We start from the raw sequence: 57,671 nt of genomic DNA, 5'->3' as shown, positions 1-57,671 counted from the left end.
TAAAACCACTCTTTGCAACAGAAAAGATGAAAGCCTTGTCGGCTTTTGTGCAAAATGAGCGTTCCTTGCATAAGGTCTTCCCTCCGAACGAATTGGTCTTTAATGCTTTCAAATTGACTCCCCTTTCAAACGTTAAAGTGGTGATTCTGGGACAGGATCCTTATCACAATGATGGACAAGCACATGGTTTGTCGTTCTCCGTGCCGAAAGGCATGGCTCTTCCGCCTTCCCTAAAGAATATCTATACGGAATTGGTCACTGATATCCCGGGTTTCACCTATCCGAATCATGGTGATTTAACCAAATGGGCAGAGCAGGGTGTTTTATTGTTAAATGCCACCCTAACGGTTCGTGCGCATGAAGCAGCATCGCATCAGAAGCGTGGCTGGGAGCAATTTACAGATTCGATTATCAAAGAGATATCGGATAAAAAAGAACATGTGGTGTTTATGCTGTGGGGGAGCTATGCGATTAAGAAATCAGCATTAATCGATGCTAACAAGCATTTGATTCTGACAGCGGTGCATCCATCACCCTTGTCAGTGTATCGTGGCTTTTTTGGGAGTGCCCATTTCTCGCAGGCCAATGAGTTTTTAAAGCATCATCAGCTAGAACCTATCGACTGGCAAGTCTAAGCGTATCTTTCTTGTAGATTTTTAAATTTGAATTCCTCTAGCGGAAGTTGCTGAAGGTGCTTGATGCGGATTTTGCGCCCGTGTTGGGTAATGTGAGTGAAGAGGAGATGACTATCATAGGCTATTTCCCACTCCTCCGATAAGCGGATAGGTTCTGTCGATTCACCTAATACCACATATTCTAATTCGCCTTGCGTAGTATAGCGACTTATTTCAACATTGAAGTCGTTGCGCTGGTTGAGATAGTACCAGGCGCCATCACCGACGCCTCCTAAGTACTTAGCGTGTTTTGGGACGGTGATTGGTTTTGAACCGAACGCCATTGCGCCGATTATCAAGTCGGTCGGCAGTTGATTTGCTTTATTTCGGAATACATTATCACCCAATTGTTTCAATAGGAATCCAAAGGATTGCCATCTATTCATGCGGAAGCTTTGCAGACCGTCTGTGGGTGAGTAACTATAAACAATGCGGTCTTTGTTTGCGTTGACAACATTGCTTATAGGACTAGCTTTGATAGTTTCCGGCAGGTTGATCCCGTGCCAATAATGGTATTTATCAGACGCTTTCATCAACATTCGCGTGATGAAGCGCGAGCAGTTGTTGTTGTTTTTGGCGACCGCGCCGTAGGGGTATGTACCTTGTTCGACGCAATAATCCCCATAAGCCTTGGCTTGGTGAAAGTCGATGTCACTGACGATGTTGAAGAATAGGCGGCCTTCTCCGTACATGGCGGGCTTCATATCTTCAAAATATTCGACGATCTGATCGATGTTTTTAATCTTATTGCGTTCGACAACAGCTTTGAGTTGAATGTTGAGTTTAGGGTCTGAGTCTTTCGATCTTGCACGTCCATAACCGCGAGGAGTGATATAACGACCAAAGTCGTAAAACAACATCTCGCCCGAGTGATGGTCAACAATGACCACACCGGTATGCCCAACTTTGAAGTTTAGATTTTTGACCAAGCCGATTTTCTTGAAAAACATCATCCATTTTTCATCTCCTCGGATGGTCGCATCGGGCCAAGTTAATATAATAGCAAAATCTTTGTAACTCATTCGTTCGCTAGTATTCCAATGGCACGATAGGCTCTTTTTTACTGGTAGACATAATCATCATGGTTTGAAACGTCTTAACGAAAGGGATTTTTGAAATCTTTTCCATGATAACGGCTTCATATGCCTTGATATCTTTAACATACACCTTCAACATGAAATCGCAGTTACCTGTCACGTGGTGACATTCAGTAACCTCAGGAATAGCACGTACTGCTTCTACAAACTCAGGGATCGCATTATGGGTATGAAAGTCTAAGGATATCTGTATAAATGATTTGATGCCTAAGCCTAGCTTTTCCTCATCGACAAACGCATGATAACTCTTTATGAATCCGGAGTTTTCAAGCTTTCTTACGCGTTCTAGGGTAGGGGCTGGCGACAGTCCAATATTGGTTGCTAGTTGCAAATTGGTAATCCTACCATTCTCTTGTAATAGCTTCAGAATTTTTAGATCCGTTTTGTCTGGTTGGTACGACATAGGCTTTTCAAATTTGTATTAGAAAGATAAATGTACAAAATTAAATTTGGTTTATTTGGCAAATTGTTTTTTTAACAACTATAAGCATTAATGCAATAGATTTCTCTTATACACGACGATTATTGATATTGTTTTTAATTATACTAATCACGTCATTGTCATAATATTTTTGGTAAAAATGCTTTAGGGGCAAAATAAATGATATTTGTCATTTTTTTTCTATGAATGTGCGTTGTGAGCGTAGAAAGTCTACTGTTTTATGCTTTTTTAGTCGTAACTTTGCCATTCAAAACATGGGGGCAAAAGCCTCGATAATTAAGTGAAAGCGATATGAGCACCAAAGACGACGATTTATTAAAAGAGTTAGAGCTCGAAGAATATAAGTACGGATTTACGACGGATATCGAGATGGATATTGCGCCAAAAGGGCTCAATGAAGATACCGTTCGTTTAATCTCAGCAAAGAAGAATGAACCTGAATGGCTATTGGAATGGAGATTGAAAGCATTTCGTCATTTCCAAACTATGAAAATGCCTACTTGGCAAAACTTTGAGAATCCTGAAGTAGACTTCCAAGATCTTTCCTACTATGCTGCACCGAAGCCTAAAAAGCAATTGGAGAGTATGGATGAGGTGGATCCGGAGTTATTAGCAACTTTCGAGAAGCTTGGGATTCCATTGGATGAGCAGAAGATTTTAGCAGGTGTGGTTGCTGTAGATGCTGTGTTTGACTCGGTATCTGTAAAAACTACGTTCCGTGAGAAGTTGAAAGAGAAAGGCGTTATTTTCTGTTCATTTGGAGAAGCTGTTCAAGAGCATCCTGAATTAGTAAAAGAATACTTAGGTACTGTGGTTCCACAGACTGATAATATTTATGCAGCGTTGAACTCAGCGGTATTTTCCGACGGATCTTTCGTGTATATCCCTAAAGGGGTACACTGTCCGATGGAGCTATCGACTTATTTCCGTATCAATGCGCAAAACACCGGACAATTCGAACGTACATTAATCATCGCCGATGAGGATTCGTATGTTTCGTATTTGGAAGGATGTACAGCACCTATGCGTGATGAAAATCAATTACACGCTGCTGTTGTAGAATTAATCGCTCTTCGCAATGCGGAGATTAAATATTCTACGGTTCAGAACTGGTATCCTGGAGACAAGGATGGTAAGGGAGGGATTTACAACTTCGTTACTAAGCGTGGTATCTGTAAAGGCGATCACTCAAAAATCTCTTGGACGCAGGTGGAAACAGGTTCGGCGATTACGTGGAAATATCCTGGTGTGATCCTAAAAGGAGACCACTCTGTAGGCGAATTCTACTCGGTTGCTATGACACGTAACATGCAGGTTGCTGATACCGGTACAAAGATGATTCACTTAGGAAAGAATACACGTTCGAAGATTATTTCGAAAGGTATCTCTGCCGGAAAGAGCCATAACAGCTATAGAGGTTTAGTGAAGATTGGTCCGAACGCGGATAACTCAAGAAACTTTACACAATGTGATAGTTTATTGATCGGTGACCGTTGTGGAGCACACACTTTCCCATATATCGAAAATAAAAACAAAACAGCAACGCTAGAGCACGAGGCTACGACGTCGAAGATTGGCGAGGATCAAGTATTCTACTTAAATCAACGTGGTATTGACTCGGAGAAAGCCGTAGGGTTAATCGTGAATGGTTATGCCAAAGAGGTGTTGAACCAATTACCGATGGAGTTTGCTGTTGAAGCGCAGAAATTACTAGCTATTTCGTTAGAAGGTTCTGTAGGTTAATAAAGTTTTAGAAGTACATGCTTGGGATGTGATATCCCAGTCAAAATACGCAATAGAAAGAATATGTTAAGCATTAAAAATTTGCATGCGTCTGTTGAAGACAAACAAATATTAAAGGGGTTAAACTTAGAGATTAAAGCAGGAGAAGTTCATGCGATCATGGGCCCGAACGGTGCTGGTAAAAGTACCTTAGGGAATGTTCTTGCAGGACGTGATACATACGAAGTAACTGGCGGACAAGTATTGTTAGATGGTGTTGATTTATTAGATCTATCACCGGAAGACCGCGCTCGTGAAGGTCTGTTCTTAGCTTTTCAATATCCTGTTGAAATCCCTGGTGTTTCGAACATCAACTTTCTTAAAACTGCGGTAAACGATATCCGTGAGTACAAAGGACTTCCGCCAATGGAGGCTAAGGAGTTTTTGCAAACGGTTAAGGATAAACAGAAACTTGTTGAGTTCTCAGCGAACTTAGCGAACCGTTCTTTGAACGAAGGTTTCTCCGGTGGTGAGAAAAAGCGTAATGAGATCTTCCAATTAGCGATGTTGAATCCGAAGTTAGCAATCTTGGACGAGACAGATTCAGGTTTGGATATTGACGCATTGCGTATTGTGTCAAATGGCGTTAACCAATTGCGATCGGAAAATAATGCTTTCGTAGTGATTACACACTACCAACGTTTATTGGATTATATCGTTCCGGATTTTGTACACGTGTTGTACGATGGACGTATCGTGAAATCGGGTCCAAAAGAATTGGCTTTAGAGTTAGAAGAAAAAGGTTACGACTGGTTAAAAGAATTAGATACGCAGAACGCCTAACCGGAAGGAATTAAAAAAGAGGTAATGAGCGGATTGATAACAAATAACATGAGCACACTAGTAGCAAACTCCTTATTCCAACAGTTGACTGCAACATTTCAGGAATTGGAAGCTAGCAACGAGTCATCGGCTGTTAAGTCGATCAGACAAGATGCTTTTGCACGCTTTCAAGAACTGGGGTTCCCAACGGTTAAGAACGAGGATTGGAAATATACGAATATCCACAACTTGGTTAACAAGACTTATCTTTTGAATGAGGATGTGGATGTTGCGAATTTAGACTTTGATGCTGCCGATATTCCAGGATTGGATGCACACCGTATTGTATTGGTCAACGGCCAATATGTACTGGCATTCTCTTCGTTGGAAGATGAAATTGGTTTGACTGTAAAGTCTATCGAAGACGCACAGGATGAAGTGAACTTCCAAAAGCATTTCGCACAGCACGCGGATAAAACTGACAGTGCGATGGTGGCTTTGAACACAGCATTACATACATCGGGAGTTTATATTTCGGTAGCTAAGAATAAAGTGGTTTCTAAACCTTTGCACATTGTACATGTTGCAACTGGTGGTAAAGACTTCTTTGCTCAAACAAGAAACTTAATTGTAGTTGAACCCAATGCCGAGATAGAGATCGTTGAGAGCTATATCACAGCAGCAAATTCAGCAAGCAATTTAAACAATAAGGTAACAGAGATTGTAGCGGAAGAGAATGCAAAGATTCAACATTATTACCTGCAGTTAGCAGCTGAGTCTGGCCATTATATCAACCATACAGAGGTTTACCAAGAAAAGCATAGTTTATATAATAACTATAACTGTACTTTCCCAGGCCCGGCATTTGTTCGCAATGATATCAACATTCGTTTGGATGCAGAGCAGGTAGAGTCGCATTTATACGGTATAAACTTGTTAAATAAGAAACAATTTGTAGATAACCATACGATCGTAGATCACATGAAACCTCATTGTGAATCTTACGAATGGTATAAAAATATTCCTCAAGAAGAGGCCACAGCAGTATTTAACGGTAAGATTTTCGTGCGCGAAGATGCACAGAAAACTAATGCCTTCCAGCAGAACAACAACATGTTGATCGGTGAGAAGTCTACCGTATTTACCAAGCCTCAATTAGAGATCTTTGCAGATGATGTAAAATGTTCTCACGGCTGTACCATGGGTCAGTTCGATGACGAAGCATTGTTCTATCTGCGTGCTCGCGGTATTGGGGAAGACTCTGCTCGTATTCTATTAGTACATGCTTTCGCATTTGATGTAACTTCAAAGTTCTCAAATGATACAATTAAGCATTATGTAGAAGAATTAGTAGCCAGAGGATTGGAAAGCTAATAGTAGTGTAGTTTTAGTATAGAAAGCGTTTAGGAGAAATCTTAGACGCTTTTTTTTTATTGCATTTTAGACAAAAGTAATCCGGTACAGAATGTAAAAGGCTTGTTAATTTGAGGGAATATTTTATTTTTGTGCTATGCTAGCATTTAATTATACAACATATGCCTTTAGAGCTTGGACTAAATAACTAGTCTTAAGCATCTCTATTTATTATTTAGTTGTACTCCGCGACTGGAGTTGTATAATCATATCATTTATATTTTATGGAAAAGAAGAATTGGGTTAAAACCTATCTATTTATATGGGCTGGGCAGTTTGTCTCTTTGCTAACGAGTTCGGCAGTTAATTTTGCAGTTGTTATTTGGTTAAGTATCGAGTTCAAGTCAGCGGAGATTTTAGCCTATTCGGCTATCGCTGCTTTATTACCTCAAGCTATTATCGGCCCTTTTGCGGGCGTCTATATTGATCGTTGGAACCGTAAAAAGGTGATGATCTTTGCTGATGCATTTATTGCATTTTGTACCTTCCTGATGACCTTTGTTCTTCGCGAAGGTGCTATCCATCTGGAGTTGGTTTATTTGATCATGGCATTGCGATCGGTGGGGTCTGCTTTTCATTCTCCGGCGATGCAGGCTATCGCTCCTTTACTAGTTCCTGAGGACCAATTATTGCGTGTATCAGGAGTCAATCAAATGTTGCAGTCGATAAGCCAGATCGCCGGACCTGCCATGGGTGCACTGGCAATTGCATCCTTTCCAATCAATAAAGTATTGTATTTGGATATTATTGGGGCGATTCTCGCCATTACTAGTTTATTATTCGTTAGCATTCCGCATGTCAAGACGAAGGTTTCCGGCTCCATACAACAAGTTTGGCGGGACTTAAAACTTGGCTTTTTAGCTATTCATCAAAATAAAGGGCTAAACCGAATGTTCCTCTACTCGATGTTGGCAACGGTGGGGATTATGCCAGTTGCCATCATGTTCCCTTTGTTAACCATCGATCACTTCAAGGGGGCTGAATTTGAAATGAGTGTTGTAGAAATCGTCTGGGGTGTCGGGATGCTGGTCGGCGGGTCCTTGCTATCGGCTTTCAAAGTAGAGATTAGAAAGGTAATCATGGTCAACACGATGCACATGCTGTTGGGATTCACGTTCGTTGTTTCGGGAATTCTTAGCCCGAATCTATTTATTGTGTTTGCTGTACTTACCGGTTTAGGGGGGATGGCGATGTCTATTTTCTCCGCTTCGTTCATGACGATCATACAAGAGGAGATCGCGCCCGACATGTTAGGACGAGTATTCTCCTTGTATTTTAGCTTCGCCATACTGCCAAGTTTGATCGGCTTATTGTTTGCCGGAAACATCGCAGATAACATAGGCGTAGCAAATGCCTTTATTATTGCCGGCATCTTATGCTTCTTAATCGGAGTCGCTTCATTTCTAACGCCTTCATTAATGGCGATCGGTAGAAATAAACCGCAAAATAAAATATAAGCTGTTGATTTTTTGCTGTTTCTCTAAGTGATAATAGGTAAATGATATCTATATCAGCTAATTTTTAGCGTGTTTTAAAATAAAGTTGCATAAAAACGCAAAGTATTAGTTTTTTTTCGTAGAATTGCCTTGACTAAATTATTGATAGCCATATCTATTTTATTCAAAACCTTATTTTAAAACATCTATCAAACATGAAAAGAAGATTTTTACTTACTTTTTTCGGGGTTTGCCTCTATGCTACTTGTTTGATGGCGCAACAAAAAGCAATTACAGGAAAAGTTACTTCGGCTTCGGGCGAAGCGATGAGTAATGTGACTGTAATCGTGAAAGGAACTACACGCTCTGTACAAACCAATGCAGACGGTTCATTTTCGATTCAAGCGGCGCCAGGCGAAACATTAATATTTAGAGCAATTGGCTCGAGTGGAGCACAGCAAGTCGTTGGCTCTGGAAGTGTTTACAACGTTGAACTCGCTAGCTCTGAGGAGTCTATCGACGAAGTTGTAGTAACAGCACTCGGTATTAAGAAAGAGAAGAAAGCCTTGGGATATGCCGTTCAAGACATCAAAGCAGATGAGTTGATGAAGAACAAGAACCCTAACATGATCAACTCTTTGAATGGTAAGATTGCCGGCTTAAACATTACTAACTCTGGTGGTTCTCCAGGAGCATCAGCATCCATCGTTATTCGTGGAGGTACTTCCTTAGAGCGTGATAACCAACCGTTATTCGTTATTGACGGTATGCCGATGGATAACTCGACCGGTATGGGCGATATGTCCGCATTCGATGGTAATACCAACATCGCGACAACCAACGGTAACCGCGCAATGGATATCAACCCGGAAGATATTGAGTCAATCTCGGTATTGAAAGGACCAACAGCGGCAGCACTTTATGGTATTCGCGCAGCAGCCGGTGCCATCGTAATTACTACGAAAAAAGGTAAAGAAGGAACGGCTACAGTAGGTGTTAATTCGCGTGTTGGAGCAAACTGGGTAAACAAACTACCCGAACTTCAAAAGAAATATAAGTTAGGAACGAATCCTGATGGTAAGTTAATGGACTTGAACACGAACTTATCTTGGGGTGATCCATTTTCATCAGGCGAAACGATCTACAACAACTTGGAAGACTTCTTCGAAACAGGTTATACCTACGATAACAGCTTTAACGTGAGTGGTGCTACTGCAAACAATAATTATTATTTATCGGGGGCACATCTAAAGCAAACCGGTATTGTTCCTACAACAGACTACGGCCGTTATAACTTCCGTTTTAATGGCGAGCAAAAGCTCGGTATTTTCACTTTCGGAGCGAATGCTGCCTATTCACAAAGTCAGACAACAAAAACCCTTACCGGTACTGGTCTGTGGGGTTCAGGAGGTAATGGATACATGGAGTCTATCATTGCATATCCGCAAAGTGTTGATATGCGTGATTACTTAAATGCTGACGGATCGCAAAAGTTTCTATATAGTAGAGGAGATACGCCAGAGGCTATATTGGAAAACAGTATGGACAATCCATATTGGACCATCTATAAAAATCCACAAACCGATAAAACCAATCGTTTCTTAGGAACATTCTATACAAATGCACAGCTGACCGACTGGTTGAACTTTACCTATCGTTTAGGTGTCGATAATTATACATCAACATATCGTTCTTTAGTATCAGCAGGATCTGCAGTAATCAGAGAATATCAAAAAGGTATGTTGTCGCAAAACGTAAGACAATACAATTTCATCACCAACAACTTCTTGTTGAGTGCAAACAAAACTTTTGCAGAAGTGTGGGATGTAAGCTTATTATTAGGAGCGAGCACCGAGGATATCAATTCGAAATCCACTGCAAATAAGGCGCGCAATTTCAAAATTCCTGATTTCTATTCGTTCAACAATGCACCAGATGCAGATCGATTTGTGCTAGACAACAGAACGGAAATTAGAAGGATAGGGGTGTTTGGCGACGTAAAAGTTGGATACAAAAACATGGCATTTGTTGGCATGACCTTAAGAAATGACTGGTCATCGACACTTCCAAAAAAGAACCAATCTTTTATGTATCCTTCTTATAGCGCGAGTTTAGTGTTCACCGAATTATTTGAGAAAAACGATATCTTAAGTTACGGTAAACTTAGAACCTCATGGGCAGAAGTAGGTAAAGATGCTCCGGCTTATCAAACGAATTCTTACTTAGATCCATACGAATTGACTATCGGTGGAGGATATAAGAATTCATGGACCTTAGGAAACCCTAATTTGATTCCTGAAAAGACACAGTCTTTCGAGGTAGGTACAGATTTGAAATTCATGAACAATAGATACGGTTTAGAATTTACCTACTATAACAATAAATCCGTAGATCAAATTTTATCGCCACGTGTAGATAATGCAACCGGAGGTATTTTCCAATATGTAAACTCGGGGGTGTTACAAAACAAAGGGGTAGAATTAACGCTTACTGCGGAATTAATGAAAAAAGAAAACTTCTCTTGGGATGTGATGTTGAATGCTTCACATAACAAAGGAAAAGTTAACTCATTACCCGGTGGTTTAGCCATTCTTTATGTAACCGATGTACAAGTTGCTGATGGTAAAGCGGCATCATTCAATGATGGTGACTTTATGGGAATCAGTGGTAAAGATTGGACAACGAATGACGAAGGTAAGTATATCCTGAACTGGACTACAGGTTTGCCAACAACCAATAGCAACGCAACGCTTCATTTAGGAAATAGAGAGCCTAAGTTTATCGGAGGTTTGACAAACAACTTCAGATACAAAGACTGGGGATTATCTTTCTTAATTGATTTCCGCAAAGGAGGGTCAATTTTTAACGGAACTGAGGTATTGTTAACACAATATGGATTGAGCCAACGTACAGAAAACAGAGGTGAGAAAATCACGATGACTGGCGTTTCTTTAAATCCTGCAACTGGGGAATACGAGGATGTTACTCGTGAAATTGTAGCAGATCAAAATTATTACATGAACTACTACATCAACAAAACCAGCAACTTCATCGAAGAGGTAAACTGGTTGCGTTTAAGATCAGTAAACCTTTCTTACGATCTTCCACAGAGCTTGTTAGCGAAATCTGGCTTTATCAGAGGTGCTTCATTCAACTTAAATGCTACGAACTTATTGTTATTCACGAACTATTCGGGTATGGATCCAGAAACAAGTGCTGCAGGTGCTGGTGTAATCGGATCGGGTTCCGTAGGTATTGACTATGCGGGCGTTCCGAATACCAAAGGTGTAACATTTGGTGTTAACTTAAAATTCTAAGACAACATGAAAAAGATATTTTCTATAATGGCGGTTGCGGGAGCTTTGATGATGACATCTTGCGATAAGTGGCTCGATGTTAATGACAACCCCAATACACCGAATACAAAAGTCCCTTCGGTGGACTTACGCCTTCCGTCTATCATTGCTCGCTTTGCTGAGGCATACGAGAGTGGTGGTACGCGTGCGGCAATTATTTCTCAGCAATTAGCCGGTACAACGGCAAACAACTGGGCATTATCGCGTTGGAATATTTCCACATCAGCGGTAAACTGGCCTTATCAACCTTGGTATATCTACACTGCGAACAACATCCCTGATTTGATCGAAAAGGGAGAAGCGACAGGCGCAAACCACTATATTGGTGCAGGTAAAGTAATCTGGGCGTGGGGATTTGCAGCATTCTCAGACATGTATGGCATGTTGCCTTACGAAGAGGCATTCCAAGGAGGTTTGATGACGCCAAAATATGATCAAGGAGGCTTGATTTATGAGAAATGTTTAGTAGAACTAGATCAGGCAATTGAGTACCTGCAAAAAGGCCAAGATGCTTCGGCGCCGGCTTTATCTGTGGGAGATTACCTGTTTAAGGGTGATACTAAGAAGTGGATTGCCTTAGCAAATGGTATCAAAGCGAGAATGCTGAACCACTTGTCGAAGACCGATAAATTCAACGCCGCTGAGGTATTGGCATTATTGGAGAAAGCCCCAAAAACAGCATCTGAAAGTGCTTTGTATCAATACCAAGATCGCGCAGAGTCAACAAAACCAGAGACCGAGTCCTTGCAATACCAAAATAACGGGTCCAACCGTCTGACAAAGCTTTATATCGATTACGTATTAGGCAACTATACAGGCGCTCCAACGGGAGCAAGCAATATGGAAGACCCAAGAGCTGACTTATTGATCCCACGTTTTATTGCGACAGGCTTACGCACGCCAGGTGTTGACATGAGTGTAATCCCGGAATCAGGTTTCGGTTCTACCTTAACAACTTATGCGGCATTGCGCCCAACAGCGAATGTATCCACAGGATCCGTATACGCAGCAGCAGGAGCGAAAGGGTTGTTATTGACTAGTTCGGAAATGCACTTCATCAAAGCCGAAATATTATTCAACCAAAATAATAAAGCGGGCGCTCTTCAGGCCTATAAAGATGGTATCAAAGATCATATGGAAATCTTGGGCGTGCCGGCAGCGAAGATTACGAGCTACTTAGCAAGTTCTTCTGTGCAGCAATCTGCAAGCGCATTGACCTTAAGTCAGATTATGATCCAAAAGTACATCGCTTTATCATACTCGCCAGAGGTATTCAACGATGTTCGTCGCCTCGAATTCTGTACAGATGCTAGCGGCAAGTATAATGAGTCCGTGGGTATCTACAAAGGCTTAAAACGTCCAGGAGCCGTATTTACGATCGCATTGCCATCGGAAGATATGTGGCCAAGACGCTTTACCATTGCAAGTTACAGTATCAATTACAATTACGATCAAGTAATCAAAGCAGACCCAGATGCAGCAGATGCAACCTATACCGCAAAACGTATATGGTGGGATGTAAAGAAATAAATTTTTAATTGTAAAATTGAGAAGCTGCCTGAAAAGGCAGCTTCTTTTTTTAGAAGGAATGACAGGATGCTTTTTCTTGTACCGGGAAAGGAAGGATAAAAGATTGGCAGGATCATGCTCATCCTTGCATCCTTCCTTTCCTGGTTCAGACAACTTTACCTTCCTGCTTAAACCAATGGCTCAAAACAAACCTCTCGCGTATAATATCAAAAATCTAGAAAGCCCTAGGTCTAACTACTAACTACTAATGCGAATTAAGGGTTGAAATATATTGGAAAAAAGCTTCTTAAAAAGAGGGGTGAAAACTTGCATAAAAGCCTGATTATCAGTATATTTATAATGTTCCTTACGCATTATTAAACAACATGATCAATCAGGCCAAGGCTCTAAAATTAATAAAATTATACCAGTATGTGTGTGATAAATATGACAGTGAACTGCAATATTACTGTCAGCGATTTTCAAACAATAACAAACCTGACTTTACTGATCAGGAGGTTTTGACCATCTATTTATTCAGTGTGCACGAGGAACAGCGGCTAAGGATCAAGCAGATCCATAAATTCGCCTCGGATTATCTGATGGATTGGTTTCCCAAGCTAACTTCATACGTAGCATTCAACACCCGTATCAACCGCCTTTTTGATGTTTTGAGATCTCTTTGTCAGTCAGTTATAGAGGACTTTACACCAGAGGAGTGCTCCAGAGAATTTTCCCTACTGGACTCTATGCCCATCATAACCTGCAGTGGGACTAGAAGGGCAAAGGTAGCTCTGGAGATAACGGATAAAAGCTTCTGCTCAACGAAGAGGCTTTGGTATTTTGGATTAAAGCTTCATGCGCTCAACAGCTATAACAAATCCACGCTGCCTCGTCCGGAAAGCATTGTAATAAGCAAGGCATCTGAAAGTGACCTGAACATATTTAAGGAGAATTGGGCATCCATCGCAGGTAGGACGTTCTTTGGTGACAAGATATACCGTGACGCCCCGTTCTTCGAGTGGTTTTATAAAGAAAAAAAATCAATTATGTATACTCCGATAAGGGAAACCCAAGGAAAACCAGATTGTTTAAAAAACAGGGATCGTGCTTATAATGACCTGTTTTCAAGAGCAGTATCTAAGGTAAGACAACCAATCGAATCCTTTTTTAATTGGATAAATGAAAAAACACAGATACAAAACGCAAGTAAGGTCAGATCTACCAAAGGACTATTAGTACATGTGTTCGGTAAATTAACAGCCTGTTTCATAAAGCCTATTTTCAACCCTTAATTCGCATTACTAAATACTAGCTACTACTCAATTCCCTTTCAAACCCAATACAAACCCAATATAAACCCAATGCAGAACCAATTCCAAAGGGGTATGATATGGGTGTGCAATGGGTGTACAAGAGGTGATACTCAAACAAGAACCGTTAAAGAATTCTGGGATCAAGCTGAATTCTTGGGGGGAATGTTAAAAATTTCTTAGTTTAGCGTCCTTAATACAGATATCCCTTGCAAGAAGCCGAACGTAAATTACTATCCCTATTGATGCCCGAAGGGCTTTTGGAATACTTCCAGATTTTAGAAGTCGATCAGGTCGACAATCAACTCCATATTTATTTAGATGAACTTAATATTGCTCCGACAGGCTATGAGAACAGCAAGTTGGAGTCAAAGGGGTTTATGCCTTCTACTGAAATTTCAGACTTTCCTATTCGAGGCCAGAAAGTTACGCTACATATCCGCCGTCGTCGCTGGACAGTCTTGGATACCGGAGATATCATCACAAGAGATTGGAACCTAGTGCGTGAGGGCGCTCGAATGACTACGGAATTCGGGCTTTTTTTAAAGAAGATATTTGGATAGCTATCCTGTAAGCGCCCAATTGGTAGGATTATTCTTCCAAATGGACGGCAAGCAACTACAGGATCAGTACAAGAACCACCTCAGTGATTTCCATGACTGGGACCAAAAACCTCATGCTGAGAGCTGGACATTGTTTCCTGAAAACATTTCGGAACACCTGAGCATCGATGAGACCAGCTTCAGCAACGGTGAATTATATACCATTGTTAGCAGTAAATCGGCAAAAGGGCGTAAAGGAACGATTTTAGCAACTATAAAGGGTACCCAGGCTGAGGATATCATGGCTGTTCTCGAGCGAATACCCTTGCGATCCAGGAATAAGGTAAAGGAGGTGACCATGGATATGGCTCCCAACATGGCCAAGGCAATCCGTAGATGTTTCAGGAATGCCAGGCGTGTGGTCGATCGGTTCCATGTCCAAAAGTTAGCTTACGATGCCGTTCAGGAACTCCGTATCAAATATCGTTGGGAAGTCTTGGATGCAGAAAGCAAGAAGATTATGGAATCGCGAAAGCGAGGAACCCCATATGAACCCGAGTTATTGCCCAATGGCGATACGCTCAAACAGCTATTGGCTAGATCCAGACACCTCTTGTTCAAGCATCCCAGCCGATGGTCAGAAAGCCAGAAAAACCGGGCTGAATTGCTGTTCATGCGGTTTCCTAAGCTAAAACAGGCTTATGATCTTGGAATTGCCTTAGGAGACATCTTCAACAAATGCCGGGACAAAAAGGTCGCATTTACCAAACTAGGCCTGTGGCATAATCAGGTTGAGAATGCGGGCATTGCTTCCTTTGAGAGCGTAGCAAGATCCATTGCAGCTCATCATCAATACATTCTCCATTACTTCGACAACAGAAGTACTAATGCTTCCGCAGAATCATTCAATGCAAAACTCAAAGCTTTCAGAAGCGTCTTCCGTGGCGTTAGGGACACAACATTCTTCCTGTACAGAGTGATGAAATTGTATGCTTAAAAATCTATTCCCCCCAAACTTTCGGTATGATCCGAATTCTGCTCGCTTCGCGATGTTAACTTAAGGAGGAAAGTCTATAAATGAAAAAAGCTTCCAGATTCTGGAAGCTTAATGAGCGAAAGACGAGATTCGAACTCGCGACCCCAACCTTGGCAAGGTTGTGCTCTACCAACTGAGCTACTTTCGCTTGTTGTGATACAAAAATACAACAATAAGGCATTATTGTCAATACATACCCGGAAATATTCCTCAAAATGCCTGTCAACAAATAATTTAAAGTTTGATAGCGTCGACACAGTTGATGCCGTCAATCGCTGCGGACACTATTCCTCCTGCATATCCGGCTCCTTCAGCACATGGATATAGCCCGGCAACTTGCGGATGCTGGAAACTGTCCTTGTCTCTTGGAATTCGGATCGGAGAAGATGTTCTGGATTCCACGCCTACCAAAATAGCTTCATTGGTATAATAGCCCTTCATCTTCCTGCCGAAAATCGGCAAGGCACCTTGCAATGACTTATAAACAAAACTTGGCAACACCTCTCGAAGGTCTACCGAGCGGGTTCCAGGCTTATAGGAATTGAGGGGGAGATCGTTGGATACTTTGTTTTGCACAAAATCGACCATGCGTTGTGCCGGCGCAACCAAACTTCCGCCGCCCATCTGAAAAGCCTTTTGTTCGATCTGACGCTGAAATTCTAACATGGCAAATGCATCTTCCGTAGACTGAGCCACATCTTCTAAATTGATCTGAATCACGGTTCCTGAATTTGCATGTGGATTATTGCGTTTGGATGGCGACCATCCGTTAACAACAATCTCCTCATGGTCTGTTGCGCATGGTGCAATAATACCGCCCGGGCACATACAGAACGAGAATACGCCCCTGTTATTCACCTGTTCGACCAAACTATAGTAGGCCGGGGGAAGGTTTTCCGGACGTGTAGAACAATGATATTGCGCCTGGTCTATAATCGATTGCGGATGTTCGATACGTACGCCCAATGCAAAAGGCTTCGCTTCCAGTAACCATCCCTTTTGATGAAACAGCTCGAAGATATCTCTTGCGGAGTGGCCAGTAGCAACGATGACGTGCTCTGCATCAAAGGTAGCACCCTCTGCAGTTTTGACACCCTTCACGCTGCCAAATTGTTCGATGATATCGATGACCTTGCAATCAAAATGAACCTCCCCCCCGCATTCGATTATGCGCTCGCGCATGCTCTCGATAATATGCGGAAGTTTGTTGGTTCCGATGTGTGGGCGCGCATCCACCATAATATCCTCCGGGGCGCCGTGCTCCACAAATATGGAAAGCACCAATTGCACATCTCCGCGCTTATTGGAGCGTGTATATAATTTACCATCGGAATAAGTTCCTGCTCCGCCTTCGCCATAGCAGTAGTTGGATTCCGGATTTACGATACCCTCTCTATTAATCTTCGCCAAATCCCTGCGTCGGTCCTGCACCTTCTTTCCGCGCTCGAGTATAATAGGCTTTAAACCACGCTCTAAGCAACGATAGGCAGCAAATAGGCCTGCAGGTCCAGCACCAATGATGATCACTGGTTTTCCATTATTTACCTGTTGCAATTTCGTGTAGAAATGAGGATGTTCGACAGGCTCATCGATAAAATAAACGACACGCATCCGGAACAATACCTGCTTCCCGCGAGCGTCAATAGAGCGCTTGCGTACCTGGAAACCTTGAACACGTTTTTCGGATATTCCCAGCTTTTTAGCACCTTCCTTTAGGATGAAGGCTTCGTCGTTAACATGCGCCGGGCTCAGGGCAATTTCTATTTCTTTCTGCATATATCTGTGTTGGGGTTTTATCCCAAAAGTCTTGCAAAGATATTAAATCTGATATAATTTCAGTACGCATGTCATTTGGTATGTGCTTTGATATTGTTTGTATATAAAAACAATTTCTTAATTTTAGACGTATACTAAGAAAACATTACACATGAAAAGATTATTAATCGTATTTGTTGGCCTACTTACTGCACTTTCTTTTAGCTCTTGTGGATACAACACGATGGTATCTCAAGACGAGAATGTAAAAGCAAAATGGGCGCAGGTTGAAAATGCTTACCAGCGCAGAGCCGACCTTATTCCAAACCTTGTGAACACTGTAAAAGGGGCTGCACAACACGAAAAGGGGACTTTAGAAGCAGTTGTGGAAGCACGCGCTAAGGCGACTTCGGTAACCGTAGATCCTTCGAACTTAAGCGAAGAGGCGATTGCTAACTACCAACAAACACAAGATGCATTATCGCAATCTATCGGTCGTTTGTTAGTGAGCGTAGAGGCTTATCCTGATTTGAAAGCAAACTCTAACTTCCAAGAGCTTCAAGCGCAGTTGGAAGGTACAGAAAACAGAATTTCAGTAGAGCGACGCGCGTATAACGATGCCGTTCAGGAGTACAATACAACTGTTCGTAGTTTCCCGAACAACATTATGGCAGGTATTTTTGGCTTCAAAGCAAAAGGTACTTTCAAAGCTGCTGAAGGGGCTGATAAGGCGCCAACAGTATCATTTTAATGATTTTAATTGTTATTAGATCATAATAGGAAGATGAATGTGGGTAATATGTTACTAAACATTCATCTTTTTTTTCTGAAAAAAAGTCTGTTTTCAATAGCCATCAAGAACTTTCATCCTTGTTGGTGTTTCAATGGAAACATGAAAGTTTTATTGGTATAAATATGGAAATATTCAATCAAGAGGAGCAAGAAAAGATCGTACAGGCAATCAGCTTGGCAGAGAACCAAACGTCGGGCGAGATACGCCTAGTAGTTGAGCGTCAGCTGCATGGCTTGGAGGCCTATGACCAAGCAAAGCACTATTTTGAGAAGTTAAAGATGCACCATACAACCTTGCGCAATGGCGTGCTGATCTATCTCGCGACTGAAGATCATCAGTTTGCGATAATTGGAGATGCCGGTATACACGCGAAAGTGGGCGATGATTTTTGGCAGAGCACAAAGGAAAAGATGGTGTCTTTCTTCCGTCAGGGCGATTACATGAATGGCCTTATCGAAGGTATTCATGAAGCTGGCGCACAGCTAGCGACGTTCTTTCCAAGACGTGGGGATGATATAAATGAATTACCGAACGATATTTATTTTGGTAAACAATAAACATATGTTGAAGAAAATGCAGAGTTTAAAAGGCTCAACAAAACTATTTTTTACCTTTTTCTTAGGCTTACTATTATCCGTTGTTGCCGTAGCACAGGACTTTCCTGCGGTTCCCAATCGCTTAGTTACTGACTATACCAACACGTTAAGCTCGGGGCAGCAGATGGAATTAGAGCAGAAGCTACTTGCTTTTGAAGATTCTACATCCATACAGATTGCGGTAGTGGTCATGAATTCTACAGGAGACTATGATATTGCCGACTACGGAGACCGACTTGCCAAACAATGGGGCGTCGGGAACAAGAAGTACGACAATGGTATTCTCTTTTTGGTGGCATTGGGCGACCGCGCAGTAACTATCCGAACCGGATATGGTTTGGAGGGTGCTGTTCCGGATGTTATTGCTTATCGCATTATCGAGAACGAAGTTAAGCCTGCATTCAGACAAGGAAATTATTTCTCGGGAATAGATAATGGTATCAATGCCATTATATCTTATTCCAAGGGCGAATATAAAGCGGATCCGAAAGACAGCTATTCGACGGAAGGTGGCGGGGGTATCCCGATTATCTTTATCATCATTGTCATCTTTGTTGTGCTAGCACTGATCTCTCGTGGTGGCGGCGGAAAGAATGGCGGCGGTCGCGTTATGAATGGACGTGGATCATCTGATCTGTTCTGGTGGACTTTATTGAACTCGCTAGGAAGAGGCGGAAATGACGACGACGGATTCGGAGGTGGCGGCTTTGGCGGTGGCTTCGGAGGAGGCGGCGGCGGAGGTTTCGGCGGCTTCGGTGGCGGTGGCTTCGGTGGTGGTGGCGCCAGCGGGCGATGGTAGTTTTGATAAAAATGATTAACTTTATGGTAAATAATATATGAATAAAATGAAAAGAGGAATTTTATGTTTGTTAGGAGCTATTCCTAGCTTATTATTTGCCCAAGAAGCTTTTTCAGTAAAGGGTAAACTACAAAATACAGACGCTCCGGCGAAGGTATACTTTCAGTACGCAGCGGATGGGCAGCGCGTAATCGACTCTGCAGCAGTTGTTAAAGGGGTTTTCTCTTACAACGGTACAGTTTCTGAACCTACGCAAGCACAGCTGATCCTTTCTCCTGACGGCGCTGGCATCCGTACCTTGAGAAACCCAGATCGTACAGCAATTTACTTATCTAAAGGTGTTATCAATGTGGAGGGAGCTACGTTGAAAGATGCTAAGGTATCAGGAAATGCTATCAACGACGATTTCGCAAAATACAGAGCTTTAGTTGCTCCGTTAAATGCTGAGTTTGACGCTTTAAATCAAGAGTATCAAGCTGCATCTGACGAGCAGAAGAATGATGAAGCATTCGTAGGTGGTCTTCAAGAGCGCGCTTCTGCTATCTTCGAAAAGCAAACGAAGATCGGTGAAGAATTCGCATTGAACAACCCGAACAGCTATGTTGCGATGAACCTATTGGAAGAGATGATTTCTGCGGAAAACGTTGTTACTGTGGGAGAACCAGCTTATAACAAGTTATCAGCAGCATTAAAAAACACGGCTAAAGGTAAAGCAATTGCGAAGAAGATTGAAACATTGAAGAAAGTAGCAATCGGTGCGACAGCTCCTGAATTTGCATTGCCAGATACATCAGGTAATGTACTTGCTTTGTCTTCCTTACGTGGAAAATACGTTTTAATCGACTTCTGGGCTAGCTGGTGTGGTCCTTGTCGTGGTGAAAACCCGAACGTAGTAGCAGCATTCAACAAATTCAAAGACAAAAACTTCACTGTATTAGGTGTTTCTTTAGACCGCGAGAACGGTAAAGACGCTTGGTTACAAGCTATTAAAGATGATAAATTAGAGCAGTGGCCGCATGTTTCAGACTTAAAATTCTGGAAATCAGAAGTGGTAGGCTTATACGGAATCCAAGGAATTCCTCAAAACTTCCTAATCGACCCTCAAGGTAAGATCATCGCATCAAACCTTCGTGGAGCAGCTCTAGAAGAGAAGTTAGCAGAGCTTATTAAGTAACAATTTAATAGGTTTCAAAAAAATTACAAAAAGGGAAAGGCGCCGAAATAGGCACCTTTCCCTTTTGTAATTTTTAGAGAATAGATATAAGACATCAGATATTAGAACTGTCTTGAACCAAGAAAGGAAGGATGTAAGGATAGTCAGGATCATGGTCATCTTTTCATCTTTCCTTTCCCGGTTGAAGACAAAAAAGCGAACTACTAAATTAGAAAGGCGCCTAATCGGCGCCTACTCTAATGTCTAATATCTCCTATCTAAGATCACCCAAATAAAGCACTAAACACATCTTCCAACGTCGCGACTGGGCGGATAGCGATATCATATTTCTTAGCGTCGAGTCCTTTGGTGTTGTATTTAGAGATGAATATCTGTCCGAAGCCTAGTTTTTCGGCTTCTTGTATGCGTTGTTCGATTCGGTTTACGGCGCGTATCTCTCCGGAGAGGCCTACTTCGCCGGCGAAGGTGATGTTAGAGCCTAGCGGGATATCTTGCTGTGATGATATGATTGCAGCGATTACGGCGAGGTCGATCGCAGGGTCTTCGACGCGTAGTCCACCGGCAATATTCAGGAAGACATCCTGTGCGCTAAGGCGGAAGCCGAAGCGTTTCTCTAGAACGGCTAAGAGCATATTCAAACGTTTGGTGTCAAATCCGGTAGAACTCCTTTGTGGGGTTCCGTAGGCTGAATTGGAGACTAAGGCCTGCACTTCGATCATTAAGGGGCGCATGCCTTCTAGCATGGCAGCTACTGCCGTACCGCTCACCTGCTCTTCGCGTTGCGACAGCATTATTTCCGAAGGATTCGATACTTCTCGAAGGCCTGAGCCTTGCATCTCATAAATTCCCAGTTCTGACGATGAGCCAAAGCGGTTTTTTACTGCCCGTAGGATTCGGTAGACATGATTTCTATCGCCTTCAAACTGCAATACCGTATCGACCATATGTTCCAATACCTTTGGCCCTGCTATCGATCCGTCTTTGGTGATGTGGCCCACAATAAATACCGGTGTATTGGTTTCCTTCGCAAAACGAAGCAGTTCTGCGGTACACTCGCGCACTTGCGATACGGAGCCCGGAGCTGATTCAATCTGTGCGGAATGTAGGGTCTGTATGGAGTCGATGACTAACAGGTTTGGCTGTACCTGATCAATCTGCTTAAAGATATTCTGCATCGAAGTCTCCGTCAAGATATAACAGTTGGCGTTTGACGTCTGAACGAGACGTTCAGCGCGCATCTTAATCTGCTGCTCGCTTTCCTCCCCGGAGATATATATGGTTTTCACGTGAGAGACCGTAAGTGCTAATTGAAGCATTAGGGTAGATTTACCAATCCCCGGTTCTCCACCGATTAGTACTAGGGAACCTGGAACAATTCCTCCGCCTAATACGCGGTTGAATTCTTTATCGGGAGTAACGATACGTTGTTCCTCCGAATAGACAATTTCATGGATGATAGCGGCTTTGTTGGCCCGCTTAGTTTCTGCCTTAGAACTGGCGGTGCTTCGCCATTCGGGTACACGGGAGGAAGATTTCTCAACCACTTCTTCAACAAAAGAATTCCATTGCTTACAAGAAGGACATTGTCCTAACCATTTAGGCGAGTCATATCCACAGGATTGGCAGAAGTATGCCGATTTAGTTTTAGCCATTGAGCTAAATTAAAAAAAGATGAGTACAAGTTGTAACAATACTGTACTATTGTCTACAAATAAGGAAAGATGTATAGTAACCTGGAACAAGAATTTGTGTCGTTGCTGGAGGAAAATCAGAATATCCTCCACAAGATCTGCAAGCTGTATACAGCGGATCTTGCGTCGCATCAAGATCTTTTCCAGGAAATGGTCATCCAGTTGTGGAAGTCTTACCCTAAGTTCAAAGGGGATTCCAAGTTTTCTACCTGGGCTTATCGCGTATCCTTGAATACCGCGATATCCCTCTACCGAGGTCGAAAGACGAAGATTACAACGGTCGACTGGGATAACTCCCTAGCGAATATCCGATATGAGGAGTACAATTCTGAGGAGGAGGAGCGCCTAAAGTCGCTGTATGAAGCCGTTCGGCAATTGAGCGATATCGACAAAGCTTTAGTCTATATGTATTTGGAGGATAAAGATTATAGCGAGATATCGGAAACATTAGGGATCAGCGAGGTGAACGCGAGGGTGAAGATGAACAGGATTAAGACCAAATTGAAAAGCATGTTGGCAAAACAAAAAATAGCGTAATGGACGAACTGGATTTTTTAAAACAGCATTGGAAAAAAGACGAGGATTTTCCGAAGGTCGACAAAGAGGGGATACGGAAAATGCTGCATAATAGCTCGTCATCCATCGTTAAGTGGATTTTCTACATCAGCATCCTTGAGCTGTTGGCCGGACTCGCTCTCAACTTCCTATTGCCTAATGATACCGATATCAATCCTGATTCGGATATTGTGAGCACATTGGAAAACGCATTATCCGTCGTTTTTTATATAGTGATTGCTTATTTCATCTACAAGTTCTTTAGTTCATACCGCAGTATCAAAAACACAAGCAATACGAAGGTTTTGCTTCGAGATATCATTGAAACGCGTAAGGCCGTGGATCAATACATCCGATTTAATATTTATTATATTATTACGGTATCTGCCCTAGTTACTGTCACGATGATGATTACGGATGGAGTTTTCGTTAAACCATGGGGCGAAGCGATATTTTATGTAGTGGGAATCAGTATTTTCATGATTATCGCTATAGCGATACTGCTTGGTCTTGTGAGATTCTATTACAAAGTTGTTTACCGTCGTTTAGTGAACAAGTTGAATAAAAACTATGAACAGTTAGTAAAGCTAGGCGAGCAAGATGAAGTTCCTACTATTGAATAACACAGGAATCTTATAGGCTATATATCATTATTATAACTTATTTATTTCTTGTTATTTTCATTTTCTTTCAATATTCGCAGGAAATTCAATCCCATTATTTTTGCGACATCTGCTTGGCTATATCCTTTTTCTAATAAAGCCTGCGTAAGTATTGGAAATTTTGACACATCCTCTAGCTGTTGAGGCGCGGAGGTAATACCATCGAAATCAGATCCGATAGCAACATGATCTATCCCTACTTTAGAAACTAAATAGTCGATATGCTTGAGAACAGTTTCAAATGGTGCATCGGCTTTATGTTTTAGGGCTTTCGGCAATTTGCTGTACATTTTATCGACCGATAATTTATTGTCTGCTGCCTCTTTGAAGTGCGACTTATAAAGTCTTTTTACTCGGCTTCTGTATTTAGAGTCTAGGAATTCGGAATAGAAGTTAACACCGATTACACCTCCGTTTTCTTTCAATGCTTCGAGTTGCTTATCATCTAAATTGCGATAGTGCGGCGTCAAGGCTGCGGCATTGCTATGCGATACGAGAACCGGTTTGCTGGATATACGCATCACATCATAAAACGTTTCTTTTCCCGCATGCGATAGGTCTACCATCATCCCTAATTCGTTCATCCGCTTAATGATTGCTTCTCCCTGTTCATTCAGTCCTTTGTTCTTTGAGCCTTTAGTTTTTATTTCAATGGCTGCAGCGGTAGCCCACGGTAGGTTATAATTCCAGGTAAGCGTGAGATATCTTGCCCCGCGTTCATAAAGCTTTTCTAGATTGGGAATACTCCCCTCAATCATGTTTCCACCTTCAATCCCAATCAAGGCTGCTATTTTGCCCGATTTCTGTATGCGTTCAATATCTTCACTGCTTTTTGCAAGTTCAATTTTCGTAGGATTCTTTTTGATTAATGCTTCTAAGGCATCGATTTGATCGTTCGCATGTTTAAAGGCATTCTTTTGATACTTCTTGTCATCCGACCAAACTGCGAATACTTGTACATCTACACCTCCCTCTTTCAAGCGCGGAAGATCGGTATGCCCCGATTTTATTCGATTGCTGATGTCTTTCTCCGGCAATATACTTTCGATCAACACATCATTATGTCCATCAATAACCAACAGGTCTTGATGAATCTTTTTATAATCTTGTGCATAGGCTGAAAGGCTCATAAAAGCGGCGGTTATGCTAAGTACAAGTTGCTTTTTCATTATTTAGCGTTATTGATAGTTTGGTAGATCACATCCTGAATGCGGCTACGGATATTCAAGTCCCCTAGTTTCGAACTCACTTGCGGATGCACACGGTTAGACAGGAAGATGTAAACTAACTGGTTCCGCGGATCGATCCATATACAAGTTCCAGTATAACCGGTATGGCCATAAACAGACTCATTCGCTAGCTTGGAGGGGTAATCTGCTCCGGGTTTCGGATCGTAACGGTCGAAGCCGAGCCCTCTGCGAGAGCTTGCAGACTGCTTCGATGTGAATAAGTCGATCGTCTCCGGTTTATAAAACTGCACCCCGCCATAGGTGCCGCGGTTCAATAGCATCTGGCCGTAGATGGCAAGGTCATTGGCGGTCGAGAATAGACCTGCATGGCCAGCAACACCGCCTGCCATTGCGGCGCCCTCATCGTGAACAAATCCTTGCAATAGCGTCTTTCGAAATACCGTGTCGTTTTGTGTTGGGACAATTCGATTGCGGTCAAAGCGGTTTCGTGGAAGATATCCTGCTGTTTTCATTCCGATCTTTTTGTACAGGATATTCTGCACATAATCTTGCATCGGTACGGAGGTTTCATGCTCCGAAACTTCTTTCATCACATACATACTAATGTCCGAATAAACGTACTTCCCAATCGGTTTTACAGGAGAATTAAGCATTTCCGGCCACATCACGTCCTGATAATAATTGTTTTTTAGATAAGCGTTATCCGCAACCTGCACTTGGTGGTTCGCATCTTTTGTTCGCTGCAAATCCCCCGGTTTTAGCTCCTTGTAGAAAGGGATGAAGGGTGTAAAGCCAGCCTCATGTAGTAAAACAGTACGTAAAGTAATATTCGCCTTATTTGTTTCTTTTGCTTGCCATAGGTAATGCCCCATCGTGCTGTCCAAGTTGATAATATTTTTCTCTTGCAGATGCATCACGACGGGTGTTGTTCCTGCTATTTTACTGATGGATGCTAGGTCAAAGATGTCACTGATGCGTGTTGTTTGTTTTTTCTCATAGGTGTGATGACCATAAGCTTTCTCGAAGATTACCTGACCATCTTTTACCGCCATCACAACCATACCTGGCGCGGCACGCTGATCGATTGCTTCCTTAGCAATCGCATCAATGCGTTGCCCCATTTTCTTAAGATCCATATCCGAGCGGTTGCCTCGGTTATATTGCAGACGAGTCTGTTCGGTCTTTATCGTCCCTTGCGTAATGCCTAAGCCCCCGAATATGGACATCGCAGCGTACTCTTGCGCTTGATTTCCCGTTTCAGCAATACGAACCAAGCTAGTAAACTTACGCAGCTGTTGTGGGGTAACACTGAGATTCGTAAAGTCGTAATCTGTACCAAATTGGCATAGGATAACATTTTTATTGTTCACCGCAGACTGGATCAACATAGCCAACTGTCCTGGATGAAGCTCACTTGCCGTCCCTGCAACAATGATCGTATTATAGTATTTAGTCTTTTCGTCGTATTGTTTAAAATCAAAAACCTGAACATCAGCATAGCGCTCAAGCTGATCAATAAAGGGTTGATATTTATTGCTGCTAGGCGTTACGACAGCAATTTTATACTGATCAAGGCTTTTTAATGGAATGACATTATTGATATTGCTTTCTAATCTTGTTTTGTTCTCTACAGTTTGTTTATACTGAGCATTAGAAACTTGCGCTTGAAGGATCAGCGCTAGGAATGCGATGCCAATGTTACGAATCATACGATGATGTTGGTTTATACTTGTAAATGTACTAATAAAACGCACAAACGTGCAGCGCTGCGCTGTAATAAATTCAGTATATTTGATTGTATGCCCGAATCTGTAGACAATAAAACGGTTTTCACACTGCTTGAAGTTTCCCGAAGTATTCAGAAAACGATTGCCGAAAGGTATAAAAGTTTGTACTGGATTAAAGCGGAGATGAACAAGTTGAACCATTATACCCATTCTGGACATTGTTATCCCGAGTTATTGGAGAAGAAAGACGGCCGTGTAGTTGCCGAGATGCGTTCTATCCTATGGAAAGCAGATTACCAACGCATAAATCGGCAGTTTATTGAGCTTTTGGGAGAGCCACTACGCGAGGGGATTACCATTTTGATGCAAGCAGGCATTTCTTACGACCCACTTTATGGTTTCAGTTTAAAGATTGTAGATATCGATCCGACCTTTGTGTTGGGAGAGTTAGAGCGAGAAAAGAAAGAGTCGATACGGCTATTGAAGGAGGAGGGGCTCTACGAAGCCAATAAGCGACTTCCTTTCCCATTGATTCCGAAACGTCTGGCAATAGTCTCTGTAGAAACCAGCAAAGGACTTTCTGACTTCTATAAAATCATAAACGGCAATCCTTGGGGCTATAAAATCGAGACTACGCTATACCCGGCATTGCTGCAAGGGGACAAGTCTATAGCCTCAATCATCAACCAACTCAGTAATATTGCGGAAAAGATCGAACAATTCGATGCGGTCGCTATTATCCGTGGTGGCGGTGGGGAAGTCGGATTGAGCTCATATAATAACTATCTTTTAGCGAAGGCCATCGCGATGTTTCCTATTCCTGTGCTGACAGGTATTGGGCATTCTACCAACGAGACGGTCAGCGAGATGGTAGCCTATAAGAATGCGATTACTCCCAGCGAGCTAGCGGATTTCCTTTTACAAAAGTTTCACAACTTTTCCATCCCTATGGATCAAGCACAGGAACGTCTGTTAAGAGCGGTTAAGGAGCAATTTGCACAAGAGCAACAGAACTTAAAGCAGTTGGCTCAGGCGATCTCCTGGAATAGCAAGTCAGTATTCCTTACAGAGCGCAATAAACTGAACCAATTGATGCTCCATACACAGATGTACAGTAAGCAACAATTCAAGGAGGAGAAATCTAAATTGATTCATGTGGAACAATTGCTAGGTTTGTTGAGTCCAATACATATTTTAAAACGAGGTTTTAGTATTGTCCGGATGAATGGAAAGGCTGTTCACCAACTTGATCAAGTAAACACCGGCGATTTGTTAGAGATCCAAGTAGAAGACGGAACCATACAGTCCCAAGTAGTTAACAAAGAAGAACATGGAAAATAAATATACCTATCAAGAGGCTTTCGTGGAATTGCAACAAATCGTTGCTGATATTGAAGATGGTGAAGTGTCTGTCGACGAGCTGACATCTAAGATTTCTAGAGCATCGGAATTATTGGCAATCTGCAAAGCAAAACTAACCGCATCAGAAAAGGAAGTGGAGAAACTGTTGGAGAAGCTGGATGCCGCTCCTGATACACAAACCGAGTAAATTAAAGATCAACATTTTCAATATTTCAAGAATAATGTAATTCCTGCGTTGCATTTTCAATTTTGTTTATGCCAACAGTCTGTGTTTTGTAGAGTTTTCCATAACTTTGATAGTTATGCAAGAACGTGCAAATCATACCCCAAAGTCACACATTCAAATCAAAGGTGCTCGAGTTAATAATCTTAAGAACATCGATGTTGACATCCCAAAAAACAAACTTATTGTTATCACCGGTATGTCAGGGTCGGGGAAATCCTCATTAGCATTCGATACCCTTTACGCCGAAGGACAGCGTAGATATGTGGAAAGCTTATCATCTTACGCCCGACAGTTTATGGGGCGTATGAACAAGCCCGATGTAGACTACATCAAAGGAATTGCACCGGCTATTGCTATCGAGCAAAAGGTAATTTCCAGCAATCCACGTTCTACAGTCGGTACATCGACCGAAATCTATGATTACTTAAAACTTCTCTATGCTCGTATCGGGCGGACCATATCGCCTGTTTCAGGACAGGAAGTGAAGAAAGACTCCGTGTCTTCGATCGTGGATAAGCTATTATCCTTCGAAGATGATACCACCATCACGATTTATAGTGCGTTAATTCCCTTCAACAATAGAAAGCTAAAGGAAGAGCTCTCCTTATTGCTTCAAAAGGGATTTACCCGTATAAAATACCAGGGAGCAATCAAGAAGATTGAATCTATCATCGAGGACAAGGAAATCGCAAATGCGAGTTTCAAGGAAGGCGATATCTTTATCGTTATCGACCGCGTCGTGTTAGACCATTCCGACGATACGATCAATCGCCTGGCAGACTCCATTCAGACCGCCTATTTCGAAGGAAAAGGCGAATGTGATATCGAAGTAGCCGATGAGACTTTCCATTTCTCTGACAAGTTTGAACTCGACGGCATCGTATTCGAAGAGCCCACACCCAACTTCTTTAGCTTCAACAATCCCTATGGAGCATGTAAGCGTTGCGAAGGCTATGGGAAAGTGATAGGCATTGACCCGGATTTAGTTATTCCGGATAAGAGCCGCTCGGTATTCGATGGTGCCATTGCACCTTGGCGTGGCGAGAAGATGGGTGCATGGTTAGATAAACTCGTGCGATCGGCTATCAAGTTTGACTTCCCCATACATCGAGATTATAGCGAGCTGACCAAAGCACAGCAAGAATTGCTTTGGACAGGGAACAAGTACTTCCGCGGACTGAATGATTTCTTTGCCGAACTGGAAGAACAAACCTATAAAATCCAATACCGCGTCATGCTATCCCGCTATCGCGGAAAAACAGATTGTCCAGATTGTAAAGGAACGCGCTTGCGAAAAGACGCTTCTTATGTGAAAGTCAATGGACATTCCATTACCGATATCGTTCTGTTGCCGCTAGATAAAGCCTTTGAGCTATTCAGCAACTTAGAGCTTACAGAAAACGAAGCCATTATCGCTAAGCGATTATTGGCAGAGATTGTCAACCGCCTTCAATTCCTTTGCGATGTAGGCTTGAGCTATCTGACGCTGAACCGCCTAAGCAATAGTTTATCAGGTGGTGAATCGCAACGTATCAACCTGGCAACTTCATTAGGAAGCTCGCTAGTGGGGTCTATCTATGTACTAGATGAGCCGAGCATCGGCTTGCACCCTCGCGATACACAGCGACTGATCTCTGTATTAAAATCCCTTCGCGATGCCGGCAATACTGTCATTGTGGTAGAGCATGAGCAAGAGATGATGGAAGCTGCAGATTACTTAATTGATATCGGCCCTGAAGCCGGTATTCATGGCGGTGAGTTAGTCTTCGCAGGGACCTATGATCAAATTATTAAAGATAAAGACAGCTTGACCGGCCAATACCTGAGCGGCGAGCTTCGTATTCCTGTTCCGAAACGCAGAAGAAAATGGGCGGATTACATCCGTGTTAAAGGAGCAAGAGAGAATAATCTTCAAAATGTAACGGTTGACTTCCCATTGCATGTGTTTACCGTCGTATCCGGTGTGTCTGGATCGGGTAAAACATCCCTGGTGAAGCGCATTCTATACCCTGCATTGCAGAAAGCATTAGGCAGCTACTCTGGCGAGCAGACCGGAATCTTCGATGGCATCGAAGGAGCTATCGATCTGGTAGAGCAGATTGAGATGGTCGATCAAAACCCTATTGGTCGCTCTACGCGTTCAAATCCAGTAACCTATGTGAAGGCTTGGGACGAAGTCCGTGCTTTATATTCCAGCCTGCCGGCAGCGAAGGCAAATGGCTTGAAGCCATCCGCATTCTCCTTCAACGTGGAGGGCGGAAGATGTGAAATGTGTCAAGGCGAAGGTGTTGTGAAGATTGAGATGCAGTTTATGGCAGATATCATTCTTCCATGTGAAGCATGTGGCGGCAAGCGATTTAAACAGCATGTTTTGGATGTCACCTACCAAGAGAAGTCAGTTTCGGATATCCTGGAGCTTAGTGTAGACGAAGCCATCAGTTTCTTTGCCGATCAACCGAAGATATTAAATAAGCTCGGACCTTTGCAGGAAGTAGGACTTGGCTATGTAAAACTCGGGCAGTCCTCCAGCACCTTATCAGGTGGTGAGGCACAACGCATCAAATTAGCATCATTCCTGATCAAAGGAAATAATCAAAAGAAAACCCTTTTCATATTCGATGAGCCGACGACAGGGCTTCATTTCCATGACATCGAAAAGCTCTTGAAGGCATTCAACGCGCTTATCGAGCAGGGAAATAGTGTATTAGTTATCGAGCATAACTTAGACATGATCAAATCTGCCGACTGGGTAATCGATATCGGTCCGGAGGGCGGAAATAATGGGGGTAAGGTCGTATTCGCAGGAACACCGGAAGATCTGGTGAAAGCTGATGACTCTTACACCGGGAAATACTTACTACGTCACCTAAATTCTTAAAATAAATCAAGTACTATGTTAAAAAGAATATACGCAACATTGTTATTTCTAGGCTTTTGTACTATTGCAAGTGCCCAAGTAGAAAGACCGAAGTTGGTCGTAGGCCTAATGGTCGATCAAATGCGATGGGATTACCTGTATCGCTTTGCAGATCGCTACGGTAATGACGGGTTTAAACGCCTGTTAAAAGAAGGGTATTCTTGCGAGAATACGATAATCGACTATGTGCCTACATTTACGGCTATTGGCCATAGTTCGGTGTACACAGGCTCTGTGCCGTCCATCCATGGCATCGCCGGGAATGACTGGATCGAGCAGCAGACGGGAAACTCCATGTATTGTACGCAGGATGATGCGGTTGAAGGCGTAGGGACTATCGAAAAAGAAGGGAAGCAATCTCCTCGTAATCTATTAGCTTCAACGGTAACCGATCAGCTAAAATTAGCAACAAACTTCCATTCAAAAGTGGTGGGTATTGCCATCAAAGACCGTGGCGGTATTCTACCGGCTGGTCACTTTGCCGATGCGGCATACTGGTTTGAAGCCAAGTCGGGCGATTGGATCTCCAGCACCTATTACATGAAGAACTTACCATCTTGGGTAACTAGCTTCAACAAGCAGAAACTAGCGGATAAATACCTTAAACAAGACTGGAATACGCTTTATCCAATCGAAACCTATGCGAACAATAGTGTTGCTGACGATAACGAGTATGAAGGAAAATGGGCAGGAGAAGAGAAACCAACATTCCCTAGAAAAACTTCTTTATTGATGAAAGATGCTGGTTATGAATTGATCAAATCCACGCCTTTCGGAAACCAGATCACTTTAGACTTTGCGAAAGAAGCCATCAAGAACGAACAGTTAGGAAATAATCCAAAAAAAGCGACAGACTTCCTTTGCGTTAGTCTTTCAGCAACCGACTATGTGGGTCACCGCTACTCTTTATCTTCTGTAGAGATCGAAGATATATACTTGCGCTTAGACCAGGAGTTGGCAACATTTTTTAAATACCTGGATCAAACCGTGGGAAAAGGAAATTATACCTTCTTCCTAACGGCTGACCATGCTGCTTCTTATAACTCCCGCTACTTTATGGATATGCGAGGTAATGGCGGATACTTCTTCTCAAGACAATTGCACCGCAGTTTAAATGAGTCTTTGAAAGAAGAATTTGGTGTTGACAATTTGGTAAGAAGCTTAATGAACTATCAGGTTCATTTAAATTATACAGCAATCGAGCAAGCTAAATTGGATGAGGAGAAAGTGAAAAAATCCATTATCAAACAATTGCGTCATGAAGATGGCGTGGCATACGTGGTCGATGTCGAAGGAGGCGAGAATATGCTATTACCTGCTCCATTGCGCGAAAAGATTATCAACGGTTATAACCGCAAACGCAGCGGGGCAATTCAGATTATCACTGAGCCACAATGGTATGATGGAACGCCACGTTCAACCGGTACGACGCACGGAACCTGGACACCTTATGACTCGCACATCCCCTTGGTATTTATGGGCTGGGGAATCAAACATGGAAAGACGAATAAAGTGGTTCATGTAACGGACATTGCGCCGACGCTTTCATCGCTCCTACATGTCATGGAACCCAATGGATCAATCGGCCAACCCATCGTTGAAGTTTTAGGGAACGATTAAAATTAGTACATTTGAGGAACAGGGATTAGTTTACCTATTTATAAATATGCTTTCAAAGAAAACAAAATATGCTATCAAAGCCCTAATGGTATTGGGCAGGAATTTCGGAAAAGAACCTATGCAAATCGGCAAGATTGCTGAGGAAGAACGTATTCCAAAGAAATTTCTAGAACAAATTCTATTAGAGATGCGAAATGCAGGAATTTTGTACTCTAAGAAAGGTGCTGGCGGTGGTTACAGCCTGAATAAAGCGCCAGAGGACATATATTTATCTCAGGTAATGCGTCTAATAGACGGGCCTATTGCGCTGCTTCCTTGTGTCAGCTTAAACTTCTACCGCTCTTGTGAAGAATGTGTGGAAGAGCATGCCTGCGGTATTCGTGATGTATTTGTAGAAGTAAGAAATGCCATGCTACAGATATTAAATGATACCAGCATTTCCCATTTGATCAATAAAGAAAAGGAATTGAATTTAGACGTTGATTCCAACTAGATATTAAGTTTTGAACAGATCAATGAGAGACGTTTGGCGCCTTTCACTGATCTGTTCAAAGCATATCGTTATGCTGTAGGTCTTATAACAGATCGACTAACTTCTCAAAAGCCATCCCACGAGACGCTTTCAATAAAATCATATATCCGGATAAAGGAGCCTGACTTAACTTTTGTCGAAGGTCCTCTGTTGTTTCATAATATTCCGCCTCGCCATCGCGCTGTGCAAAGAAAGCCTTGCCCACAAATATCAACTTGTCAACACCGATTGATTTTGCCTTTTCGATAACCTTGCGGTGCTCGACTTCACTTTCATCGCCCATCTCGAACATATCGCCCAAAATAATCGCTTTTCTATCCGCCTCGATGACTTCGATATTCGCTAATGCTGCAGCCATGCTGCTCGCATTCGCATTGTAATAATCCGCAATAATCGTGTTCTTCTCCGTTTTTACGACTTGCGAGCGGTTGTTTTGCGGAACATATGCACTTAAACCTTGATTGATCTCCTCTGCGTTCAAATCGAAGTGTAAACCTAAAGCAACAGCTGCTAACATATTTTCTGTGTTGTACGCTCCTGTTAAGTGGGTATTGACCTTATAAATGATATCAGCCTGCTCTACCTGTTTCCAGAAAATGGTCAACAAAGGGTCGGCTTTCACTAATCCCCCTTTTACGGAATTATTATCCGAGAAGCCATACCAAATAATATGCTTTAAGTCTCGTGCCTCAGCCATCGCTCTCAATTCGCTATTATCTCCCTGAATAAAGGCTAGACCATGATGTGCCTTCAGAAAGTCATAAAGCTCGCCTTTCGTTTTCTTTACCCCCTCAAACGAGCCGAATCCTTCTAGATGCGCTTTCCCTACGTTGGTGATCAGACCATGTGTTGGCTGTGCGATATTGCACAGAAAAGCAATCTCTTCCTGGTGGTTGGCGCCCATTTCAATAATCGCGATCTCTAGATCCTTTGGTAGCGACAAAATAGTTAAGGGTACACCAATATGGTTATTGAGGTTGCCTTTGGTAGCAAAGGTTTTGAATTTTTGAGATAGCACGGCATGAACCAGCTCCTTCGTCGTGGTCTTCCCGTTGGTACCGGTAATGCCGATAAAGGGGATGCTAAGCTGCTGTCTATGGAAGCGCGCAAGGTCTTGTAAGCTGCTCAATACATCGTCTACGAGAACATAGCTGTCTTTCTCCTGATAATATTCCGGATCGTCAACAACCACATATTTTGCACCTTGCTCTAGCGCCTGCTCAGCAAAACTATTCCCGTTGAACGATTCACCTTTCAAAGCAAAGAAAATACAGTCTTTACTGATTTGTCGGGTATCGGTACAAACCTGAGGGAAGTCTAAATAGAGCTGATAGAGTTGTGCTATTTGCATGGTCTTATTTTTTAACAAAGGTAAGTATGCAATTAGCGAATGCCAATAGAAAGGCACAATTTTTTATCCTAATTCGCTGGATCGGTAGCTCTTGACACTTCTAAATTTTTGCCCATTTGCTCCTTGGCGATCTCCTTCTCCTTACTTGCTACAAATGCGCCTAATGCGAGTCCAGCAAGAAGGCAGAGAAGCGCAATGGTGAGCACCATTTTCTTCTTCTTTGGTTCCATGTTAGTGTGTTTTGTTCAATGTTGTGTGCTTAATATACAGCTAAATACAATAGAATGTTTTCATAATTGTGTAATAATAAATCTTTCATCTATCCATTGAAACACCAAGAGATATAAAAGCTTTTGAGGGCCTTTGAAAACAGACAATTTCAGAAAAAAAGGCAGCCTTTCGGGCCGCCTCTTCCTATCTATTTTTTTCGTCGATAACAATCTTATAAAGACAGGATTTCAACGATACGGGTAAGGTTCGTATTGATTTTGTCGATGTGTTTTATAGCTTTTCCAAACGGCGTGAACTGTACGTTTCCACAAATCAAACCCGCCATTTCGCCTCTTCTACCTTCTAATAGACCTTCAACTGAGGCTACACCCAAACGGCTCGCCAATACACGGTCCATACAAGTTGGTTTACCGCCGCGTTGAATATGTCCTAAGATAGAAACACGTACATCATAGGCAGGGAAGTTTTGCTTGATTTTCTCTGCTACGACCAATCCGCCTTCTTCATCCCCCTCCGCAACGATAATAATACGTGAAGATTTATTCTTACGCGTTTTATCCAAGCGCTTCATGATGGCGTCGTAATCTACTTTCAGTTCAGGAATCAAAACAGCCTCAGCACCCGTACTGATTCCGGAGCGCAAGGCGATCAATCCTGAGTCACGACCCATTACTTCGACAACGAATAAACGATCGTGTGATTCTGCTGTATCACGGATCTTATCCACTGCATCAACAACCGTGTTGATTGCCGTGTCATACCCGATAGTGAAGTCAGTACCCGCCAAATCATTATCGATAGTCCCCGGGATACCGATTACCGGGATGTCAAATTCCTCGATCAATTTAGAAGCACCAGTGAACGTACCGTCTCCACCGATAACGACCAATGCATCTATATTTAGTTTTTTAATGTTTTCGTAAGCTTGTTGTCTGCCCTCGAATGTGCGAAATTCATCGCTACGAGCAGTCTTAAGGATTGTTCCTCCACGTTGTATAATGTTCGCAACGGATTTCGCATCCATCGAGATAATATCTCCATGAACTAATCCGTCGTATCCGCGGCGGATACCAAACATATTAACACCATGGTAAATTCCTGTTCTAACAACTGCACGGATCGCAGCATTCATACCTGGGGCATCCCCTCCTGAAGTTAATACGGCTATGTTTTTTATGTTGCTCATGTCTCAAATATACCAATTCCTTGGCTTTAGTATGTGATTATTGTCTGGGTTGATGTGCAAAATTACATCAAAATCACCAAAAGAACGAGGGAATTCCACGCTAAAGTGTTAATAATAAATCAGGACTGGAATTACTTAGACCCAATCCAAAGCCCTTTCAAACCCAATGCATAACCCAATCAGAACCGCTCTGTAAGGGTTATGATTGGGGTGTAAAAAAGGTTAAGAAGAGGACTGTGTTAAAGAAGGTAGGTAAATGCTTCATTCGCAATCCAATACAAAGAGAAAGGCGCATTATCCGGAGATAATGCGCCTTTCGAATAAAAAAATAGGGGTTTATTTCGCTTTATAAGCGTCTATTGCGCTCTGCAGGTAGGCTGCATAGCTGTCGATATCATAGTTTGCACCGCTTGCCGGAACGAGTAACTGCTCATCAGCACCTACGATCGCATACAAAGGTTGCGAGTTGCTCTGGAAGCGGGTAATTTGGAAGTCGGTATTCTTCTTACCAACGGTATTGATCTTCTTGCCGGTTTCTTTGGAAACATATTGCTCTGCTTCCGGCAATTTCAGGTCATGCTCATCCACATACAGCTCCACCAAGATAAAGTTCTCGTTGATCAGGTTGCGAACTTTCGGATCCGACCATACCGAAGCTTCCATCTTGCGGCAGTTTACACAGGTCCAGCCTGTAAAGTCGATCATCAAAGGCTTATTCTGTGCTTTCGCTGCTGCTAATGCTTCATCGTAATCATAGTAAGGATCGAATCCTTTGATGGTCGCACGGCTGTGGAAATGCGTGTAATGCTTTCTGCTGCTCGCATCTGCCGATCCGCTCGGTGCAGCCGCATGGCTAGCATTGGCAAGATCAAAGTCTTGCGTCCCGATTGGCGGAAGGAAGGCTGCGATAGATTTCAAAGGTGCTCCCCACATACCTGGGATCATGTAAACTACGAATGAGAATACGATGATTGTTAGCATGGTGCGCGGTACAGAAAGATAAGGCAGGTCGCTATCATGCGAGAACTTGATCTTTCCTAATAGGTATAGTCCCATTAAGCCGAATATCACGATCCATAGCGCTAAGAAGACCTCGCGATCTAATAGCTGCCAGTTATAAGCTAAGTCTACATTGGAAAGGAATTTCATTGCCAAAGCAAGCTCTAAGAAACCCAACACGACTTTCACACTGTTCAACCAACCGCCTGATTTCGGCAGTGACTTCAATAAAGAAGGGAACATTGCGAACAATACGAATGGGATAGCCAATGCTAAAGAGAATCCGAACATCCCTACGGCCGGGCCTAAGCGCTCGCCTTTGGTAGCCGCCTCAACAAGTAAAGTACCGATGATAGGTCCTGTACAAGAGAAAGAAACCACGGCTAAACTAGCCGACATAAAGAACAAGCCGATCAAACCGCTCTTGTCCGAGTTGGAGTCGATCTTGTTCACGAATGAACTTGGCAAGGTGATTTCGAAGGCACCGAAGAAGGAAGCCGCGAATACCACCAATAAAAGGAAGAATAGGAAATTGAAAATACCATTGGTAGACAGGGCATTCAACGCCTCCGCACCGAATGCAATGGTGATCAACATTCCTAAAGCTACATAGATCACAATAATGAACAAGCCATATAAAAAAGCTTGAGATACCGCTTTGCTCTTGCTGCCGGATTTCTTGGTAAAGAAAGATACCGTTAGAGGTACCATCGGGAAGATACAAGGCATCAGGAATGCAGCGAATCCGCCGATAAGACCGGCGATAAAGATTCCCCAAAGGGATTTAGACTCTTCTGGAGCGGCGGTAGCAGCAACAGTACTTGTAGCCGTCGTGTCTTGCGAGACCGTATCTTGACCGTCGGAGAAGACAACGTCTTCCGTGGAGAATAAAGTATCTTGATCTTCTGTTGTTTCCACTTCTCCCGTTCCAAAGTCTACATCTTCGTAATTGATTAAAGAATCTTGGGCGAAGCTACTTAGAGGGGATGTTGTGCTGAGGAATAGCCACGAGAGGGCGATAAATAGGAATTTTAATTTGCTCATATTCGAAAATTAAAGTCCAAACATACAAAAAGGCAGGGGATTCCCTGCCTTTGTAGATTGTAATTCTTAAAGTTTTACTTTATGGTTACAGCAAACTCGTACTCATCTGGTGGAAGACAACGCTCTTTATCACATGCCATGAACGATGCAACACCTTTAACTGTAGTAGGTTTGTTGTTAGCAAGTTTCACCTTTTGTTGGAATACAACTTCACCGTTGTAGTAAGGAAGGTTCATCTTGAACACATCCTCGAATTTTGTTTTAGGTTCTTTTGCTAGTGTTTTACCTTGAACTTTAGCTCCGTTTGCTGGAGTGAAAGTGAAGGATGTTGACTCTGGACCACCGGCAGGAACGTTCATGCCGTAAATGTGCCATCCTTGTTCAACGTTTGCTTTGATCAAAATAACTGCCTCATTGTTAGCTAGCTTTTTGAATCCTACTGACCATTTTACTGGGTTATGAACCTGTGCCATAACGCCGGAAACGGCAAATACTAAAAACGCAATTAATAAATTTATTCTTTTCATGTAAATTACTTTTATATATTGACTTGTTGACGCCAATAAAGTTTAAATCAAAGTTAGGATTTATAATGAAATTTAATTCTATGTAATCGATTTATTGCAAAAGAAATTCGACTTCCTTAAAATAAAATGTTGATATCTGGTAATTTCTTAATAAATGAAGTTTTCCATCCGGACTTACCTCTTTTATTTCAGCTTCGAAGGTTTCATCGCCCGCACGATAAAGGCCCGTCTGACCACGTAAGAATAGATTTTTATTATACTCTTCGAGTAATTGATCTGTCGATATTTCCTTTTTCTGCAGTCTACTATAAAGCTGATGAATATGTCTTATGATTGCTTCACAAGCCGTTTCGAGGGAGGGCAGACGATAAGAAGTTTCGCGTAGAATGGAGCTTGCTTTGTGTTTGATTTCGGCTGGAAAGTTTTCTTGATTAGCATTGACTCCAATACCTACGATAGCGTGTTTAATACCTTTCGAATTGCTCGTGTTTTCAATCAATATCCCGCATACTTTTTTATTGTTTATCATGATGTCGTTAGGCCACTTGATTTTTGCATCGATTTGTAACGAATGAAACCAATGAATTAGCCCTAGACTGATGCACATATTGAGGATAAAATGATCATGCAGTTTAAGGAAAGTAGGATATAGCAATAAACTGAAAGTTATATTGGCATTTTCCTCTGATAACCAGGTGCTGTCGCGTTGTCCACGTCCGTTTGTTTGCTTTTTTGCCATAATGGCAGTAAACTCAGGAAGTGGCTTGAAATTTGACAGTTGAGTTTTAAAATAATCGTTTGTGGAAGTGACCTCGTCTAAAACAATTAAACTTAGGCGTAGTGAATCTCCCGAAAATGTGTTATTTTGCAAAAGATAATATCATTTAAAAATTTATCAGTCAAAAGTATAATAAATCTTGATGAGTAAAAACAAAAAGTCTTCGTTGTCCGAGAAGCTAGCCGATGTTGTGATACATGGGATGCAGGAAAAGAAGGGTAATGAAATTGTGAGGTTGGATATGCGCGAAGTTAATGGGACATTGTCTGATTATTTTGTTATCAGCCATGCCGACTCCAACGTGCAAGTCAATGCAATAGCCAAAAGTGTAGAAGAAGAAGTGTATAAATCCTTTGGTCAAGATCCTTGGCACAAGGAAGGGCACGGTAATGGCGAATGGGTTTTACTTGACTTCGTTGATGTTGTCGTTCATATTTTTAAAACCGAAACAAGGGAGCATTACAGAATTGAAGATCTGTGGGGCGATGCCCAAATTAGCACTTACCAAAGTGCATAGTGAGAATAAGTGAAACGTAGTTTAAGTGTATAAATGAAGAAAGTTCCTAGTAAAAAAATTACACCAATGCCACCAAAATTTAATATGATTTGGCTTTGGATTGCAATGATTGTAGGCTTCATCGGGCTTCAGTACCTCTTCAGTGGGGATGGTGCGAAGAAGACAACCTACAAAGAATTCGAAACCAAGATGCTTATCCCCGGAGATGTGGAGAAGCTAGTTGCATCAAAAAGCAACGACTTAATAGATGTTGAAGTATATATCAAGAAAGATAAATTAGCCGACGAGAAATATAAAGATGTTGCGCCAAATCCAAATGCGCTTTCTTTATCGCCGAGCGTAGGACCTCAGTATAAATTTACGGAGCCTTCTGCGGAGATCTTGGAAGGGAAGTTAAAAGCATCGCAAGATAGTTTAGCTGCCGACCAACCGAAGATTAGCGTGTCTTACGAAGATAGATCGAACCCATGGGCGGGATGGTTTATTTCGTTTATGCTTCCATTGTTAATTATCGTAGCGATCTGGATCCTTCTGATGCGCCGTATGAACGGTGGTGCTGGAGGCGGTGGCGGTGCAATCTTTAATATCGGCAAGTCAAAAGCACAATTATTTGATAAAGAATCTCAAATCAACATTACGTTCAATGACGTTGCTGGTCTTGAAGAGGCGAAGCAAGAGGTTATGGAGATTGTTGATTTCTTGAAAAACCCGAAGAAGTACACCGATTTAGGAGGTAAAATTCCAAAAGGAGCCTTATTAGTAGGCCCTCCGGGAACGGGTAAAACCTTATTGGCAAAAGCGGTTGCGGGTGAAGCACAAGTTCCTTTCTTCTCCTTGTCAGGTTCTGACTTTGTGGAGATGTTTGTTGGGGTTGGTGCATCTCGTGTGCGTGATTTGTTTAAGCAAGCAAAAGAAAAAGCACCATGTATCATCTTTATCGATGAGATTGATGCGATAGGTCGTGCTCGTGGCAAGAACTCCATTATGGGAGGAAATGATGAGCGCGAGAATACATTGAACCAATTATTGGTGGAGATGGATGGTTTCGGTACGAACTTAGGGGTTATTATCCTTGCAGCAACGAACCGTTTAGATGTATTGGATTCAGCTTTATTGCGTCCAGGACGTTTTGATCGTCAGATTTCTATTGATAAGCCAGACTTGATTGGTCGTGAGCAAATCTTTAATGTGCACTTGAAGCCATTGAAATTGGCGGAGGAAGTGGATGCGAAGAAACTTTCGGCACAGACTCCAGGTTTTGCGGGGGCAGAAATTGCGAACGTTTGTAACGAAGCGGCTTTGATTGCAGCTCGTAAGAACAAGAAAGCGATCAATATGCAGGATTTCCAAGATGCGATTGATAGAGTAATCGGAGGTCTTGAGAAGAAGAATAAAATTATCTCTCCTGAGGAGAAAAAGATCGTTGCTTACCACGAGGCAGGTCACGCGATTGCGGGCTGGTTCTTGGAGCATGCGGATCCTTTGGTTAAAGTATCGATCGTTCCACGCGGTGTTGCGGCATTAGGTTATGCGCAATACCTGCCAAAAGAACAGTTCTTATATACGACTGAGCAGTTAATTGACAGTATGTGTATGACGATGGGTGGACGCGTTGCTGAAGATATTACTTTCGGAAGAATCAGTACCGGTGCTCAGAACGACTTAGAGCGTATCACGAAGTTAGCATATGCGATGACGGCTGTATATGGTATGAACGATAAGGTAGGGAATGTATCCTTCCGCGATAGTTCGGAGAACAGCCAGTTCCAAAAACCTTATTCAGACCAAACGGCTGAGTTGATCGACGACGAAGTACGCGTATTGATTTCGACGGTTTACGATAGAACAAAAGAATTGTTGTTGTCGAAACAAGAGGGATTGATCAAAATTGCTGAGAAGTTATTAGAAAAAGAAATCTTATTCCAACAAGACTTAGAAGAGATATTGGGTAAACGTCCGTTCCAAAATAAGACGACTTATGATGAGTTTGTGAATGGTGGAGCAGATGGAGGCGGCGTTCCGCAGACGGATTTATCATTGCCGTCGAGTGATCACGGTGATGTTCCGCAAAGTTCGCCTGATAATCAGTCTAGTCAAGAAAACAATCAATAATACTTAACAGACATGGTTTACCAACCATGTCTGTTCTTTATATATGAATATTCGAAATACAACAGCCAAAGAGAAGATGCTGAAGAAGATTCGGCAAGCCCTGCTTCAAAAGCGTGAGAATCCTAATCCTGCTTTTGAGGATAGTCCTTTGTATAAGGACGAGGAAGATCCTTTGGATGTGACCTTTGCTCGTGAGTTTACTAATGTTGCCGGACAGTTCGTTTACTGCGATGGAGAAATCAATCTGATCGAGAATCTGATTATCCTTTTGGAGAAATTGAAATTGACGAAGCTATATGTATGGGATAAGAACTTGCAGAAGTTCTTAGATCAGTATGGCTTTCCGTATCATAAGCATAGAACAGACTTTGATGATATTGAGGTCGGTGTCACGGCATGTGAGGCGCTGATTGCGCGAAACGGCAGTATTTTGATTAGCAATGCCGACGCTTCCGGTAGAAGATTGAGCGTTTATCCTCCTGTGCATATCGTTATTGCAAAGACATCACAATTAGTAATGGATATCAAGCATGGTATGGCGTTGATGCGCGAGAAGTATGGAAACGATTTGCCTAGCATGATTACAACCATTACTGGCCCCAGCCGCACGGCGGATATCGAGAAGATGTTAGTACTCGGTGCGCATGGTCCGAAAGAACTATACCTTTTACTCCTAGAAGATAGATTTTAATGCTACAATATTATATCTTAAATATGCCTGTTGCAAGTGTAATTTTCGCACTAACAATTGGCCTTAGTATTTATGTGTTTTCCAATCCGGAGTGGTTTGGACGATTGATGTTGCATCCCTACTCAATTCATCGCGACAAAAGCAGATGGTATCTGATTTTGACTAGTGGGCTGATCCATAAAGATTGGATGCACCTGTTGTTCAATATGATTACCTTCTACTATTTTGGTTTTGGCCTGGAAGGGATATTTGTTGAAGTAAGCGGCCCGATCGGGCATTTATGGTTTGCTTTATTGTATGTGGTAGCCTTGGTGTTGAGCGATATCCCTACGATTAGACAGCAGAAGGATAACTATGGCTATCATAGTTTAGGTGCCTCAGGTGCTATTAGTGCGGTGTTGTTCAGTTATATCTTATTCTATCCGAAGATGATGTTGGGGATTTTCATGATTATTCCGATGCCGGCTTATCTTTTTGCATTTCTGTATTTAGGATATTGTATCTGGGCGTCGAAGAATGCTAGAGATGGGATTAACCATGACGCGCATTTATTCGGGGCATTGACCGGAGTTGTATTTACATTGATACTCTACCCTTGGATCTTTAAGCATTTCATCGGGCAGTTTATAGGATAGGTTGTACAAGAAAAGATATTGAATCGGCGTGGTCTCCCCACGCCGATTTTGTTTTTAGCCCAGCCGGCTTTGTCGATCGAGACTACGGAAGTGTATCGCTTCTGCGAGATGCTCGTTTTTGATATCGATGGATTGTTCTAGATCGGCGATTGTTCTGGCAACTTTTAAGATGCGATCATAAGCTCTTGCCGATAGGTTAAGGCGCTCCATGGCAGACTTGAGGAGGCCTTTCCCAGTTGCGTCGATCAAACAGATTTCTCGTATTTGTTTCGCGCGCATCTGTGCATTACTATGAATGTTGGCAATGCCTTTGAATCTCGATTCCTGTATGCTTCGCGCTCGGATGACGCGCTCTCGAATAGCCTCGCTTTTCTCCGCTTTGCGGGTTTCCAATAATTCGTTGAACTCTACAGGGGTAACTTCGATGTGTATGTCTATTCGATCGAGAAGCGGCCCTGATACCTTGCTCAGGTATTTTTGAACATTGGCTGTGCCACAGATGCAGGGACGGTTGGGATGGTTGTTGAATCCGCAGGGGCATTCATGCGTTGCCTTGTTTGCTTTTTGAACAACAAATCAATAAACCTCTGCTGGTGTCGATGCCATTAAATCCAACGACTCTTGGAGAACATATCAGGAAAAGAAGATTGGAGCTAAGACTGTTTCAAAAGGAAGTAGCGGCAATATTCAATGTTAGCGAAGACTGTGTTACATATTGGGAGAACAACAGAAGTGAACCTAAAATTCAGTACTATCCACTCATTTTCGGGTTCTTGGAATACTGCCCGTTTGAACTTGATACATCTACTCTCATGGGGAGGATAAAAGCTTATAGATATTTGAACGGGCATAGTCAAAACTGCTTAGCAAAGATGGTAGGTGTTGACCCTTCTACAATCCTTGCGTGGGAAAAAGGGAAAGGCCGTGTGTCTGAAAGATTGAAGGTGCTGTTGGCGAGTTATGAATTTAATATAAATCATCAAGAAGTGGAAACTTTAGAATAAATCGTAAAACTGTAAATACAAAAACTACAACTTAGGAGCTTTAGTAAAAAATAAACCATCAATTACTAACGAATTCGGATACCTAAAAGAATCAAAGGATGACTGTTTGCTTTAATACTGCGACATATAAAAGTGTAGGTCTATGATTAGCACCAAGACAGGTATACATAGCATTGCTGGTAAAAATGCGAGACGAACAAAAAGAGTTAACGAGTATTGGAACGGCTTTTTGAAGTTACATTGGATGTCCGCCTTTCGGCTCGGTCCCTAGCGGATCCGAAGTGCAAGAGCCGAAGATAGGAGCCTGATAACCAAACTATTGCAACGGCAAATATTTAGGGTCTGTCCCTGTGCATTCAATAATCCCCTGCAACAAACTCTGCCATACCACCTTGAAAAAAGGGTGATTTGGATTTCGTTCGTAATCAACCTGAGCAGCATGATACTTCCCATTTGCATCGGGATTGCTGTCATTGATAAAGAATTTGTTTGCAATAAAAGAAAGAATCCCTTTCTTGCCATGTCCCTTTTCAGGATGCTTCAATACATCAACCTTTAGATGGTTGTAGTCAAATGTGAACTTCCCCCAATTCTTCACATCATTGCCGTGCATATCAAAAGTAATCTTTTCAATATTTCCATCAGCCAATCTAATATTCAATAGCGGTTCCAAAATCCTGTTGTATGCACCTACTTTCATAGCTGTCAAGCCCCCATTATAAGAATGATTGCCAACCTTGCTGAGCATGTCAAAGGTGAAAAACGCACTCAACCGACCTTCCCCATAAATATTGCCCACCAAGGCTGCCGTCATATTCTTGTTTCTGCGCAAAACAGTTGTATCGTTGCTGACATTCCTCAATGTCCCCCTGATATTTTTGAACTCTATTTTTCCTTCCCTAAAGTACTTATCGCTGATCTGTGCATAACTGAGGTCTATGCCACTTACTTTTACCGCCTTTACAGAAAATGGCAAGCCTACCTTCATCAGCTGTTGGGCTGGCGATTGACCCACCTTGGACACGTTCTCCAATTGGTAGCGTTTGTCCTTGGAAAGATCAAAAACTCCACCGACAACATGAGCACTATCGGCCTCAAATAATTTTTCTGCCAATAGTTTCTGCAAATTTATGCCTGTAATCCATGTTGAATCCAGGTCCAGTTCTATCCTTGGTTTGTTCAGTTTGTCCTGTTTTGCAAAAGCCTCCAAGCTCAATGTAGGCTGCAAGCTCAACTTGGAAATCTGTGCATTCCGATTTTTTGAGCTGAACTTTAGGTCTTTGAAGCTAAATGTATAGGGTGCCCCCTCCAAATTGGTCTTGAACCGCCGAATGTGCAATGAAATATCCTTGGAATACAGAAACCTCGTGCTGTCAGAGCCCGAATGTTCATCAATCAGAAAATTGTTAATTGCTAAGTCAACCTCATTTACCTTTTTTGGTTTAGTACCTTCCTTATTTAGGTCTGCAATTTCCAAATCAATGCCATTCGCCCGAAACTCATCTACTCCCAATGATTTAACACGATCTTTGATCATAGCATAAGGGTCTTTTTCTTCCTTTTTATCTTTATTATAAGGTCTGTCTCGGAGTAAAACCTTCGCTTTAAAGGAGTCCAAAGCAATGGTTCCGATATAGATTTTTTTATTGACCAATATACCCCATACACTGACACCACTAATCGCCAAACGATCCGCCCTAGCTTCAAACCTAGTATTGGGCGCTTTTTTGGCGTTATCCAGCCTTATATATGCGGCACTATCATTTTTGAGAAGAATGTCTTTTATTGTAAGGTTACCACCCGCTAAATCCAATTCCAGGTCACTGTACTCAATGCTATAAAGTCCTTCGGAGGATTTGGTGATTCCTTCTTTGAGCTTCTTGTCCAACATGGGCTCCAATTTATAAGAAACAAAATATAGTCCCTCTAATGTCAATAAAATCAAGGCAGCAAGGATGCCTACCCAGATTTTCCATCTGTGTGATTTTTGTTTGGTATCCATTATTTAAAGAACACATAAGGAAAGGGGATTGTTTTGTTGATAGCTCTGGTATTCAACAGAATGCCAGAGCTGGAGTTTCAGAACACCAAGGTTTGTTGATAGAGGGGCCAAGGGTGTTGGCAACACGAACGCCATGGTTGGTGTCCTCACCAAGCATGCGTAGGAATAATGCCATTAGATGGCCGTATGACGTTACTTTTAGGTGGAAAACTAACCAAAACGTTTGCTCATTTAAGGAGGCATGTCGCACTGGTCCAACTCACATGGACAAAATGCCCATAATAGTTTCACAACTACAAAGAGGCGGTTGACATGGCTGTTAGGTCAGGATCACAGGAGCTGCTGCCAAGCATTGCTGTACTCAGCAGCTCCCTGCTCCTTGCTTTCTGGTGCAACCTGGAGGCAGGGAAGCTAAATGAAAGGACCCGGGCAAGGATGTTCATGGACTTGCAGTCCAGGATCACCAGGGCCCAGCTCCACTCCAGGATCGACAGTGTCGGGGAAATGGAATCGGGCGACCTGTTGGTGCGGGCGGGATCGAATGCTCAGGAAACCGTCCAATTGCTAGGTAACTCCTGGATCTCTGCCCTGCTCACGGCAATCCGGATAGCAGCGGCCTTGGCCCTCCAGGGGAACCTCGACCCCCAGCTTACCCTGATAATCCTTTTCCTGCTACTGTTGGGGCTGCTTTCCCGGGCCTATTTCCGGAAACTCAGGAGGCTGAACAGCTCCCTGAAGGAAAGTGAAGGGAGACTGGGTAAACTCATGCAGGAAAACTTCCGGAGCAGGCTCTTCATTCGCCAACTCAACAGACAGGCTGAACGATGGGAAATGCTTCAGCAGGAAAACGGAGCTATATTCGGCCAAAGAATGGCACTCCTGAACTTTTCGACCCGCTCCCGGGGGATCCTTGGCACGTTCCTGCAGATCGGTTATCTCTTTACGTTCACCTGTGGGCTCTTTAAACTGCAGCAGGGAGCGATATCCTTTGGAACAATGACCGCTTTTTTGCAGCTTGTTGGACGGATACAGGGACCTTTCGTCTCCCTGTTGGCTCTCATTCCATTAATGGTCCGCTCTCGCACGGCAATGGAAAGAGGCACCCAAGCCCTTTCGGTCCCCCAGGAGGTTCCGGCAATCGGATCCCCAACGGAAGCTGAGGTCAAGGGGATGGAAATCTCGAGGGTGGAATATGGGTACGGGGACAAGACCCTGCTCAATGGATTGTCCTACATTTTCAGCAAAGGCGCGCCAACATCGATCTTGGGACCGAGCGGCAAGGGTAAATCGACTCTTTTGAGGATCCTGATGGGCCTCCATCGCCCAATTTCCGGCCAAGTCTTGCTCCTCACCGATGCCGGGCCGATCGACATGTCCCCCGATCACCGTGAAAAAATAGCATTTGTCCCCCGGGGCGACAAACTCCTATCGGGAACCGTACTCTACAACCTGATCGGAAAGGGTAGGGAACTGACAGGGGAGAGGCTGGAAGAAGCTTTAAGGACGGCATGTGCGGAATTTGTTCACGACCTTCCCCAAGGGCTACTTACCCAGGTGGGTGAGGGTGAATATGCTTTGTCCGAGGGACAGGCGCAAAGGATCGGGATCGCCAGGGCCCTACTGCAGGATTCAAGGGTGTGGTTATTCGATGAGGTCACCTCATCGCTCGACAGGAGCACCGCAGAGGTGGTCATGAGGAACCTCCTGAAGGCTGGTTCGGAAAAGGTGGTCATCTTTGTGACACATGATCAGTCGCTAGCGAAACTTTGCGCACAAAAAATCTATATTTGATTAACTAAAAATGTAAAGAAATGTCACCTATTACTCCATGCCAGTATTTTAGGATTGCCGACCACCTGGTCCGGGTCCATTGGAACATGAATGTCGATCTTGGCAGGACCCTCCCGAGCTTTAGGCCATTTCTGGCCAACTGCACGGCTGGGGAGCGGGCCCTTATGGACATCGAGGTCTCCGATTCCCCGCAGCAGCGTGATATGGAGGGATTGGAGAGACTTAACGATGTCGATTACATCCTGGACGAAAGGTTTGTCCTTGAAAGGGCACCTGAGTCCTACCTTACAAGCATCCTTTCAGGCGACGGTGAAAAGAAATGGACCATGGAGAGCTCCTAAACTACGATAACCCGGCAGTAAGGGCATTTGAGGACGGTTCCATTTACATTTATGGGACATCCTGGAGCGGTAAGAAGGACTGCTACCTCAACCAGAGGGCAAGGCTTGCGGGCATTACCAGGCTGGTCCAAGGACCCGTGAACGAATTCTCACAAAAAAAAAGGGGACGGATGCGCTTGTCGCCCTTCTTCCAAGCTGTTCGGGGATCAGGTGGGATGAAACGATCTATTCACGTATGGTCGGGGTGCTGGGCAAGCTCATTGAATGCGTTCCGGTCGGGGAACTGGTAAACCTACCGGAAAGGGCGGGAGTTGAGCTACATTTTGGTGCGATTAGGGAATCCTGCAGAAAATAGGTCGGTGGCACCTCCATTACCATTTCGGGATAAGTCCACGCGGCCGATCCATGAGAACATAGACATCTATTATTATTGACAAATTTTGTGATCGAACAAATCTGCCCATTGATCCCTAGAACCAGACTATAGAAGTAAGCGTACCACCCTATTTGCTTCGAAAAGATCAAAAGGTTAAATGAAGTCTCCTTCAAAAGCCCGATGTCAATTTTTATGGTTAAGTAGGTGTGTCCGTTAATTTTATTACCTGTCCTGTGCCGGACCAACAAGTTGTAGTTAATATTTCTGGTCGTTCCCACTAACAAGATTTGACTGCTAAATATAGAAAACCAGCGATTTGGAAAATAGTTAATTTCATTTTTTTGGATTTTCGCTTCAAAAGCCTTGCTATACAAATAAGTATTAATCTTGCAATTATTGTGGGTTACGAAGTTAAATTATCAGCAAACCGTCTTCGATATGATGTTTGTGTTATCAAATACGTTTTGATATCTAGATCATATTTAAATTTAGAATAATGTGTTTCTAATGATCCCAACAAAAAGGTGTACATTTCAGGTTGCCAGTTTGTTCTATTAATGGATTTAAAAAACCAGTCATTAATAAAACTTTCAAATTGGGGCGTTGTTTTAGGAAGATTTAAAATCGTTTATGAATTAAGGAATTCGGATGCATGCCGTAAATCCATACATGAGGACCATAGATATCAATCAACTGTGGAAAAAGTATATAAATGTTCCTAATTCAACATTTGGTAGTTTAATTAATAATAAAAGACAATGAATAAAATAGTTTTATGTTTTGTATGTCTTATATGTCTATCTTCCTGTGTTGTCCAGAAGCTTCATCAGGATTTAAATAATCCATTTTATTCCACATGTCACATTGGGATGCCTGGCGAAAATAATTTTATTTTTAGCAATGACAGTCTTTTTTATTACTGTCAAACTGTTCCAGGCATTTACTCGGAGGGATATTATAATTGGATAAGTGATGGTTCCATAAGGTTTGTTAGCAGACAGAGTATTCCAGATTCCAGTGCTAAGAAAGTCGTGTATAATAATATTAGTGGCAAAATCGCTGTATTAAAAGGTAAAAGGCTTTATTTTAATGGTTTCACCCTTTTTCTAAAAGAAAGAAGAAAGTATCTACAGTCAATAAGATTTCTCCAGAAATGAACTTCTAGGCTATGAAATTGGACGTTAAAAACGATAGTAGCCATGGAAGAATATGCTTCATAGCAAACAAATATTGTGCAATTCCGATTTAAATGTTTGGTTTCAAGGTTACGGTAGTAAATATAATTATGGATTTATATTTTTTTTTCCTGCTGGGAATGCATCAAACTGGCAAAGCATTGATTACTAATCTCATTTCCTAAATTCTGAAGATGCTAACTATCCGTTATTCTATTCTTCAAAAGATAACTGGAAGAATCCTATAGAAGAACTTTTCTCCACAATGGAATATAAGTGACTTTGATTCAGAACTAATTCAACTGACATTTACCATTTAATTCCAATTGTAAATGAAATTTAATTCAAATCCAGGTACATTTGACAATCTGGTGCTCAACATTAATTGAAGGTTCTTATTCAGAAACCATGGAACCTCCTTCTGCCGTCGAATTCAAATATTCCAAAAGCGTTGACTTTGTGTTTTATGAACCTTTAGGTGACTTCTCATGGTAAAGTTCAAGATTCAAGTTCCATTGTGTCAGAAATGAGCCAATCCATAGGGGGGAACATTTAAAATGTATAAGAACGACTTTTAAACCTGCTGGGAGCATCATCCAAATGTAATGAATCTTCTGGTAATAGTAGTAAAACTGAGGAATTAAAGAATTTGGTTCTACGTAACAATGGTATTAAAGTTTAAATGAGTGTAGAAGACTTTTTTTATTTTGAAAAACAAAAATAGTGAAACTGATTTTGAAGCTATAACAAGTTGATCTCAAGCAATTTAATGTAGAGATGTTTTGGGGTTTGAGAACGAAGAGATACAACTAATCCCCAAATCAATGGTGAGAAAATTAACAAGCGACTAAGTGAATTCATCATCTACTTTGAAAAGTAAGTACGAATTTTTTTGTGAAAAGCTTGCTGGTTGTTTTTATAGTATCCCAAGCTAGCGTAAATGTAGCTAATGCAGGTTTCGAAATTATATATTTTTAGGAAAAAAAACACCTCTTTCCTATACATCAAGAAACATTTCAAGCTATTTATAAGCCCATTGAAAATGATTTGACGTATTGTTCTGAAAACTTAATGATTTCTTTATCTCAATGATTTTTGTTTTCATTCGATTTTATGTGCATAAGCTGACAGTCTGTCCATACCGAACAGCCAGTGTTTGTTCCTCAATAAAGTTTTACCAGCAATCTACCGCTATTTGAGAGGTCCATTTTGTATCAAAATAATGGGTTTTTTGATACAAAATGGACACTTATAAAACAAATTTTATTTTATCTCATTCGGATAGGGTACTTTTTTGCCGGTTGCTTTAAAAGTTGGTAATTGGGCGTCCCAGGTTTTAAAGCTTTCGGTTAGCAGGTTGCTTAGAACCTTAACTTTCTTTTTGTGCTGTTTGGAGATATCTTTTGTTTCACCGATATCCTCGCGAAGGTTATACAACTCCAATTTCTGATTTTTCATATCATAAACCATTTTATAATCGCCTTGACGAATCGCCGAAAAGAAATTAATACCAGGGCCATCCTGCACAATCCATTTATTCGGAATATTCCAAACCAGATTACGGCTATTCCAAGAATTATCTTGTTTGCCGTTAATGAGGCTCACCAAACTCTTGCCATCTATTTTCTTTTGCACTAAAGGGTAATCCTCAATACCGGCCAATTCCAATATCGTAGGGAATAGGTCTTCCACAATCACGGGCGATTCGGTACTTCTGGCCATATGGTTATTCGCATTTTTAATCAATAAAGGAACGCGGATTCCCCCCTCATACACCGATCCTTTTCCGGCGCGCAGCGGTAAGTTCTGGGTATGATCAGGTCCTGAACGTTGCGGATTCCGGCTAAGTCCGCCGTTATCACTCAAGAAGATAATCACTGTATTTTCATACTGCCCATTATCCTTTAAGAACTGAACAATATCACCGATGCTCTTATCAAATCCTTCCACTAAGGAGGCATAGCCCGCCTCTACCGGATCTAGCCCTTTATCCAGATACTTCTGTACAAAACGAGGATCAGGCATAATAGGCACATGCACCGCATAGTTAGAGAAATTTAAAAAGAAGGGTTCTTTCCGTTTAATAGGCTCCTTCAAGGTTTTAATGGCTTCTAAGGTTAAAGCTTCCGTCAGGAATGTATCTCTCCCATGATATTCCATTAAATCAGGAACCGCCTGATAGCTGGCTTTGCCGGGCATATTGCCATAATTTTCCTCACCATAATAGCTTTGCGGGTGTCCGGCAGAGTGACCTGCAATATTCACCATAAAGCCCAGGTTCAAGGGGGTTGCTCCTGGCGTACCTGCGGAGCCCCAATGCGCCTTGCCGATATGAATGGTATAGTAGCCATTATCTTTTAAGATCTGCGGAAAGGGCGTTGCATATACCGTATGTGGGACATTGGGATCCGGACTCATGCCGTTGATATTCCAATCCGGCGGTGTCAGCATGTCATCTGGATTATCCGTTGGTTTATTTGCCGTTGGATGCGTCCAATTGGTCACTTTATGATGGGCGGCATTTAAGCCCGTCAGCATACTGACCCGCGAAGGGGTACAAACTGGCGTTGCATACGCATTGGTGAATTTGGTTGCTTCTTTAGCCAAGGCTTCCAAGTGCGGGGTATGGAACTTACGGTTTATCGGCGTTACTTCTTTATAGAAAGGCTCAGAAATATCCTGCCAGCCTAAATCATCAACAAAGAAGACTACAATATTGGGTTGCTTAGCCTGCTGTGCTTGCGCTGAGCACCCCAAAAATAGGTAGCCCAAAACCGTGCAATAACTGAGGATTAAATTAATTCGTTTCATATACATTCAAGGTTGTAAGCGTAGGAGTTCCTACTGCTTGGTCTATTAAAATACGGATGGATTTACAAGTTACGGCTTTTTCTAACAGAATAATATGCTTATTGCCAATAGCACTTCCGGTATAGATCGTTGTCCATTTTCCTTTGACTTGCGCCTGAACACGGAACGCACGTACCTTCTGCCCTTCCCAAAGATCCTCCCCCAGCACAATGCGACTTATAGCCTGATTACGATTAAATTGCAGCTGATTTGTGGACTTTTTAGCGCCCTGCACCGGATCTTTATACAGGCGGGCTAGTTCCTGCCCAAATTCCTGCATCCTGATGTGGTCAGCTTGCGGAACAAGTCCGCTGGTATCCGGTGTAAGCCCTAAGATTAAGGTTGCATTCCGACCGACCGATTTATGGTACATATCCAACAGCTTGGCCGTTGAAAAGATACTGTGTTCGTCGTTGGGTTCCCAGAACCATTCATGGCGACCATTATCGCCGCGTAAAGGCGCATCGGCCATAGCCGGCATAAAATAAGCTCCGTTCGGATCCCCCGTTTTTAAGAGCTCATATTTGTTCTCCCAAATAGCCTTTGGCGCGCTCTCACCCGAACCTGTATGTGAAAAGGGGAAAGTGGACCAGCAGGGATAATTAACGGTTCCCGATTCCGAACCGCCCCAGCGTGCTTCCGCCAATTGATCGTTATGATAGAACAGACAATCAGGTTGGAATTTCTTAACGATAGGCAATACATCCGGTGCTCCTTTGTCCGGATGGCTAGCACCACCATCAAACCATATTTCAAACAAAGGACCATACCATGTGCATATTTCTTTGACCATCTCTTCCACCATCTGGTTATAGAACTTTTGGCGTTGCTTTTGCATTTCTCCATGCCCAGCCACAACAAAATCATGCACCCCTAAAAAAGAATTCCATCGGATCCCTAAATACACGCCCGGTTCTAATCCATGCTTTCTACAAGCTTTGATAAAATCTCCTACCAAATCTTGCTTTCCGTTGGTCCAACCCAAAGCTTTCGTATTATAGGGGTTCACCTTCGAAGGATAAAGGGCGAAGCCCGTTTCATGGGTAGCCGTAATGAGGGCAAATTTCGCACCGGCGGCTTTCGCTGTCAGCACCCATTGCTCCACATCCAATTGCTTCGGATTAAACTGATGGATATCCGCCACAGGCGTAATCCTGTTTTGCCCTTGGCTGTATGCTTTCCCATCAAACACGTGCAGGTCATAATGGAAGATTACACCCAATTCGGCCTGTTGCCAGGCCAATTGGGCTTTATTAGGTTTAGGTAACTCCTGCGCTTGCAGGCTTGCTCCAACGAAGCAAAGCAGGCCAGCAAGCAAGGTTGTAGTAAGCTGCTTAATACCCATCATTCTGCTCTAAATTTGGGTTCGCGTCAATCTGTTGCAATGGAATAGGGTATAACACCTGATGGTCTTTAGCCGAATATCCACGAGAACGGGCCGAGCTGATAAACTTACCATGCCGGATGAGGTCCTCCCGGCGTAATCCTTCCGAATAGAACTCACGTCCTCTTTCGGCCAATAGGAAATCGCGTAAGCCCTCCTTGGTTGGGTAGCTGGCTAAGGTAAGTGTAGCTGCATTTGCCCGCTGCCGAACGGCATTTATTAAATCGATAGCTTCTTGTGTAGGGCCTGACAGCTCGTTTAACGCTTCTGCCCTACTTAATAAAATATCGGCATAGCGAATGTAAACAATATCATTGCCCATGGCTTCACCAACAGCATTCGGATCAGGCCAATATTTAAAACTACGCACATTGTCTAAGGCTTTTCCAGCAGCATCTTCCAACAATTCAACGTTTTTCCCGGAAATATCCGTATACGAACGAATCAGTAACTCCCGTCGGCGGTCATTGGCATCAAAAGTTTTATAAAAAGCTGAATAGGTACGGAATTGTGCACCGAAATTAATTTGATTGGACAGGATCGGGTAATTAGGCGGAAATGCATGCGCCATGTAGTTATTGTGGTAACCACTTTGTGGTAAACAGGGTGCCCGGAAAATAAACTCCTTATTACTCTCGCCCAAGACGTTAAATAACTTGGTATAATCGGCATACAGTTCATACTGTTTGCCATCGATTACCTGTTTGGTCACCTCGGCAATCTTGGCCCAATTTTTCTCTTTTAGGTAAAGCTTCATTAAGTAGCCATAGGCCGCGCCTTTGCTCGCTCGGCCGATTGGGTTTTCTGCCAAGGGCAAATATTGAGCAGCAAACTCTAAATCTGCCACCACATAGTTCACAAAAACCTCCCGTGTCGCTCTGGCTGTATTTTTACCGATTTCTTCAATCTGTTCGGGGGTAGCATCTGCCGGAATATCGATTAAAGGTGTAGGCCCAAACAAATTGTATAAGAAGTAATAGGAAGAGCCACGGATAAAACGTGCCTCCGCTTGAATCTTATTCAGCTTTTCTTGGTCTAAACCACCCAATTGGTTCGACAACAGCAATACCGAGTTCGCACTGGCAATGGCCTGGTACATCTTCTGCCAAAAACCATTTAAAAAACTATTGTTCACAGCCCAGTTGAATTGAATAAAGGGTGCCGCATCCTTTTCCAGTCCGCCTCCGGTTTCAAAAGAGACATCGGTGTTAAATTCATTCATCATATAGGTATAGTTCCGATGATCGTAGGCGATGATACGCGAACGCGCATAGGCACCGGTCAGCAGGGCATCGATGCCGCTGGCATCTTGCAAGAATCCATTCGGATCGTATTCTGTATATACTTCCTCGGCCAGAAACGACTTACAGCCGCTCGTAAAAAAAGGAAGACTTAATAAGAGTAGATATTTTAATTTAAAAGTTGCCATGATAAAATAGATTAAAGGGTTAAGTTGATTCCTAAACGAAATGTACGCGCTAATGGATAGGAGTTATAGCTGACTTTAGACGTCGAGCTCGTGCCGGTAGCACTGGCATCCGGATCATAGCCTTTATACTGCGTCCAGGTCGCTAAGTTTTCCATTGCCAGGAATACATTTAACCGATTTATTTTATTGCCATTATTGAAAACCTCATAGCTTAAATTGACGTTCTTTAACCGCAGGAAGGAAGCATCCTGAATTGTCATGGAATTGATGATATAATCCCCACCATAGGCCGTAGGATTTACAGCACTAGGGTATTTATTCGTGGGGTTATCCACGGTCCAGCGGTTTAATAAGTATTCTGACAGTCTGTTTCTGTACTCATTGGTTGGGTATAAAGTTTCCGTAATGTTGGCATCCAACATACTGATACCACCCACATATTGCAATAAGAAATCTAAGGCAAACTTCTGATACCTGAAATTATTGCTTAAACTGATATTGGCTGTTGGGAATGGTTTACCCAGAACTGTACGGTCGTTTAAATCAATTTTACCGTCTTGGTTTTTATCCACAAAGCGGATATGGCCAGGCTTCGCATTGGGTTGCGCCGAGTTGGCTACTTCCTGAGCATTCTGGAAAATACCATTCGTTTCAAAGCCATAGAAAGATAGCATAGGATGTCCCCTTTCCACCAATTGGTAGTTTGAAATAAAGCTGGCAATATTTCCGGTAATCAATTGGGGAATAAAATCAGGAAGTTCCTTTACTTCATTCTTTAACAAGGAAAGGTTAAAGGTACTTTCCCAAGTAAAATCGTCACGTCTAATATTCTTACTGCGCAATTGGAAATCAATCCCTCTATTTTCCACATTCCCGAAGTTCACCATATAGCTGCTGAAACCTACAACAGAAGGAATCGGCTTGCTGAATAATTGATCTTTTGTGTTTCTTTTGAAGGCGTCGATCGATCCACTTAATATCCCATGGAGGAATTCGAAATCTAAACCCACGTTAATTTCTTCGGTATTTTCCCAACGCAGGTTCTTATTTGGCAAGCGTGCAGGCACTACCCCTTGATAAATGGCATTGCCAAATACGGCATTGCCGGAAGAAATTAAGGTATTGATGGTTTGGTAATTGGAAATTCCTTGGTTCCCTAATTGCCCATAGCCTACCCGAAGTTTTATGCTATTCCCTTGCTCGCGCCATTGGCTTAGGAAATCCTCATCGGTTAATTTCCAGGCTAAAGCTCCGGATGGGAAGAAGGCATATTTATGGTCATCTGAGAAGCGGGAAGTACCATCGGCACGTATCGAGGCTGTAAATAAGTATTTGCCTTTATAATTGTAGTTTAAACGGCCTAAAATACCGTGCAAGCGGTTTCTCGTTTTAGAGGAGGTTACATTATCACTTTTATCGCCATCCCCACTTTGCAAGAGGTGATAGGAAGTAACGTCTGACAGAAACTTCATCGAGCTGGCACCCACACCTTCAGCATCAAACTCTTCAAAGGTGGTACCCGCCATTATATTGAAACTATGGTCTGCAATATCTTTTTGATAGTTTAGCAAGAATTCCGTAAGCCATTGGTAGCCTGAAGTCGCATTTTTTTCCCCCATGCCACCATTCGATAAACCTTTGATGGTCGAACGGTCGGTATAACTAGACATCATGCTGTTCGCCGCAGAGCCCCCCACGCGAATCGTTCCGGTCAAACCCGGCAAAGGCGTAATTTCTGCAGAGGCCAAGCCATAGAAAGTATTGGTCAAGTTGCGGTTATCAATCCCATTCAATAAGGCCAATGGATTATCCAAGGCAATAAAATTATTCAGGTAATAGCGGCCATTCGCATCTTTTGTTGCCGCCAAAGTCGGGTCAAATTGAATGGCTGAGCCTAAAGGTCCGGCATTTTCATTGGCGGCATTAGAGGTTAAGATGGCTTTCTGGTTGCCACGGGTGTAGTTTCCGTTGATATTGAATTTGATATAATCTTTAGGACGGAATTCTAGATTCGTGCGGAAGTTGATTTTCTTGTAGCCCGATTGTTTAATTAACCCGTCTTGATTAAAGTAGTTTAATGCCGAATAGAAAGTGCTCTTCTCACCACCCCCCGAAAAACTCAATTGGTGGTTTTGCACCATCGCATTATTATTGAGCACTTCATCTTGCCAATTGGTTCCTTCGCCAATTTCAGCAATTTGCTGCTCGGTGAAAATTAAATCGCGCCCCGCATCTTTCCGAATGCCATTCAGCACCTCCATATATTGGCGACCGTTTAACACCGGAA

Annotated in this window: 47 protein-coding genes, 1 tRNA gene and 1 pseudogene (2 of these 49 cut by a window edge); 28 read left to right on the top strand and 21 right to left on the bottom strand. The window is 42.6% G+C overall.

What is annotated here, in order from left to right; all coding sequences use genetic code 11:
• Positions 1-635: the 3' portion of a uracil-DNA glycosylase gene (ung, locus tag DSM08_RS17755; protein WP_149527383.1), read on the top strand. The gene continues 37 nt to the left of window position 1, outside the view; the window shows 635 of its 672 coding nt (coding positions 38-672); its start codon lies off the left edge, out of view; it ends in the stop codon at positions 633-635.
• Here the strand turns inward: ung and DSM08_RS17750 are convergent.
• Positions 632-1,696: a DUF6695 family protein gene (locus tag DSM08_RS17750; protein WP_149527382.1), complete on the bottom strand. Its 1,065-nt coding sequence runs from the start codon at positions 1,694-1,696 to the stop codon at positions 632-634. The two genes, ung and DSM08_RS17750, sit on opposite strands and share 4 nt — an antisense overlap.
• Before the next feature lie 7 nt (positions 1,697-1,703).
• Positions 1,704-2,174 carry an Lrp/AsnC family transcriptional regulator gene (locus DSM08_RS17745; protein WP_093101265.1) on the bottom strand — a complete coding sequence of 157 codons (471 nt, stop codon included), beginning with the start codon at positions 2,172-2,174 and terminating at the stop codon, positions 1,704-1,706.
• 330 nt (positions 2,175-2,504) lie between these two features.
• Between DSM08_RS17745 and sufB the strand changes: the two genes are divergently transcribed.
• The 9 genes from sufB to DSM08_RS17700 all read left to right on the top strand — a co-directional run bounded on the left by sufB (position 2,505) and on the right by DSM08_RS17700 (position 15,323).
• Complete coding sequence (gene sufB / locus DSM08_RS17740) at positions 2,505-3,956, top strand: Fe-S cluster assembly protein SufB (protein ID WP_149527381.1); 1,452 nt, start codon at positions 2,505-2,507, stop codon at positions 3,954-3,956.
• Positions 3,957-4,019: 63 nt separating this feature from the next.
• A complete protein-coding gene (gene sufC, locus DSM08_RS17735) occupies positions 4,020-4,778 on the top strand; it encodes a Fe-S cluster assembly ATPase SufC (RefSeq protein WP_149527380.1) in 759 nt (252 codons plus the stop codon).
• 48 nt (positions 4,779-4,826) lie between these two features.
• Positions 4,827-6,131 (top strand): Fe-S cluster assembly protein SufD, encoded by a 1,305-nt coding sequence (sufD, locus tag DSM08_RS17730; protein ID WP_149527379.1) that lies wholly within the window; start codon positions 4,827-4,829, stop codon positions 6,129-6,131.
• Positions 6,132-6,394: 263 nt separating this feature from the next.
• Positions 6,395-7,627: an MFS transporter gene (locus DSM08_RS17725; RefSeq protein ID WP_149527378.1), complete on the top strand. Its 1,233-nt coding sequence runs from the start codon at positions 6,395-6,397 to the stop codon at positions 7,625-7,627.
• 194 nt (positions 7,628-7,821) lie between these two features.
• Entirely contained in the window at positions 7,822-10,923 is a 3,102-nt protein-coding gene (locus DSM08_RS17720) for a SusC/RagA family TonB-linked outer membrane protein (protein WP_149527377.1), read from the top strand.
• A 6-nt stretch (positions 10,924-10,929) separates the two neighbouring features.
• The gene (locus tag DSM08_RS17715; protein ID WP_149527376.1) at positions 10,930-12,492 is read left to right on the top strand and encodes a SusD/RagB family nutrient-binding outer membrane lipoprotein; all 1,563 of its coding nucleotides are present in this window, start codon (positions 10,930-10,932) and stop codon (positions 12,490-12,492) included.
• 365 nt (positions 12,493-12,857) lie between these two features.
• Positions 12,858-13,766, top strand: a complete 909-nt coding sequence (locus DSM08_RS17710; RefSeq protein ID WP_149526620.1) for a transposase — start codon at positions 12,858-12,860, stop codon at positions 13,764-13,766.
• Positions 13,767-13,993: 227 nt separating this feature from the next.
• Positions 13,994-14,347 carry an ISAon1 family transposase N-terminal region protein gene (locus DSM08_RS17705; RefSeq protein ID WP_094258934.1) on the top strand — a complete coding sequence of 118 codons (354 nt, stop codon included), beginning with the start codon at positions 13,994-13,996 and terminating at the stop codon, positions 14,345-14,347.
• Complete coding sequence (locus DSM08_RS17700) at positions 14,340-15,323, top strand: ISAon1 family transposase (protein WP_246172308.1); 984 nt, start codon at positions 14,340-14,342, stop codon at positions 15,321-15,323. The genes DSM08_RS17705 and DSM08_RS17700 overlap by 8 nt, the downstream gene beginning before the upstream one ends.
• 114 nt (positions 15,324-15,437) lie before the next feature.
• On the opposite strand, the gene DSM08_RS17695 is transcribed toward DSM08_RS17700, so the two are convergent.
• Both DSM08_RS17695 and DSM08_RS17690 read right to left on the bottom strand, forming a co-directional pair.
• Positions 15,438-15,510, bottom strand: a tRNA-Gly gene (locus tag DSM08_RS17695).
• Positions 15,511-15,596: 86 nt separating this feature from the next.
• Positions 15,597-17,138 (bottom strand): NAD(P)/FAD-dependent oxidoreductase, encoded by a 1,542-nt coding sequence (locus DSM08_RS17690; RefSeq protein WP_149527375.1) that lies wholly within the window; start codon positions 17,136-17,138, stop codon positions 15,597-15,599.
• Between the two features lie 151 nt (positions 17,139-17,289).
• On the opposite strand from DSM08_RS17690, the gene DSM08_RS17685 reads away from it, so the two are divergent.
• The 4 genes from DSM08_RS17685 (at position 17,290) to DSM08_RS17670 (ending at position 20,479) form a co-directional block, all read left to right on the top strand.
• Complete coding sequence (locus tag DSM08_RS17685; RefSeq protein ID WP_149527374.1) at positions 17,290-17,868, top strand: LemA family protein; 579 nt, start codon at positions 17,290-17,292, stop codon at positions 17,866-17,868.
• A 164-nt stretch (positions 17,869-18,032) separates the two neighbouring features.
• On the top strand, positions 18,033-18,467 hold the full coding sequence (locus DSM08_RS17680) for a TPM domain-containing protein (RefSeq protein ID WP_149527373.1): 435 nt from the start codon (positions 18,033-18,035) through the stop codon (positions 18,465-18,467).
• 4 nt (positions 18,468-18,471) lie between these two features.
• Complete coding sequence (locus DSM08_RS17675; RefSeq protein ID WP_149527372.1) at positions 18,472-19,305, top strand: TPM domain-containing protein; 834 nt, start codon at positions 18,472-18,474, stop codon at positions 19,303-19,305.
• A gap of 46 nt (positions 19,306-19,351) precedes the next feature.
• On the top strand, positions 19,352-20,479 hold the full coding sequence (locus DSM08_RS17670; protein WP_149527371.1) for a TlpA disulfide reductase family protein: 1,128 nt from the start codon (positions 19,352-19,354) through the stop codon (positions 20,477-20,479).
• A 263-nt stretch (positions 20,480-20,742) separates the two neighbouring features.
• Here DSM08_RS17670 and radA read toward each other — a convergent pair whose 3' ends face one another.
• On the bottom strand, positions 20,743-22,131 hold the full coding sequence (gene radA / locus DSM08_RS17665) for a DNA repair protein RadA (protein WP_149527370.1): 1,389 nt from the start codon (positions 22,129-22,131) through the stop codon (positions 20,743-20,745).
• A 69-nt stretch (positions 22,132-22,200) separates the two neighbouring features.
• Here radA and DSM08_RS17660 point away from each other — a divergent pair, with 69 nt between their 5' ends.
• Positions 22,201-22,707: an RNA polymerase sigma factor gene (locus tag DSM08_RS17660; RefSeq protein WP_149527369.1), complete on the top strand. Its 507-nt coding sequence runs from the start codon at positions 22,201-22,203 to the stop codon at positions 22,705-22,707.
• Entirely contained in the window at positions 22,707-23,348 is a 642-nt protein-coding gene (locus DSM08_RS17655) for a hypothetical protein (RefSeq protein ID WP_149527368.1), read from the top strand. The genes DSM08_RS17660 and DSM08_RS17655 overlap by 1 nt, the downstream gene beginning before the upstream one ends.
• 41 nt (positions 23,349-23,389) lie before the next feature.
• Here the strand turns inward: DSM08_RS17655 and DSM08_RS17650 are convergent, their stop codons facing one another.
• Both DSM08_RS17650 and DSM08_RS17645 read right to left on the bottom strand, forming a co-directional pair.
• Entirely contained in the window at positions 23,390-24,556 is a 1,167-nt protein-coding gene (locus tag DSM08_RS17650; protein WP_246172345.1) for a dipeptidase, read from the bottom strand.
• Positions 24,556-26,286, bottom strand: coding sequence for a serine hydrolase domain-containing protein (locus tag DSM08_RS17645; RefSeq protein WP_149527366.1), 1,731 nt, complete (start codon positions 26,284-26,286; stop codon positions 24,556-24,558). Before DSM08_RS17645 ends, DSM08_RS17650 begins: the two co-directional genes overlap by 1 nt.
• 90 nt (positions 26,287-26,376) lie before the next feature.
• Between DSM08_RS17645 and xseA the strand changes: the two genes are divergently transcribed.
• The 5 genes from xseA (at position 26,377) to DSM08_RS17620 (ending at position 32,922) form a co-directional block, all read left to right on the top strand.
• A complete protein-coding gene (gene xseA / locus DSM08_RS17640) occupies positions 26,377-27,645 on the top strand; it encodes an exodeoxyribonuclease VII large subunit (protein WP_149527365.1) in 1,269 nt (422 codons plus the stop codon).
• Positions 27,635-27,853, top strand: coding sequence for an exodeoxyribonuclease VII small subunit (xseB, locus tag DSM08_RS17635; protein WP_149527364.1), 219 nt, complete (start codon positions 27,635-27,637; stop codon positions 27,851-27,853). The genes xseA and xseB overlap by 11 nt, the downstream gene beginning before the upstream one ends.
• A 115-nt stretch (positions 27,854-27,968) precedes the next feature.
• Positions 27,969-30,770, top strand: coding sequence for an excinuclease ABC subunit UvrA (gene uvrA / locus DSM08_RS17630; protein WP_149527363.1), 2,802 nt, complete (start codon positions 27,969-27,971; stop codon positions 30,768-30,770).
• Between the two features lie 15 nt (positions 30,771-30,785).
• On the top strand, positions 30,786-32,429 hold the full coding sequence (pafA, locus tag DSM08_RS17625) for an alkaline phosphatase PafA (RefSeq protein WP_149527362.1): 1,644 nt from the start codon (positions 30,786-30,788) through the stop codon (positions 32,427-32,429).
• Between the two features lie 46 nt (positions 32,430-32,475).
• A complete protein-coding gene (locus DSM08_RS17620) occupies positions 32,476-32,922 on the top strand; it encodes an RrF2 family transcriptional regulator (RefSeq protein ID WP_149527361.1) in 447 nt (148 codons plus the stop codon).
• Positions 32,923-33,004: 82 nt separating this feature from the next.
• On the opposite strand, the gene DSM08_RS17615 is transcribed toward DSM08_RS17620, so the two are convergent.
• From DSM08_RS17615 to DSM08_RS17595, 6 genes are all read right to left on the bottom strand, one after another.
• Positions 33,005-34,312, bottom strand: a complete 1,308-nt coding sequence (locus DSM08_RS17615; RefSeq protein ID WP_149527360.1) for a UDP-N-acetylmuramoyl-tripeptide--D-alanyl-D-alanine ligase — start codon at positions 34,310-34,312, stop codon at positions 33,005-33,007.
• Between the two features lie 68 nt (positions 34,313-34,380).
• The gene (locus tag DSM08_RS19095; RefSeq protein ID WP_187773909.1) at positions 34,381-34,542 is read right to left on the bottom strand and encodes a hypothetical protein; all 162 of its coding nucleotides are present in this window, start codon (positions 34,540-34,542) and stop codon (positions 34,381-34,383) included.
• A 212-nt stretch (positions 34,543-34,754) separates the two neighbouring features.
• The gene (gene pfkA, locus DSM08_RS17610; RefSeq protein ID WP_149527359.1) at positions 34,755-35,729 is read right to left on the bottom strand and encodes a 6-phosphofructokinase; all 975 of its coding nucleotides are present in this window, start codon (positions 35,727-35,729) and stop codon (positions 34,755-34,757) included.
• Positions 35,730-36,065: 336 nt separating this feature from the next.
• Positions 36,066-37,772, bottom strand: coding sequence for a protein-disulfide reductase DsbD family protein (locus DSM08_RS17605; RefSeq protein WP_149527358.1), 1,707 nt, complete (start codon positions 37,770-37,772; stop codon positions 36,066-36,068).
• A 74-nt stretch (positions 37,773-37,846) separates the two neighbouring features.
• Entirely contained in the window at positions 37,847-38,299 is a 453-nt protein-coding gene (locus DSM08_RS17600) for a protein-disulfide reductase DsbD domain-containing protein (RefSeq protein ID WP_246172343.1), read from the bottom strand.
• A gap of 91 nt (positions 38,300-38,390) precedes the next feature.
• The gene (locus DSM08_RS17595) at positions 38,391-39,170 is read right to left on the bottom strand and encodes a biotin--[acetyl-CoA-carboxylase] ligase (protein ID WP_149527357.1); all 780 of its coding nucleotides are present in this window, start codon (positions 39,168-39,170) and stop codon (positions 38,391-38,393) included.
• A 49-nt stretch (positions 39,171-39,219) separates the two neighbouring features.
• Here DSM08_RS17595 and rsfS point away from each other — a divergent pair, with 49 nt between their 5' ends.
• Genes rsfS through DSM08_RS17575 form a run of 4 tightly spaced genes read left to right on the top strand, consistent with a single transcriptional unit; the run spans position 39,220 to position 43,032 of the window.
• Entirely contained in the window at positions 39,220-39,594 is a 375-nt protein-coding gene (gene rsfS, locus DSM08_RS17590) for a ribosome silencing factor (RefSeq protein ID WP_149527356.1), read from the top strand.
• Positions 39,595-39,627: 33 nt separating this feature from the next.
• A complete protein-coding gene (gene ftsH, locus DSM08_RS17585) occupies positions 39,628-41,706 on the top strand; it encodes an ATP-dependent zinc metalloprotease FtsH (protein WP_149527355.1) in 2,079 nt (692 codons plus the stop codon).
• A 43-nt stretch (positions 41,707-41,749) separates the two neighbouring features.
• Positions 41,750-42,397 carry a LutC/YkgG family protein gene (locus DSM08_RS17580; protein WP_149527354.1) on the top strand — a complete coding sequence of 216 codons (648 nt, stop codon included), beginning with the start codon at positions 41,750-41,752 and terminating at the stop codon, positions 42,395-42,397.
• Complete coding sequence (locus tag DSM08_RS17575; RefSeq protein ID WP_149527353.1) at positions 42,397-43,032, top strand: rhomboid family intramembrane serine protease; 636 nt, start codon at positions 42,397-42,399, stop codon at positions 43,030-43,032. The genes DSM08_RS17580 and DSM08_RS17575 overlap by 1 nt, the downstream gene beginning before the upstream one ends.
• Before the next feature lie 54 nt (positions 43,033-43,086).
• Here DSM08_RS17575 and DSM08_RS17570 read toward each other — a convergent pair whose 3' ends face one another.
• Positions 43,087-43,425 carry a magnesium chelatase subunit ChlI family protein gene (locus DSM08_RS17570; protein WP_317131789.1) on the bottom strand — a complete coding sequence of 113 codons (339 nt, stop codon included), beginning with the start codon at positions 43,423-43,425 and terminating at the stop codon, positions 43,087-43,089.
• 15 nt (positions 43,426-43,440) lie between these two features.
• A pseudogene (locus DSM08_RS19395) lies at positions 43,441-43,572 on the bottom strand (ATP-binding protein); the annotation flags it as partial.
• A gap of 59 nt (positions 43,573-43,631) precedes the next feature.
• Here DSM08_RS19395 and DSM08_RS17565 point away from each other — a divergent pair.
• Positions 43,632-44,036, top strand: a complete 405-nt coding sequence (locus DSM08_RS17565) for a transcriptional regulator (RefSeq protein ID WP_246172341.1) — start codon at positions 43,632-43,634, stop codon at positions 44,034-44,036.
• A gap of 316 nt (positions 44,037-44,352) precedes the next feature.
• On the opposite strand, the gene DSM08_RS17560 is transcribed toward DSM08_RS17565, so the two are convergent.
• Positions 44,353-46,038: a hypothetical protein gene (locus DSM08_RS17560; protein ID WP_149527352.1), complete on the bottom strand. Its 1,686-nt coding sequence runs from the start codon at positions 46,036-46,038 to the stop codon at positions 44,353-44,355.
• A gap of 52 nt (positions 46,039-46,090) precedes the next feature.
• Entirely contained in the window at positions 46,091-46,213 is a 123-nt protein-coding gene (locus DSM08_RS19375; RefSeq protein WP_262713910.1) for a hypothetical protein, read from the bottom strand.
• Positions 46,214-46,350: 137 nt separating this feature from the next.
• Between DSM08_RS19375 and DSM08_RS17555 the strand changes: the two genes are divergently transcribed.
• Positions 46,351-47,829 (top strand): ATP-binding cassette domain-containing protein, encoded by a 1,479-nt coding sequence (locus DSM08_RS17555; protein ID WP_149527351.1) that lies wholly within the window; start codon positions 46,351-46,353, stop codon positions 47,827-47,829.
• An 86-nt stretch (positions 47,830-47,915) separates the two neighbouring features.
• A complete protein-coding gene (locus tag DSM08_RS17550) occupies positions 47,916-48,170 on the top strand; it encodes a hypothetical protein (RefSeq protein ID WP_187773908.1) in 255 nt (84 codons plus the stop codon).
• A gap of 2,814 nt (positions 48,171-50,984) precedes the next feature.
• On the opposite strand, the gene DSM08_RS17545 is transcribed toward DSM08_RS17550, so the two are convergent.
• The 4 genes in view from DSM08_RS17545 to DSM08_RS17530 are tightly spaced (at most 11 nt apart) and all read right to left on the bottom strand, a layout consistent with a single transcriptional unit that may run on beyond the window.
• Positions 50,985-52,532, bottom strand: coding sequence for a sulfatase (locus DSM08_RS17545; protein ID WP_149527349.1), 1,548 nt, complete (start codon positions 52,530-52,532; stop codon positions 50,985-50,987).
• Positions 52,519-53,919, bottom strand: a complete 1,401-nt coding sequence (locus DSM08_RS17540) for an alpha-L-fucosidase (RefSeq protein WP_223110836.1) — start codon at positions 53,917-53,919, stop codon at positions 52,519-52,521. The genes DSM08_RS17545 and DSM08_RS17540 overlap by 14 nt, the downstream gene beginning before the upstream one ends.
• Positions 53,906-55,384 (bottom strand): RagB/SusD family nutrient uptake outer membrane protein, encoded by a 1,479-nt coding sequence (locus tag DSM08_RS17535; RefSeq protein WP_149527348.1) that lies wholly within the window; start codon positions 55,382-55,384, stop codon positions 53,906-53,908. The genes DSM08_RS17540 and DSM08_RS17535 overlap by 14 nt, the downstream gene beginning before the upstream one ends.
• An 11-nt stretch (positions 55,385-55,395) precedes the next feature.
• Positions 55,396-57,671 carry the 3' portion of a TonB-dependent receptor gene (locus tag DSM08_RS17530; protein ID WP_187773907.1) on the bottom strand. Its footprint extends 1,018 nt past the window's final position, so only the last 2,276 of its 3,294 coding nucleotides appear in the window; its start codon lies beyond the right edge, outside the window — the gene reads right to left on this strand; the stop codon is at positions 55,396-55,398.

This window comes from Sphingobacterium hotanense (assembly GCF_008274825.1).
In the GTDB taxonomy this organism is placed as follows: Bacteria; Bacteroidota; Bacteroidia; order Sphingobacteriales; family Sphingobacteriaceae; genus Sphingobacterium; species Sphingobacterium hotanense.
This window is presented reverse-complemented; position numbering and strand designations above follow the sequence as displayed.

What these genes read in the sequence shown, in the direction of transcription:
- DSM08_RS17750 (WP_149527382.1), bottom strand. Translation starts at nt 1,696, where the DNA reads ATGAGTTACAAAGATTTTGCTATTATATTAACTTGGCCCGATGCGACC.
- DSM08_RS17745 (WP_093101265.1), bottom strand. Translation starts at nt 2,174, where the DNA reads ATGTCGTACCAACCAGACAAAACGGATCTAAAAATTCTGAAGCTATTA.
- sufB (WP_149527381.1), top strand. Translation starts at nt 2,505, where the DNA reads ATGAGCACCAAAGACGACGATTTATTAAAAGAGTTAGAGCTCGAAGAA.
- sufC (WP_149527380.1), top strand. Translation starts at nt 4,020, where the DNA reads ATGTTAAGCATTAAAAATTTGCATGCGTCTGTTGAAGACAAACAAATA.
- sufD (WP_149527379.1), top strand. Translation starts at nt 4,827, where the DNA reads ATGAGCACACTAGTAGCAAACTCCTTATTCCAACAGTTGACTGCAACA.
- DSM08_RS17725 (WP_149527378.1), top strand. Translation starts at nt 6,395, where the DNA reads ATGGAAAAGAAGAATTGGGTTAAAACCTATCTATTTATATGGGCTGGG.
- DSM08_RS17720 (WP_149527377.1), top strand. Translation starts at nt 7,822, where the DNA reads ATGAAAAGAAGATTTTTACTTACTTTTTTCGGGGTTTGCCTCTATGCT.
- DSM08_RS17715 (WP_149527376.1), top strand. Translation starts at nt 10,930, where the DNA reads ATGAAAAAGATATTTTCTATAATGGCGGTTGCGGGAGCTTTGATGATG.
- DSM08_RS17710 (WP_149526620.1), top strand. Translation starts at nt 12,858, where the DNA reads ATGATCAATCAGGCCAAGGCTCTAAAATTAATAAAATTATACCAGTAT.
- DSM08_RS17690 (WP_149527375.1), bottom strand. Translation starts at nt 17,138, where the DNA reads ATGCAGAAAGAAATAGAAATTGCCCTGAGCCCGGCGCATGTTAACGAC.
- DSM08_RS17685 (WP_149527374.1), top strand. Translation starts at nt 17,290, where the DNA reads ATGAAAAGATTATTAATCGTATTTGTTGGCCTACTTACTGCACTTTCT.
- DSM08_RS17680 (WP_149527373.1), top strand. Translation starts at nt 18,033, where the DNA reads ATGGAAATATTCAATCAAGAGGAGCAAGAAAAGATCGTACAGGCAATC.
- DSM08_RS17675 (WP_149527372.1), top strand. Translation starts at nt 18,472, where the DNA reads ATGTTGAAGAAAATGCAGAGTTTAAAAGGCTCAACAAAACTATTTTTT.
- DSM08_RS17670 (WP_149527371.1), top strand. Translation starts at nt 19,352, where the DNA reads ATGAAAAGAGGAATTTTATGTTTGTTAGGAGCTATTCCTAGCTTATTA.
- radA (WP_149527370.1), bottom strand. Translation starts at nt 22,131, where the DNA reads ATGGCTAAAACTAAATCGGCATACTTCTGCCAATCCTGTGGATATGAC.
- DSM08_RS17660 (WP_149527369.1), top strand. Translation starts at nt 22,201, where the DNA reads ATGTATAGTAACCTGGAACAAGAATTTGTGTCGTTGCTGGAGGAAAAT.
- DSM08_RS17655 (WP_149527368.1), top strand. Translation starts at nt 22,707, where the DNA reads ATGGACGAACTGGATTTTTTAAAACAGCATTGGAAAAAAGACGAGGAT.
- DSM08_RS17650 (WP_246172345.1), bottom strand. Translation starts at nt 24,556, where the DNA reads ATGAAAAAGCAACTTGTACTTAGCATAACCGCCGCTTTTATGAGCCTT.
- DSM08_RS17645 (WP_149527366.1), bottom strand. Translation starts at nt 26,286, where the DNA reads ATGATTCGTAACATTGGCATCGCATTCCTAGCGCTGATCCTTCAAGCG.
- xseA (WP_149527365.1), top strand. Translation starts at nt 26,377, where the DNA reads ATGCCCGAATCTGTAGACAATAAAACGGTTTTCACACTGCTTGAAGTT.
- xseB (WP_149527364.1), top strand. Translation starts at nt 27,635, where the DNA reads ATGGAAAATAAATATACCTATCAAGAGGCTTTCGTGGAATTGCAACAA.
- uvrA (WP_149527363.1), top strand. Translation starts at nt 27,969, where the DNA reads ATGCAAGAACGTGCAAATCATACCCCAAAGTCACACATTCAAATCAAA.
- pafA (WP_149527362.1), top strand. Translation starts at nt 30,786, where the DNA reads ATGTTAAAAAGAATATACGCAACATTGTTATTTCTAGGCTTTTGTACT.
- DSM08_RS17620 (WP_149527361.1), top strand. Translation starts at nt 32,476, where the DNA reads ATGCTTTCAAAGAAAACAAAATATGCTATCAAAGCCCTAATGGTATTG.
- DSM08_RS17615 (WP_149527360.1), bottom strand. Translation starts at nt 34,312, where the DNA reads ATGCAAATAGCACAACTCTATCAGCTCTATTTAGACTTCCCTCAGGTT.
- DSM08_RS19095 (WP_187773909.1), bottom strand. Translation starts at nt 34,542, where the DNA reads ATGGAACCAAAGAAGAAGAAAATGGTGCTCACCATTGCGCTTCTCTGC.
- pfkA (WP_149527359.1), bottom strand. Translation starts at nt 35,729, where the DNA reads ATGAGCAACATAAAAAACATAGCCGTATTAACTTCAGGAGGGGATGCC.
- DSM08_RS17605 (WP_149527358.1), bottom strand. Translation starts at nt 37,772, where the DNA reads ATGAGCAAATTAAAATTCCTATTTATCGCCCTCTCGTGGCTATTCCTC.
- DSM08_RS17600 (WP_246172343.1), bottom strand. Translation starts at nt 38,299, where the DNA reads ATGAAAAGAATAAATTTATTAATTGCGTTTTTAGTATTTGCCGTTTCC.
- rsfS (WP_149527356.1), top strand. Translation starts at nt 39,220, where the DNA reads ATGAGTAAAAACAAAAAGTCTTCGTTGTCCGAGAAGCTAGCCGATGTT.
- ftsH (WP_149527355.1), top strand. Translation starts at nt 39,628, where the DNA reads ATGAAGAAAGTTCCTAGTAAAAAAATTACACCAATGCCACCAAAATTT.
- DSM08_RS17580 (WP_149527354.1), top strand. Translation starts at nt 41,750, where the DNA reads ATGAATATTCGAAATACAACAGCCAAAGAGAAGATGCTGAAGAAGATT.
- DSM08_RS17575 (WP_149527353.1), top strand. Translation starts at nt 42,397, where the DNA reads ATGCTACAATATTATATCTTAAATATGCCTGTTGCAAGTGTAATTTTC.
- DSM08_RS17565 (WP_246172341.1), top strand. Translation starts at nt 43,632, where the DNA reads ATGCCATTAAATCCAACGACTCTTGGAGAACATATCAGGAAAAGAAGA.
- DSM08_RS17560 (WP_149527352.1), bottom strand. Translation starts at nt 46,038, where the DNA reads ATGGATACCAAACAAAAATCACACAGATGGAAAATCTGGGTAGGCATC.
- DSM08_RS19375 (WP_262713910.1), bottom strand. Translation starts at nt 46,213, where the DNA reads ATGGCATTATTCCTACGCATGCTTGGTGAGGACACCAACCATGGCGTT.
- DSM08_RS17555 (WP_149527351.1), top strand. Translation starts at nt 46,351, where the DNA reads ATGGCTGTTAGGTCAGGATCACAGGAGCTGCTGCCAAGCATTGCTGTA.
- DSM08_RS17550 (WP_187773908.1), top strand. Translation starts at nt 47,916, where the DNA reads ATGAATGTCGATCTTGGCAGGACCCTCCCGAGCTTTAGGCCATTTCTG.
- DSM08_RS17545 (WP_149527349.1), bottom strand. Translation starts at nt 52,532, where the DNA reads ATGAAACGAATTAATTTAATCCTCAGTTATTGCACGGTTTTGGGCTAC.
- DSM08_RS17540 (WP_223110836.1), bottom strand. Translation starts at nt 53,919, where the DNA reads ATGATGGGTATTAAGCAGCTTACTACAACCTTGCTTGCTGGCCTGCTT.
- DSM08_RS17535 (WP_149527348.1), bottom strand. Translation starts at nt 55,384, where the DNA reads ATGGCAACTTTTAAATTAAAATATCTACTCTTATTAAGTCTTCCTTTT.